The organism is Kushneria avicenniae, assembly GCF_900112585.1.
GTDB classification, from domain to species: Bacteria; Pseudomonadota; Gammaproteobacteria; order Pseudomonadales; family Halomonadaceae; genus Kushneria; species Kushneria avicenniae.
Genome location: NZ_FOLY01000001.1, coordinates 457484 through 514115, shown reverse-complemented (window position 1 = coordinate 514115; position 56632 = coordinate 457484). Strand labels below are relative to the sequence as shown.

54 protein-coding genes (2 of these 54 cut by a window edge) are annotated in these 56632 nt (G+C 60.1%); 36 read left to right on the top strand and 18 right to left on the bottom strand.

What is annotated here, in order from left to right:
- Window positions 1-259 carry the 3' portion of a hypothetical protein gene (locus BM079_RS02450; RefSeq protein WP_090130444.1) on the top strand. 164 nt of this gene lie to the left of the window's left edge, so only the last 259 of its 423 coding nucleotides appear in the window; its start codon lies beyond the left edge, outside the window; the stop codon is at window positions 257-259.
- Between the two features lie 87 nt (window positions 260-346).
- Here the strand turns inward: BM079_RS02450 and BM079_RS02445 are convergent, their stop codons facing one another.
- On the bottom strand, window positions 347-553 hold the full coding sequence (locus tag BM079_RS02445; protein ID WP_086622574.1) for a cold-shock protein: 207 nt from the start codon (window positions 551-553) through the stop codon (window positions 347-349).
- A gap of 217 nt (window positions 554-770) precedes the next feature.
- Here BM079_RS02445 and BM079_RS02440 point away from each other — a divergent pair, with 217 nt between their 5' ends.
- The 5 genes from BM079_RS02440 (at window position 771) to BM079_RS02420 (ending at window position 4190) form a co-directional block, all read left to right on the top strand.
- Complete coding sequence (locus BM079_RS02440) at window positions 771-1610, top strand: isopenicillin N synthase family dioxygenase (RefSeq protein ID WP_090130442.1); 840 nt, start codon at window positions 771-773, stop codon at window positions 1608-1610.
- Window positions 1607-2074, top strand: coding sequence for a GNAT family N-acetyltransferase (locus BM079_RS02435; protein WP_090130440.1), 468 nt, complete (start codon window positions 1607-1609; stop codon window positions 2072-2074). The genes BM079_RS02440 and BM079_RS02435 overlap by 4 nt, the downstream gene beginning before the upstream one ends.
- Before the next feature lie 147 nt (window positions 2075-2221).
- Window positions 2222-2596, top strand: coding sequence for a TM2 domain-containing protein (locus BM079_RS02430; protein WP_380059485.1), 375 nt, complete (start codon window positions 2222-2224; stop codon window positions 2594-2596).
- A gap of 21 nt (window positions 2597-2617) precedes the next feature.
- Complete coding sequence (locus tag BM079_RS02425) at window positions 2618-3559, top strand: cation diffusion facilitator family transporter (protein ID WP_090130437.1); 942 nt, start codon at window positions 2618-2620, stop codon at window positions 3557-3559.
- Window positions 3560-3620: 61 nt separating this feature from the next.
- Window positions 3621-4190 (top strand): exopolysaccharide biosynthesis protein, encoded by a 570-nt coding sequence (locus BM079_RS02420; protein ID WP_245742790.1) that lies wholly within the window; start codon window positions 3621-3623, stop codon window positions 4188-4190.
- A gap of 59 nt (window positions 4191-4249) precedes the next feature.
- On the opposite strand, the gene BM079_RS02415 is transcribed toward BM079_RS02420, so the two are convergent.
- Window positions 4250-6184, bottom strand: a complete 1935-nt coding sequence (locus BM079_RS02415) for a transglycosylase SLT domain-containing protein (protein WP_407656153.1) — start codon at window positions 6182-6184, stop codon at window positions 4250-4252.
- Between the two features lie 189 nt (window positions 6185-6373).
- Between BM079_RS02415 and BM079_RS02410 the strand changes: the two genes are divergently transcribed.
- From BM079_RS02410 to BM079_RS02400, 3 genes are all read left to right on the top strand, one after another.
- Window positions 6374-6700, top strand: coding sequence for a YkvA family protein (locus BM079_RS02410; protein ID WP_090130433.1), 327 nt, complete (start codon window positions 6374-6376; stop codon window positions 6698-6700).
- 170 nt (window positions 6701-6870) lie between these two features.
- Window positions 6871-8754, top strand: coding sequence for a molecular chaperone HtpG (gene htpG / locus BM079_RS02405; protein ID WP_090130431.1), 1884 nt, complete (start codon window positions 6871-6873; stop codon window positions 8752-8754).
- A gap of 182 nt (window positions 8755-8936) precedes the next feature.
- The gene (locus BM079_RS02400; RefSeq protein ID WP_090130429.1) at window positions 8937-9704 is read left to right on the top strand and encodes a protein bax; all 768 of its coding nucleotides are present in this window, start codon (window positions 8937-8939) and stop codon (window positions 9702-9704) included.
- 89 nt (window positions 9705-9793) lie between these two features.
- On the opposite strand, the gene BM079_RS02395 is transcribed toward BM079_RS02400, so the two are convergent.
- Complete coding sequence (locus BM079_RS02395; RefSeq protein WP_090130427.1) at window positions 9794-11221, bottom strand: sensor histidine kinase; 1428 nt, start codon at window positions 11219-11221, stop codon at window positions 9794-9796.
- Window positions 11218-11880: a response regulator transcription factor gene (locus BM079_RS02390; RefSeq protein ID WP_090130425.1), complete on the bottom strand. Its 663-nt coding sequence runs from the start codon at window positions 11878-11880 to the stop codon at window positions 11218-11220. Before BM079_RS02390 ends, BM079_RS02395 begins: the two co-directional genes overlap by 4 nt.
- A gap of 294 nt (window positions 11881-12174) precedes the next feature.
- Between BM079_RS02390 and BM079_RS02385 the strand changes: the two genes are divergently transcribed.
- Window positions 12175-13281 (top strand): NAD(P)H-dependent glycerol-3-phosphate dehydrogenase, encoded by a 1107-nt coding sequence (locus BM079_RS02385; RefSeq protein WP_090130423.1) that lies wholly within the window; start codon window positions 12175-12177, stop codon window positions 13279-13281.
- Window positions 13278-13775, top strand: a complete 498-nt coding sequence (gene sixA / locus BM079_RS02380) for a phosphohistidine phosphatase SixA (RefSeq protein WP_090130420.1) — start codon at window positions 13278-13280, stop codon at window positions 13773-13775. The genes BM079_RS02385 and sixA overlap by 4 nt, the downstream gene beginning before the upstream one ends.
- 29 nt (window positions 13776-13804) lie before the next feature.
- Here sixA and BM079_RS02375 read toward each other — a convergent pair whose 3' ends face one another.
- Window positions 13805-14755: an AEC family transporter gene (locus BM079_RS02375; protein ID WP_090130418.1), complete on the bottom strand. Its 951-nt coding sequence runs from the start codon at window positions 14753-14755 to the stop codon at window positions 13805-13807.
- 419 nt (window positions 14756-15174) lie between these two features.
- On the opposite strand from BM079_RS02375, the gene BM079_RS02370 reads away from it, so the two are divergent.
- Window positions 15175-16053, top strand: a complete 879-nt coding sequence (locus tag BM079_RS02370) for an alpha/beta hydrolase (protein WP_090130416.1) — start codon at window positions 15175-15177, stop codon at window positions 16051-16053.
- Here BM079_RS02370 and BM079_RS02365 read toward each other — a convergent pair.
- Window positions 16038-16622 (bottom strand): Smr/MutS family protein, encoded by a 585-nt coding sequence (locus BM079_RS02365; protein ID WP_090130414.1) that lies wholly within the window; start codon window positions 16620-16622, stop codon window positions 16038-16040. The two genes, BM079_RS02370 and BM079_RS02365, sit on opposite strands and share 16 nt — an antisense overlap.
- Window positions 16623-16811: 189 nt before the next feature.
- On the opposite strand from BM079_RS02365, the gene prmB reads away from it, so the two are divergent.
- The 3 genes from prmB to cysE all read left to right on the top strand — a co-directional run bounded on the left by prmB (window position 16812) and on the right by cysE (window position 20085).
- On the top strand, window positions 16812-17780 hold the full coding sequence (gene prmB, locus BM079_RS02360; protein WP_090130412.1) for a 50S ribosomal protein L3 N(5)-glutamine methyltransferase: 969 nt from the start codon (window positions 16812-16814) through the stop codon (window positions 17778-17780).
- 88 nt (window positions 17781-17868) lie between these two features.
- Window positions 17869-18981 carry a chorismate synthase gene (gene aroC / locus BM079_RS02355; protein ID WP_090130409.1) on the top strand — a complete coding sequence of 371 codons (1113 nt, stop codon included), beginning with the start codon at window positions 17869-17871 and terminating at the stop codon, window positions 18979-18981.
- 273 nt (window positions 18982-19254) lie between these two features.
- Complete coding sequence (cysE, locus tag BM079_RS02350; protein ID WP_217639628.1) at window positions 19255-20085, top strand: serine O-acetyltransferase; 831 nt, start codon at window positions 19255-19257, stop codon at window positions 20083-20085.
- A 93-nt stretch (window positions 20086-20178) separates the two neighbouring features.
- Here cysE and BM079_RS02345 read toward each other — a convergent pair whose 3' ends face one another.
- Window positions 20179-21150, bottom strand: coding sequence for a nucleoside-specific channel-forming protein Tsx (locus BM079_RS02345; RefSeq protein ID WP_245742788.1), 972 nt, complete (start codon window positions 21148-21150; stop codon window positions 20179-20181).
- A gap of 128 nt (window positions 21151-21278) precedes the next feature.
- Entirely contained in the window at window positions 21279-22166 is an 888-nt protein-coding gene (locus tag BM079_RS02340) for a LysR family transcriptional regulator (protein WP_090130406.1), read from the bottom strand.
- 165 nt (window positions 22167-22331) lie between these two features.
- Between BM079_RS02340 and leuC the strand changes: the two genes are divergently transcribed.
- The 14 genes from leuC to BM079_RS02270 all read left to right on the top strand — a co-directional run bounded on the left by leuC (window position 22332) and on the right by BM079_RS02270 (window position 37530).
- Window positions 22332-23789 (top strand): 3-isopropylmalate dehydratase large subunit, encoded by a 1458-nt coding sequence (gene leuC, locus BM079_RS02335; RefSeq protein WP_090130404.1) that lies wholly within the window; start codon window positions 22332-22334, stop codon window positions 23787-23789.
- A gap of 33 nt (window positions 23790-23822) precedes the next feature.
- Window positions 23823-24485, top strand: coding sequence for a 3-isopropylmalate dehydratase small subunit (gene leuD, locus BM079_RS02330; RefSeq protein ID WP_090130402.1), 663 nt, complete (start codon window positions 23823-23825; stop codon window positions 24483-24485).
- 111 nt (window positions 24486-24596) lie between these two features.
- Complete coding sequence (leuB, locus tag BM079_RS02325; protein WP_090130400.1) at window positions 24597-25679, top strand: 3-isopropylmalate dehydrogenase; 1083 nt, start codon at window positions 24597-24599, stop codon at window positions 25677-25679.
- A 164-nt stretch (window positions 25680-25843) separates the two neighbouring features.
- A complete protein-coding gene (locus BM079_RS02320) occupies window positions 25844-26449 on the top strand; it encodes a GNAT family N-acetyltransferase (protein ID WP_090130397.1) in 606 nt (201 codons plus the stop codon).
- Window positions 26443-27558 (top strand): aspartate-semialdehyde dehydrogenase, encoded by a 1116-nt coding sequence (gene asd / locus BM079_RS02315; protein ID WP_090130395.1) that lies wholly within the window; start codon window positions 26443-26445, stop codon window positions 27556-27558. The genes BM079_RS02320 and asd overlap by 7 nt, the downstream gene beginning before the upstream one ends.
- Window positions 27559-27631: 73 nt before the next feature.
- Complete coding sequence (locus BM079_RS02310; RefSeq protein ID WP_090130393.1) at window positions 27632-29233, top strand: type IV pilus assembly protein FimV; 1602 nt, start codon at window positions 27632-27634, stop codon at window positions 29231-29233.
- Between the two features lie 102 nt (window positions 29234-29335).
- Window positions 29336-30247, top strand: coding sequence for a tRNA pseudouridine(38-40) synthase TruA (truA, locus tag BM079_RS02305; RefSeq protein WP_090130390.1), 912 nt, complete (start codon window positions 29336-29338; stop codon window positions 30245-30247).
- An 18-nt stretch (window positions 30248-30265) separates the two neighbouring features.
- Window positions 30266-30904, top strand: a complete 639-nt coding sequence (locus BM079_RS02300; RefSeq protein WP_090130388.1) for a phosphoribosylanthranilate isomerase — start codon at window positions 30266-30268, stop codon at window positions 30902-30904.
- A gap of 150 nt (window positions 30905-31054) precedes the next feature.
- Entirely contained in the window at window positions 31055-31984 is a 930-nt protein-coding gene (accD, locus tag BM079_RS02295) for an acetyl-CoA carboxylase, carboxyltransferase subunit beta (RefSeq protein ID WP_090130386.1), read from the top strand.
- Between the two features lie 5 nt (window positions 31985-31989).
- Window positions 31990-33243, top strand: coding sequence for a bifunctional tetrahydrofolate synthase/dihydrofolate synthase (folC, locus tag BM079_RS02290; RefSeq protein ID WP_090130384.1), 1254 nt, complete (start codon window positions 31990-31992; stop codon window positions 33241-33243).
- A gap of 15 nt (window positions 33244-33258) precedes the next feature.
- On the top strand, window positions 33259-34053 hold the full coding sequence (locus BM079_RS02285; protein ID WP_090130383.1) for an SPOR domain-containing protein: 795 nt from the start codon (window positions 33259-33261) through the stop codon (window positions 34051-34053).
- Complete coding sequence (locus BM079_RS02280; RefSeq protein ID WP_090130381.1) at window positions 34050-34604, top strand: CvpA family protein; 555 nt, start codon at window positions 34050-34052, stop codon at window positions 34602-34604. Before BM079_RS02285 ends, BM079_RS02280 begins: the two co-directional genes overlap by 4 nt.
- A 59-nt stretch (window positions 34605-34663) precedes the next feature.
- Window positions 34664-36181: an amidophosphoribosyltransferase gene (gene purF, locus BM079_RS02275; RefSeq protein ID WP_090130379.1), complete on the top strand. Its 1518-nt coding sequence runs from the start codon at window positions 34664-34666 to the stop codon at window positions 36179-36181.
- A 155-nt stretch (window positions 36182-36336) separates the two neighbouring features.
- Complete coding sequence (locus BM079_RS02270) at window positions 36337-37530, top strand: O-succinylhomoserine sulfhydrylase (protein WP_090130377.1); 1194 nt, start codon at window positions 36337-36339, stop codon at window positions 37528-37530.
- Window positions 37531-37580: 50 nt separating this feature from the next.
- Here BM079_RS02270 and BM079_RS02265 read toward each other — a convergent pair whose 3' ends face one another.
- Window positions 37581-38537, bottom strand: coding sequence for a LysR family transcriptional regulator (locus BM079_RS02265; protein WP_090130375.1), 957 nt, complete (start codon window positions 38535-38537; stop codon window positions 37581-37583).
- Between the two features lie 165 nt (window positions 38538-38702).
- On the opposite strand from BM079_RS02265, the gene BM079_RS02260 reads away from it, so the two are divergent.
- The 3 genes from BM079_RS02260 (at window position 38703) to BM079_RS02250 (ending at window position 41277) form a co-directional block, all read left to right on the top strand.
- Complete coding sequence (locus tag BM079_RS02260) at window positions 38703-39161, top strand: hypothetical protein (protein ID WP_139215239.1); 459 nt, start codon at window positions 38703-38705, stop codon at window positions 39159-39161.
- 157 nt (window positions 39162-39318) lie between these two features.
- A complete protein-coding gene (locus BM079_RS02255) occupies window positions 39319-40665 on the top strand; it encodes an MATE family efflux transporter (protein ID WP_090130372.1) in 1347 nt (448 codons plus the stop codon).
- 111 nt (window positions 40666-40776) lie between these two features.
- Complete coding sequence (locus BM079_RS02250; protein WP_090130370.1) at window positions 40777-41277, top strand: EF-hand domain-containing protein; 501 nt, start codon at window positions 40777-40779, stop codon at window positions 41275-41277.
- Window positions 41278-41336: 59 nt separating this feature from the next.
- On the opposite strand, the gene BM079_RS02245 is transcribed toward BM079_RS02250, so the two are convergent.
- On the bottom strand, window positions 41337-42527 hold the full coding sequence (locus BM079_RS02245) for an amino acid aminotransferase (RefSeq protein ID WP_090130369.1): 1191 nt from the start codon (window positions 42525-42527) through the stop codon (window positions 41337-41339).
- A gap of 132 nt (window positions 42528-42659) precedes the next feature.
- Complete coding sequence (gene cfa, locus BM079_RS02240) at window positions 42660-43805, bottom strand: cyclopropane fatty acyl phospholipid synthase (RefSeq protein ID WP_090130367.1); 1146 nt, start codon at window positions 43803-43805, stop codon at window positions 42660-42662.
- A 215-nt stretch (window positions 43806-44020) separates the two neighbouring features.
- On the opposite strand from cfa, the gene BM079_RS02235 reads away from it, so the two are divergent.
- Complete coding sequence (locus tag BM079_RS02235; protein ID WP_090130365.1) at window positions 44021-44359, top strand: MTH1187 family thiamine-binding protein; 339 nt, start codon at window positions 44021-44023, stop codon at window positions 44357-44359.
- Here the strand turns inward: BM079_RS02235 and BM079_RS02230 are convergent.
- The 3 genes from BM079_RS02230 to BM079_RS02220 form a co-directional block, all read right to left on the bottom strand.
- The gene (locus BM079_RS02230) at window positions 44334-44684 is read right to left on the bottom strand and encodes a hypothetical protein (RefSeq protein ID WP_090130363.1); all 351 of its coding nucleotides are present in this window, start codon (window positions 44682-44684) and stop codon (window positions 44334-44336) included. The genes BM079_RS02235 and BM079_RS02230 overlap by 26 nt on opposite strands.
- Before the next feature lie 2 nt (window positions 44685-44686).
- Complete coding sequence (locus tag BM079_RS02225) at window positions 44687-45601, bottom strand: LysR family transcriptional regulator ArgP (protein ID WP_090130362.1); 915 nt, start codon at window positions 45599-45601, stop codon at window positions 44687-44689.
- Window positions 45602-45852: 251 nt separating this feature from the next.
- Entirely contained in the window at window positions 45853-46626 is a 774-nt protein-coding gene (locus BM079_RS02220; RefSeq protein ID WP_090130360.1) for an SIMPL domain-containing protein, read from the bottom strand.
- Window positions 46627-46898: 272 nt separating this feature from the next.
- Between BM079_RS02220 and BM079_RS02215 the strand changes: the two genes are divergently transcribed.
- A complete protein-coding gene (locus BM079_RS02215; protein ID WP_175489563.1) occupies window positions 46899-47999 on the top strand; it encodes an ABC transporter substrate-binding protein in 1101 nt (366 codons plus the stop codon).
- Between the two features lie 109 nt (window positions 48000-48108).
- Here BM079_RS02215 and cobO read toward each other — a convergent pair whose 3' ends face one another.
- Both cobO and BM079_RS02205 read right to left on the bottom strand, forming a co-directional pair.
- On the bottom strand, window positions 48109-48717 hold the full coding sequence (gene cobO / locus BM079_RS02210) for a cob(I)yrinic acid a,c-diamide adenosyltransferase (protein WP_090130803.1): 609 nt from the start codon (window positions 48715-48717) through the stop codon (window positions 48109-48111).
- 48 nt (window positions 48718-48765) lie between these two features.
- Complete coding sequence (locus BM079_RS02205) at window positions 48766-49986, bottom strand: NupC/NupG family nucleoside CNT transporter (protein ID WP_090130355.1); 1221 nt, start codon at window positions 49984-49986, stop codon at window positions 48766-48768.
- Window positions 49987-50198: 212 nt separating this feature from the next.
- Here BM079_RS02205 and BM079_RS02200 point away from each other — a divergent pair, with 212 nt between their 5' ends.
- On the top strand, window positions 50199-50414 hold the full coding sequence (locus BM079_RS02200; RefSeq protein WP_380059483.1) for a BCCT family transporter: 216 nt from the start codon (window positions 50199-50201) through the stop codon (window positions 50412-50414).
- Between the two features lie 115 nt (window positions 50415-50529).
- Here the strand turns inward: BM079_RS02200 and BM079_RS02195 are convergent, their stop codons facing one another.
- Together BM079_RS02195 and ydiJ are read right to left on the bottom strand one after the other, a co-directional pair.
- Window positions 50530-52419, bottom strand: a complete 1890-nt coding sequence (locus tag BM079_RS02195) for a cation:proton antiporter (protein ID WP_090130353.1) — start codon at window positions 52417-52419, stop codon at window positions 50530-50532.
- Window positions 52420-52527: 108 nt separating this feature from the next.
- Window positions 52528-55620, bottom strand: coding sequence for a D-2-hydroxyglutarate dehydrogenase YdiJ (gene ydiJ, locus BM079_RS02190; RefSeq protein ID WP_090130801.1), 3093 nt, complete (start codon window positions 55618-55620; stop codon window positions 52528-52530).
- A gap of 291 nt (window positions 55621-55911) precedes the next feature.
- Between ydiJ and serS the strand changes: the two genes are divergently transcribed.
- On the top strand, window positions 55912-56632 hold the 5' portion of the coding sequence (serS, locus tag BM079_RS02185) for a serine--tRNA ligase (RefSeq protein ID WP_090130351.1). It continues 560 nt past the right edge of the window; the window shows 721 of its 1281 coding nt (coding positions 1-721); its start codon is at window positions 55912-55914; the stop codon falls past the right edge of the window.

Below are 56632 nucleotides of genomic sequence, written 5' to 3'. Positions count from 1 at the left end.
TGGCGCCGCTGATCAGTCTGAAGACAGCATGAGCGATGACACCATGGGGTCCGACAGTGATGCCGGCACGACATCGCAGGAAGGGGCTGAAGAGGATGCAGGCACCATGCAGGGCATGAACGAATCGTCGGACAGCACCGAGTCCGGCAGCGAAGAAAGCATGAGCACTCGTGAAGGCGGCACGGCTCATACGGCGACCAATACCAGCTCGTCGGGTGCCATGACTCAGGCAGAAGAGTCCAGAAATCTCGATAACTGATTTACGGCCTTGTTGCCTGTTGAGTGAACATAAAAAGCCCGCGCTTTGGCGCGGGCTTTTTGCAAGGCAGACATGCTGATGCAGTGATCAGTCCACAGCCTTGATGTTGGCGGCCTGAAGGCCCTTTTTGCCCTGAGTGACTTCGAAGGAGACCTTCTGGCCATCCTGAAGTGACTTGAAGCCTTCAGCCTGAATTTCCGAGAAGTGTGCGAAGAGATCATCGCCACCGTCATCAGGAGAAATGAAGCCGTATCCCTTGGTGTCGTTGAACCATTTGACAGTACCGGTTGCCATCTTTGATGTCCTTGCTTTATTTGCAGTGATACCGAGCCGCAGCCCGTTTATGCGTTGGGCTTTCAGAGGCCTGGCGATCGGAATCCGGTCAGCCATCTTCTCTGTAAAGCTACCTCTGTGAGCATGATTCAGTCGCCTGAGAAAGGTCAAGTGCAATTTGCCAATCTCCAGGTGCGTGCCATCATGCATGAAACGATCAGCATTGGAGGCAGGGTTGATGAACGTTCAAAACGTCGATTATAAAAATCCGCAAGCGGCACAGCAGTTTACGCAATCACTGCGCGAGACCGGCTTTGGCGTGGTGCGTAACCACCCCGTGCCGCAGGCGCTCGTTGAGCGAATCTACGCTGGCTGGACGGCCTTTTTTGAAAATGAAGGCAAGCATCAGTGGCGATTCGATCCCGCGACCCACGCCGGTTTTTTTCCTGCCAGCGTTTCTGAAACGGCCAAGGGGCAGACACAGAAGGATCTTAAGGAGTACTTCCATATCTACCCGGGGACGAAGGTGCCCGAAAGCCTGCAGGCCGATATCGACGAGTACTATCGAATTGCTCAGGAAGTGGCGACCACCCTGCTGGGCTGGATCGAAGCCAATACCCCGGAGGAGGTGTCGAAACGCTTCAGCGAGTCGCTTTCCAGCATGATTCGCGACAGCCATCAGACGCTTTTGCGCGTGCTCTACTATCCGGCCCTTGAGGGTGAGGAGACTCCGGGCGCCGTGCGTGCCGGGGCGCATGAGGACATCAACCTGATTACCGTGCTGCCTGCCTCCAACGAAGCAGGACTCGAAGTCAAGGGGCGTGATGGTCAATGGTTGCCCGTGCCCTGTGACCCGGGTCAGCTGATTATCAACGTGGGCGATATGCTGCAGGAAGCCTCCAGCGGCTATTTCCCATCGACCACCCATCGGGTTGTCAATCCCGAAGGAGCCTCGCGGCAGCGCGCACGGTTGTCGCTGCCGCTGTTTCTGCATCCACGACCCGAGGTAGTGCTCTCCGAGCGTTATAGCGCCGACGGCTATCTCAAGGAAAGGCTTCGGGAGCTGGGCGTCTCATGAGCGCGGTGACATCGCAGCCGCAGTGGCCGCTGGACTGGCGGCCCGGTAATCACACCGACGATCTGCGCTTTGCCCAGCAGCTGGTCGAGGAAACCATGTCGCCCTACTGGCAAAAGCGTCGCATGGTCTTCAGTCGCCAGCTTTTCAGGGAGCAGTGGGTGCGGCTGGAGACGGCCATTATCATGCGTAACGAGCAGCGTGCCGGGCTGATTGCCTGGGATTCGGAGGGTGGTATTCACTATCTGCGCGAGCTGCACCTGGCGGCGCCATGGCGTGGACAGGGCATCGGTGCCGATGTGCTGACGAACTGGATCGCCCGGCAGGAGGCGCTCGGTGCCGAGAAGATGCGTCTCAAGGTGTTTGCCGAAAATCCGGCGCGCCGGCTCTATGAGCGTATGGGGTTTGGCGTCATGCCGAACTCGAGCGATATCTCGGGGCTTTTGAACATGGAGAGATGTACGTAATGTCGGGCAGCTGGCCGTTGCGACATTGACTGTTTCATTCTCCGCCACCATATCGGGTGCAGACTCAATCCTTTAAAAGGCAATGCCATGTCTGCACCCGACCATGCTCCTGCTCATAACGCTTCTGCCACTCAAGGTACCCATAACATGCTCATGGGCTACCTGCTGTGGCTTTTCGGTTTTACCGGCGCGCATCGCTTCTATTACGGCAAGCCCATTACGGGAACGATCTGGTTTTTTACCTTCGGTCTTTTCCTGATCGGCTGGATTATCGACCTGTTTTTAATCCCGCTCATGGATCGTCAGGCTGATCTACGCTTTCAGCGCGGCAGCAGAAACTACACGGTCAGCTGGATACTGTTGACCTTTCTCGGCGCGCTGGGTATTCACCGCATGTACATGGGCAAGTGGATCACGGGCATCATTTATCTGTTGACCGGTGGCCTGTTTCTACTGGGCGTACTCTACGATTTCTGGACCCTTAACGACCAGTTGTCGATCAAGCATCAGCGCGAGCGCTAGTCTTCGAAAAAGGACGCCACCATGGCCTCTGAATCAAAAGCCGTCATCTACGCCGCGATGGCGGGCAATCTGGCGGTTGCCATTACCAAATTCGTGGCCGCTGCCATTACGGGCAGCTCGGCCATGCTTTCCGAAGGCATCCACTCGGTAGTGGATACCGGCAACCAGATACTGCTGCTGCTGGGGATGCATCGGGCACGAAAGCCACCGGATCGTGATTTTCCGTTCGGTCATGGCAAGGAAATCTATTTCTGGAGCTTCGTGGTGGCGCTGCTGATTTTTGCGATCGGCGCCGGCGTGTCGTTTTACGAGGGGGTGATCCACATTCTCTCACCCGAACCCATGTCATCGCCTCTGATCAATTACATCGTGCTGGGACTGGCCATTCTCTTTGAGGGCGCTTCCTGGCTGTTTGCACTTCACGGCTTTCGCAAGGCCAAGGGTAAATGGGGGTATGTCGAGGCGGTACAGCGTGGCAAGGACCCCTCGCTGTTCATGGTGCTGTTCGAGGATTCGGCTGCCATGCTGGGACTTGTCGTGGCGCTGGGCGGCGTCTGGCTGAGTCAGGTGACTGGTAACCCGATCTTTGATGGCGTGGCTTCCATCATCATCGGCTTGATTCTCGCGGGTACGGCAGTATGGCTTGCCATCGAAACCAAGGGGCTTTTGATTGGTGAAAGTGCCAACCGCCGCGTGGTTGACAATATTCGTACTACCGTGGGAAATCATCCCCAGGTCGAGGCCGTTAACGAGGTATTGACCATGCATATGGGCCCGGACTTCATACTGGTTAACCTGAGCGTGCGCTTTGATCGCCAAATGCCGGCTGAAAGACTTGAAAAAGTGATCGCCGAGCTTGATCGAAGCCTCAAGCAGCAGCACCGCGAGATCAAGCGGATATTTATCGAGGCAGAGTCCAGTCTGGAGGTCGACACGAACACGTCATCTCAGGCACCAGAATAATTGACAGATCACTGACGCCGGGGACATGCCGTGATCCACCAGTCCGACACCGAGGTTTATCTTGAGCAATGGCACGACACTACGCGAGCTGTTAACAACCCTTGATGAAGGGCATGAAGGCAGCGATGTCAGTATCAATGACATTCTGACAACCTTTGAAGCGCGCGGTTTTGGCTCACTTTTGATCATCCCTTCATTACTGGCACTGGTCTGTCCCATACCGGGTATCCCGACCGCCTGCGGGCTGTTCATGGCATTGGTCGCTGTTCAGCAGGTATTCGGTCGCACTCATCCCTGGTTGCCAGAGCGACTGCGCAGGGTATCCATCGGGGCCGATCGATTTCATCGCCTGGTGGTTCGCATCGACCCCTGGGCCGGACGCCTTGAGTATCTTTTCAAGCCGCGTCTGTTGTTTATGGATACCAGCGTTGCCCGACGTGTGGTGGCAGTACTGATCACACTGTTGAGTCTGTCGATGGCACCGCTGGAACTGTTGCCATTCGCAGCGGCGCTGCCGGCTGGCATGCTGCTGCTGATCGCGCTGGGCATGATTGCGCGTGATGGTCTGATTGTCCTGACAGCTCTGGCCGTTGCTATTGCAGGCATGCTGTCCATGTGGCTTGTGCTTTAAAAAAGAAAGGGCCCTGTGTGGAGGGCCCTCGCTTGCCTGGCATATGGCGTGCAGGTTCTTCAGCGCTGAAGGGCACCGTTGTATCGAGTCGTTCGCTCATGCTCGGTCATCATGTGAACGCCCTGAGTAGAACCCTTCGCAAGCCCTTCAAGGATGGCGCGATAGGTCAGTACGGCCTGAACGTATTCGCGTGTCTCTCGAAACGGAATCTCCTCGATGAAGAGATCAAAGGGCTCGTCGCTGGCGGCCAGCCAGCGGTCCACACGGCCGGGCCCCGCATTGTAGGCTGCTGCTGCGGCAACGCGGTTGCCGCTGTAGCGTGCGGCCATGTCACGAATGTAAGCGCTGCCCAGCATGACATTGGTGTCAGGATCCTCAAGGCTTGTGACACCCTGCCAGGGCACCCCCAACTGCTGACTGACATGCTGTCCCGTACCGGGCATCAGTTGCATCAGCCCACGCGCGCCGACCGGTGACTGTGCCTGCGGATTGAAGGAGCTTTCGCGTCGCGCCAGCGCCATGAGAAGCCATGGATCGACATTGCGTTGCTGGCCCCATTTCTGGAAAAGGTCGGTATAGCCCTGCGGGAAGCGCCAGTCGAGCGCGTCCCAGCGATCACTGCGAATGGCGGCGTAAATGGCCAGGTCATACCACTGCTGGGTGAGCGCATATTGCGTCAGCGTCGGGCGCTGCGCTTTGGGCAGATGCCCCATCAGGTAATACCATTCGGCGCGGGCAAGCCCCGGCTCGTCGATGCGATACAGTGCGGCAATGCGGCGCATCGAGGGCAGGGCAGCGGCATCGTCAAGATCGTGTCTGGCGATGGTGACCGGCTCGTTTTGAAGGGCGTAGGGCTGGTGGAGGCGATCGGCAGCGGCAAACCCGAAGAAGCTGCGCTGACCGGCTGCAATCTGCCAGGCCCGGTGCGCTCCGTCTGCATCGCCCAGCTGTTCTCGGGCGCGCCCCAGCCAGTACTGCCAGTGAGCATCACGGCGATCATCCTGTGCCATGCGCTCGATCCATGCCGCGACCTCACGCCACTGACGATGCTCGAGCGCCTTGCGGGTTCTCAGCTCAAAAAGATCCTGATCACCCAGCTGCGCCGTGGCGGCGTCGGCCCACTGTGCATTGGCATCCACATCCCGCACCAGCGAGTAAAAGGCCAGATCATGCTCGATATCGTGCTGCTGTTCATCGGTCAGCGGTATCCGCGACTTGATCGCTCGCCAGGCGGACAGTGCCCGGGCAGTATCCTGTCGAATCAGGCGTACCATGGCGGTGGTATAAAGAGAGGCGATGCCCGGTGTGTCATTGCTGAGGGTGTCGGGAAGTGTCGTTACGCTGCCGGGATCACCCTGCAGGCGCTCGAAGGCGGCGCGCTGGGGCTGCCAGTTCTCGGGCAGCTCATCCGGGAGGTAGCGCAGCATGCCATCCTCTCCCGCTCGCCATGACAGCATCATGCGGGCCCAGATGTCGGCGCCGGTGATGGTGCCGTTGGCCCGCAGCTGGTCAAACAGCGGATCGCAGGCGGCGGGTTGCGAGTGGCCGACCAGCCACAGTTCACGACCGCCCAGTGCTGCGCGCTGCGGCTGGTCGGGCATGAGCGCCCTGTAGTACCAGCACTGACGCGTGGTCCCTTCCGGGACGCCATCACTGATGGCGAGAAAATCATTGAACTGCTGGCGCGGTCCCCAGGCATCCTGTGCCACGCCGCGCATCCATTTTGACAGCACCGAGTTTTGATAGCGCTCGAGATAGTCATTGACGACTGATGGCGATACACCCGGCAGACGTGACTTCAGCTCGTGATATTCAACGTAGCCTTCCAGTATGTGTCCGCGAATGGCGTCGTGATCGATCTGATCCCACTGCTGGGCACGAGCGGCCTCAAAGGCCTGGCTAAAGCGCTCGTCACCGGCCAGCGCCGGCGTGGCAAGTCCCGCGGCGAGCATCATGGCCAGCCAGCGTCTGGTTAATTTTTGCGTCAACCTCACCCGAAAACTCCTGTCAGCCACCGATATGAACATGCCCGGCACAGGCATACTGCGCGCAGGGGGCCTAGACTAATCCAGGTAGCTGGATTTAACGATCCCGTCAAAGGGATCTTCAGTTCCCGGGACGTTGACCCCGCACGATGACAACGGCCTTTTTAAAACAGCATTCTTGATCCGGAGTACCCATCCATGGCAAAAGGTCGACTCAATCCCATCGGTCTGATTCGTGGCCGTGGCCGCGTCTACTGGCGCATTTTCAAGGCGCTGCGTACCTTCTTTCCCATGCTGAACGACTGGCGCAAGGGGCGCTATCGGCCGCTGCCCAAAAAGGCAGTGGGCCTGATGGCGCTGGCCATCGTCTATATGGTCAGCCCCATCGATCTGATCCCGGATTTCATTCCCTTCTGGGGAGTTCTGGATGATCTCGTCATCGGCGGCTGGCTGCTGGCCAAGCTCGATGAAGAGCTTGATGTCTATCGCCGCTGGCGCGAGAGCGCCGACTCGCCCGCCTCATAACGGTTGACCTCTCCAGACGGCGGCCCTGCATCGATCGATGTGGGGCCGTTTCTCTTGAAAAATCGGCAACTTCCCCCATAAACGGGTAACACACCGCACGTTGCGGTTAGAGCAATCGGCCGCACGGCGTGCCTTACCCTGTTGATTATTGTCAGAAGAGAAACGTTGCCATGACGAGTGCGCAAGAGCAGACGCTCGGTTTCCAGACCGAAGTCAAACAGCTTCTTCACCTGATGATCAATTCCCTGTACTCCAACCGGGAAATCTTTCTGCGTGAGCTGATTTCCAACAGTGCCGATGCCTGTGACAAGCTGCGCTACCGGGCGCTGGAAAGCGACGCCCTCTATGAGGGAGATCCCGAGCTTCGCGTCGAAATCGAATTCGACAAGGATGCCAGAACCGTCACCGTACGTGACAACGGCATCGGCATGAATCGCGAAGACGTGATCGCCAATCTGGGCACCATTGCCAGGTCCGGCACCGCCGAGTTCCTCAAGCAGATGTCCGGTGAGCAGCAAAAGGACGCTCGCCTGATCGGCCAGTTCGGTGTGGGCTTCTACTCGGGCTTTATCGTTGCCGATGAGGTGGTGGTACGTACGCGTCTGGCCGGCACCGCGCAGGATCAGGGTGTCGAGTGGCGCTCGAAAGGTGAGGGCGAGTTCACCATCGCTGATATCGAGCGCGCCGAGCATGGCACCGAAATCGTGCTGCATCTCAAGGAGGATGCGCTTGAATTTGCCGATGAGCATCGTCTCAAGGCGCTGGTGCGCAAGTACTCCGACCACATTGAAGTGCCGGTCCGCATGCCGACCGTTCAGGAAGGCGAAGACGACACCGATGTCACCGTGACCTGGGAGACGGTCAACGAGGCTCAGGCGCTGTGGGTACGTCCGCGTACCGAGGTCAGCGATGACGAGTACAAGGCGTTCTACAAGCATGTCGCGCACGATTTCAGCGATCCGCTGACCTGGAGCCACAACAAGGTCGAAGGCAAGCTCGAGTACACCAGCCTTTTGTATGTGCCCTCGCGCGCGCCGTTTGATCTCTATCAGCGTGAAGGCGCGCGTGGCCTCAAGCTCTACGTGCAGCGTGTCTTCATCATTGATGATGCCGAGCAGTTCCTGCCGCTCTATCTGCGCTTTGTGAAGGGTGTGGTCGACTCCAACGACCTGTCGCTCAACGTCTCGCGTGAAATTCTGCAGCAGGACCCGCAGGTCGAGAAGATGAAAGGCGCGCTGACCAAGCGTGCGCTCGATATGCTGGGCAAGCTTTCAAAGGACAGCGAGACCTACCAGAACTTCTGGACCCAGTTCGGCAGCGTGCTCAAGGAGGGGCCGGCAGAAGACCACGGCAACCGTGAAAAGATCGGCGGTCTGTTGCGTTTTGCCAGCACCCATACCGACAGCGCCGTGCAGGATCAGTCGCTTGCCGACTATATCTCGCGCATGCAGGAAGGTCAGCAGACGATCTACTACATCATCGCTGACAGCTTCAATGCTGCCCGTCACAGCCCGCATCTGGAGATCTTCCGCAAGAAGGGCATCGAGGTGCTGCTGCTGTCAGATCGCATCGATGAGTGGCTGATGACGCACCTCACCGAATTTGATGGCAAATCGCTGGTCGATATCACGCGCGGTGATCTGGACCTGGGCGAGATCGACAGCGAAGAGGAAAAGCAGGCGCAGCAGGAGAGTGCGAAGGCCAAGGAAGGACTGGCCGAGCGTTTCCGTGAAGCGCTGGGCGATCAGGTACAGGAAGTGCGGGTCACGCATCGCCTGACCGAATCACCGGCCTGTGTGGTGTTGCCGGAAAACGAGATGGGCTATCAGATGCGTCGTCTGATGGAAGCCGCCGGTCAGCCGGTACCCGAGGTCAAGCCGATTCTCGAATTCAATCCGGAGCATGCGCTGGTCTCACGTCTCGAGAGCAGCGAAGGCGAGGCCTTCACGGATCTGGCACATGTGCTGTTTGATCAGGCCGTGATCGCTGAAGGTGGCCAGCTGGATGATCCGGCCGCTTACGTGCGTCGCCTGAACGCCATGCTGACCCACTAAAGCCCGCCCCGGGCGATGGCGGCACCAGGCCGTCATTGCCTGTCGTGAATGTATTTCTTCTGTCCGGCATTGTGCACGATTGAGCACAATGTCGGATGTTCGCCTCATCTCGTCGATGATGGCGACATGGCAGGCAAAACATGTTAGCCTGCCACCCTGTTTTGAAACCGAGCCCATCTCACATGACACGAACGCATCGCCCGTTAACGACGTTGACGCTCGTGCTTGCACTCTCCATTTTCAGCGTATTGACACCTTCTTACGCTGAGACCAGCAAGCCCAGTTTCCAGATGCCGGATTTGCGCGAACATGCCGCCGGCAGCGATCGCAAGATCGCCTTTTTCAACCTCATGATCCCGCTGATCGAGAAAGCCAACGACGAGATTCAAAACGATCGTGAATGGCTTTTGCACATGCGTGATCAACCCAAATGGACGACCGGTTCAAGAAAGCGTCTGGCGTCCATCTGCAATGACTACGGTCTGAGCTGCAAGAATGAGCAGAGCGTCAAGTGGTCCTCGCTGCTTTCCCGTGTCGACACCGTGCCGATTCAGCTGGTGCTGATCCAGGCCGTGGAAGAGTCCGGCTGGGGGACGTCGCGTTTTGCCCGCGAAGGCAACAATCTTTTCGGCATGCGCTGCTTCGGCAATAGCTGTGGTCTGGAGCAGATAGGTACCGGCAGCGGCTATCAGAGCTTTGACACTGTGTATGACGGGATCGAGGCCTACATGCGTAATCTCAACACTCACCGTGCCTATGAAAAGCTGCGTGATCGCCGCGCCGCGCTGCGCGACAAGGATAAAAACGTCAATGCACTGGCATTGATTCCTTCATTACAGAACTACTCGATCCGTGGTGATGCCTATCTGGCAGCGCTGCAGTCGCTTTTGAGCACCAATGCGCCATTGATTGAAGAAATGCGCGTACAGGACAGTGATGACCCGGCATGATGGCCCTTCATCACCGCTCATGAAAAAGTCGCCCGAGGGCGACTTTTTCGTTTTCTGACTGCAGGGCCGCGATGGCAGCAGTGCAGGAATTACGGCTCCTGCAGTACTGGCCAGGTCACGGTGACGATCAGGCCATGTGGCTGGCGATTATCGATGACCATTGACGCCTTCTGACGCTGGGTTAGCTGCTTGACGATCGACAGGCCCAGACCGCTGCCGGTCATGCGCTGATTGGCGCGGTGAAAACGCTCGGTAATCTTTTCAAGCGAATCGGCCGGCACGCCCGGGCCGTCATCAATGACCTGAATCATCGGCTGGTCATTGTGCTCGCCCAGATGCAGCGTCACGGTGCCGCCGTCGGGCGTATAGCGCAGGGCGTTGTCCAGCAGATTGCGCAGCAATACTCCCAGCTCGGTCGGATCGGCGCGCACTCGGAGTGAGTCCACTCCACTCATCTCCAATTGCTGATGGCGATGGCCGGCCAGAGGCCACATCTCTCCGGCAAGCTGAGAGGCGATCGGATAAAGATCGACCACGTCCGGCTGGCGCTGTGGCGTGCGCTCCACGCGGGCCAGCGTCAACAGCTGATCCACCACGCGCTGCAGACGCTCGATGCCCTGGCGTGCCTTGTCCAGCGAGCTCTGATGGTCCCGCTCGCTGGCCCGGGCATTGTCAAGATGGATTTTCAGCCCCGCCAGCGGCGTGCGCAGCTCGTGAGCGGCATCGGCCGTAAAGCGTCTTTCGCGGTCGAGCGCCATGCGCAGTCGTTCAATAAAAGCGTTGAGAGAGTCGCGAAGCCCTATCAGCTCGCGCGGGGGATTCTGTTCGATCGGCCTCAGGTCCTGATGATAGCGCCGTGATACCTCGGCCGAGAGGTTGTCAATCGGACGCAGGCCGCGACGAATGACCCACCACAAGGCAATCCCTAAAAGCGGCAATATCAACAAAAAGGGGATGCTATTACCCAAAAGGATCTTGTTGACCAGTTCTTCCTGAAAGTCATCACGCAGTCCGGTAGAGACCCAGACGCCATGCTCCTTGTCATAGATACTGAAAACACGCCACTCCTCGCCGTCATAATTGACCCAGCGATAGCCGGTTTTTTCAGGCGGTGGGAAGGGGCCGCGATCGTTCCATTCAGCGCTGAGCATGCGTGGCGTAAGGTCACTGTTCCAGAAGCCGAGTGACAAAAGCCGTTCTTCTTCGCGAAAGCGACGCGGTGCCGTCATGGATTGCGTATCCATGATGAGACTCGCGTCATCGCTGTTTTCCATGCTGTAAAAGCGTGCGGCATGATTGGGTTGCGTCAGGCGATCCGCCAGAGCCCTGTAGTCCTGCGAATCCATGTTGATATCGATCATGCCGGTCACGATACGCCCGAACTGGGAGAGCTGGGCGTCAAACATCTCCTCGAGTTCATGTTTCGTGATCAGCCATGCCGTCAGACCCGAGAGAATGGCGCCCAGCAGAACCAGTCCCATGACGGCACGTGTCAGGTAGCGGCGAATCGAGATCATTCGATCGTGTCGTCCAGACGGTAGCCGATGCCCCGCAGGGTCACGATCAGATTGCTGTCGAGTTTCTTGCGCAGATGGTGGATATGCACCTCCAGCGCGTTGGATTCGATCTCGTCACAGCAGCCGTAAAGCAGCTTCTCCAGGTGCGGGCGGGTAAAGACCTGGCCGGGGTGCTGGGCCAGTTCGTGCAGCAGGGTATATTCGCGCCGGCTGAGTTTGACCAGCCTGTCCTTCCAGCTGACTTCGTGGCGGGCGTGATCGATATGCAGCGGGCCGATTCGAATGCTCTGCTGTGGCCGTCCGCCCTGGCGGCGGCTGATGGCGCGCAGTCGGGCCTGAAGCTCGTCGACGTCAAAGGGCTTGAGCACGTAGTCGTCGGCGCCGGCGTCGAGTCCCTGGATCCGATCCTCGAGACTGTCACGAGCGGTCAGGATCAGTACCGGAATGTCATGGGCGGCGCGAATGCGACGCAGCACTTCCATACCGTCAATGCCGGGCAGGCCAAGATCAAGAATGACGGCTTCTGTCTGACCCTGCTCGACGTGCGCGAGCACGCTTTCACCTTCCGTCAGCCAGGTGACCTGATGGCCTTCGCGGCGCAGAGCGGTTTCCACGCCGTCGCCCAGCAACAGATCATCTTCGACAAACAATACCTTCATGTGATTGGGTTCCGGTTCAGAACGTTGCATGGATAGCTCGGCGCCCTCCGAATGCAGGGGTGAATATTGATTCAATGCTCTCATGTTCCTTGCCTTGTGTATTGGTGCAAGTCATTGATTCAGGCTTGAGACCCTTGAAACTGTCATTGGTGCCCTTGCTGTTGTCATCGGATATCCCTCCTGTCCGGCCTGTCTCCCTTGATTCTATCCGAGCCGGCAGCACCATGCGTTACCCGCACGGCCTGACAGGCGTTACACTAAAGCCCGACCCTCGTCGATCAACAAGGATTCTCCATGGCAGTCGAGCATCAGCCGCAGGTCAGTACAGACGATATTCGTGTGCCGCCGGTGGCCGTGCTGGGAGGTGGCAGCTTCGGTACGGCTCTGGCCAGTATCGCCTCCAGAGGCGGCGCCAGGGTTCGCCAGTGGATGCGCGATGCTGAGCTGGTGGACCATGTCAACGTCCACCATATCAATCATCGCTACCTGCCCGATTTCAACATCCATCCCGAGGTAGTGGCCTCCAACGATCTGGCCTGGGTGCTGGAAGAGGCTCGGCTGGTCCTGATTGCCATTCCCTCCGGAGGCTTTCGCCAGGTGGTGCGTCAGGCAGCGCCCCATTTTGCAGGGGAGGCCATTCTGGTCAGCACGACCAAGGGCATCGAGACCGATACCTTCCTTCTCATGAGCCAGATTCTGGAACAGGAAACCCGCAGTGCCCACATTGGCGTGCTTTCCGGGCCCAATCTGGCGGCTGAAATTGCCCAGGGCCATTTGAGCGCCAGCGTGATCGCCAGCAACGACGAGCAGACCCGGTCACGCGTGCAGGCGGCGCTGTCGTGCGATCATTTTCGTGTCTATGCCAGCAATGACCGCTATGGTGTTGAGATGGGCGGTGCGCTCAAGAACATTTATGCCATTGCGGTCGGCATGGCAGCCGCGCTGGGGATGGGCGAAAACACCCGCAGCATGCTGATTACCCGGGCGCTGGCCGAAATGAGCCGCTTTGCGGTCGCTCAGGGCGCCAGTCCCATGACCTTTCTTGGCCTGGCCGGTGTCGGCGATCTGATCGTGACCTGTTCATCGAATCTGTCGCGCAACTATCGGGTCGGTTACGCCATGGGCGAGGGGCGAACGCTTGAGGAAGCTACCGCCGCGCTGGGGCAGGTGGCCGAAGGGGTCAATACCGTCTCGCTGGTGGTCAGACGTGCCGAGCAGGACAATATTTACATGCCGCTGGCGACCGGGCTTTATCGGGTCATGTTTGAAGGGGTGGCACCGCGCGACATGGCCACGGCGCTCATGCGCAGTGAACAAAGCAGTGACGTTGAATTCACGCTGCCGCGAGAGGACACGCGGCGTGCTCAGCAGCAAACCGCAGCCAGGGATATCCCAACATGAAAATCTATATCATGCGCCATGGTGAAGCCGCTTCCGGAACGCCCGACGCACATCGGCCGCTGGACATGACCGGGCAACAGGAGGTGGCGCGCATCGCTGACTGGTTTTCCTCGGTCATGGGCGAGGCGGGGCATCGACTGAAGATCGTGGCCAGCCCCTATGATCGTGCGCAGCAGAGTGCCCGCATCGTCGGCCGCGCCCTGAACGTGGATGACATCATGACACTGCCGATCATGACGCCCGATGCGCCACCGGCCACCCTGATCGACTGGCTGACCCATAACGTCGATCCTCGTGAGGATGACGCCCCGTGGCTGTTTGTCAGTCATATGCCGCTGGTTGCGGAGCTGGTCGGTCAGCTGGTGGACGGCAGCCCCAATGCTCGCCTGCCGATGGGTACAGCAGATGTGATCGAGCTGGAAGCGCAGGTATGGGCCGCCGGCTGTGCGACGCTGATGCGCCATGTGACACCGTCCACCGCGGCGCTTATCTAGCGTTGAAGCACGCCACAATGGTGGGCATGTCAGCTCGCCAGACCGGTGATCTGCAGGATAAAGACGCCCAGTGTGATAGTGACGCTGCTGGCAAGCGTTGTGATGGCGACCGTATTGGCGGCAAGTCGTGCATTGCCGCCCATTGCACGGGCCATGACAAAGCTGGCAGCAGCGGAAGGACTGCCCAGAAACAGAAAGAGCAGGACCAGCTCGCGCCCTTCAAAGCCCACCAGCCAGGCCACCAGTACGGCCACGGCCGGCATCGAGACCATCTTGATCAGGCTGGCGCCGAGTGCCGCGCCGCTGGCCTCGCGAATGGTGGTCATTGACATGGTGCCGCCAATGCTGATCAATGCCAGCGGCAGGGCCAGATTGGCAAAATACTCACCCGAGGTGTGCAGCCAGCCCGGCAGCGCCAGCCCGCTGGCAGCAAAGGACAGTCCTGCCACTACAGAAAGAATCAGCGGGTTTTTGACAATCTTGAGCACGATGCTGCGCCAGCCGGTTCTGGCCTGAGGCTGGTACCAGGCCAGCACGATGACGGCCAGCACGTTGTAAAGAGGAATGATGGTCGCCACCTGTACGCTGCCGGTGGAGAGACCGAAATGGCCATACATGCTGGCCGCCAGCGCCAGTCCGATAATACCGCCGTTGCCACGAAAGGCCGCTTGCACATAGACGCCTCGATCCTCAAAGGCGACCCGTCTTGTTGCCCACCACCAGATCAGTAGAAAGCTCGCGACTGTCGCCAGCGCCAGATAGGCCATCAGGTCCGGTATGATCGCCTGCGACATATCCGCATCGACCAGTGACAAAAAGAGCAGGGTGGGCATGGCGCCGCGAAATACCAGTGCTGAACTGGTGTTCACAAAAGCGCTGTCGATCCATTTGAGGCGCTTGAGTGCCACCCCCAGCAGTACCATGGCAAAGACAGGAAAGGTCACGCTGAGGGTTTCGGCAAAAAGGGCAGACGGGCTCATGCAGGGATACCGTATGGCGGCGGGGGGCCATGAGATTATGGCGTCTTCACAACAACGTCCCGTGAGGGACGCTCATGAAGAAAACCGATGGACAGGGATGTCTTGAAGGAACGCTAGAGCGTGGCAAATCCGGCGATCAGACCGGCCAGCACCACGGCAAGAAAGAGACGATTGCGCAGACGGCGGGAAGCGTCGGGCATGCAGGGCTCCGGAGATGGATGAGATTCAGGCAATCCATTATACGCGCCGGGGCCCCTTCGGGCGACCCGGCGTAATCCGTGACACGCTGTCACGAGATGGCAACCCCATGGCGCCCGGATCAATGTCAGGGATCAACGGCAGGGGACATGCCGGCAGAACGTGCATCGTGTTGTCGGTCGTCGTATTGTCGCAGGTTTGAAAATGATGGAGCGAGCAGGATGAGCGCAAGACCGCGAGAGTGCCATTTGGCCGATAACCGTCTGGCCGGTCTGGTATGGGAGCGGGAAGGGCTACCGGAAAATGCACCGACCTGGGTGGCCCTGCATGGCTGGCTGGACAACGCCGCAACCTTCACCCGGCTGGCGCCACTGCTGGTGGAAAAGCTTGATATCCGAATCGTGGCGATCGACTTTGCCGGTCATGGTAAATCGCAGTGGCTGGGCCGGGGCACCGATTATGCCCTGTGGGACTATATCCACGACGTGCTGGATGCCCTCGACGATCTGGGTATCCAACGGGCCACGCTGCTGGCGCATTCGCTGGGCGCCTGTGTTTCCTGTCTGCTGGCGGCCGCACTGCCCGAGCGTATTGAAAGATTGTGGCTGATTGATGGCATCGGCGCGCTGACGACTGCGGTCGATCAATCCACGCGTCAGTTGCGCAACGGCGTGCTGGGCGTGCGCCGGCCGCTGTCGCCGCCGCCATCCTACGCCTCGTTTGAAGCCGCGCTGGAAGCGCGCGTCGTGGGCGCTGTCACGCCACTGGATCATGATACTGCCGAGCCCCTGATCGCTCGCAGTCTGATGCAGGATGACACCCGGGTGCGCTATCGCACCGATCCACGGCTGCTGCGGCCCTCGCAGGTCAAGCTGACACCCGAGCAGTCCCGCGACATGCTGCTGGCCATTCGCGCCCCGGTCGATCTGATCGAGGCGGATAACGGCATTGTCGGGGACCATCTGGATCGGGAAGGAGTGCGTCATGAGATGACCACGCTGACCACTCATCGTCTGCCCGGAGGCCACCATCTTCACCTCGAGCCTCAGAGTGTGGCCGGCGTGGCCGCCGCGATTCTCGGGGCCTACGGTGTGGCGTAATCCTCACGCGTGCGGCGCAGCAGTACATAGACGGCGCCGGTGCCGCCGTCCCGATCCTGCGCCGAGCAAAAGGCCAGCACCTCGGGAAGCTCCCGCAGCCAGGCATTGACGTGACTCTTGATGACCGGATAGCGCGCCGCACCCGACCACGCCTTGCCGTGAACGATCAGGACGCAGCGTGCCTGATTGGCTCGGGCCTCCTGCAGAAAGGCCTCGAGCTCGCCCCGGGCCTGCTCGATATCGTAGCCGTGAAGGTCCAGGCCCGCCTGCCAGGCAATCGCGCCGCGCTTGAGCTGGACAAGCGTTCGATGGGGCAGGTCGTTCAGGGCAAACATGAGCGCTTCTGACGGACGTACCGCATCGACGCGGCCGTCGGAGGTGCGCGAAGAGGGGGCCGTTATCGTATTGCCGCTGCTGGCGGCGGCCTCGCGGCGATGGCGAAGGCTTTCGCGCTGAGGTTTGCGTCCGACGTCGGCGCGGTCATGATGCACGGGACGAATGTCGCTGCCCTGCATGGCCTCGCGAAAGGCAGTTCGATCGTCATCGTCAGGGGGGCGGTTACCGGCCATGCCTTTGTCTCCACTGGGTAATGTTGTTGCCCGTCATGCTGATGGTGGCGTCGACGTCGTGAGTTCAGCCGCTGATTATAGGGAATCAGGTCCTGATGTGCAGGTTTGCACCGATGCGCGCACTCTGGATAACGGGTACACTTTTGGCCTTTCTTCATTTGATCCACTTTCGACAAGGCCGCCGCATCCATGAGCGACGTTTCTGCCCGCATGCCTGTACCCGCCGCTGCGCCCCTCTCTCTGGATGATGACACCCTGATCGATGAGCTGATCACCGTGCGTGACTATCTGCGCCTGGCGGTCAGCGTCTTCAATGCTCATGACCTGTATTACGGGCACGGTACGGATAGTGCTTGGGATGAGGCCGTGGCTCTGGTGCTGGGCGCGCTGCGCCTGCCTCATGATGTCGACCCGGCCATTATCGATGCCCGGGTGCTGCGCATCGAACGCCTGCGCATCATGACGCTTTTGCGCGCGCGCGCCACCGAGCGGCGCCCGCTGCCCTATCTGCTGGGGGAAGCCTTCTACGCCGGTTTTGCCTTCAATGTCGACGAGCGCGTGCTGATTCCACGCTCACCGATTGCCGAGCTGATCGAATCCGGTTTTGATCTGTGGTTTGACGAGCGCGACCCGGCACACATGCTGGATCTGTGTGCCGGGTCGGGCTGTATCGGTATCGCTGCCGCGATGATGATGCCGACTACCCATGTCATGCTCTCGGATCTCAGCGAAGACGCCATCGACGTGGCACGCAGCAACATTACCCGTCATGATGTGGGGGATCGCGTAAAAGCGGTGGCCGGTGATCTTTTCGCGCCGGTGGCCGGGCAGCGCTTTGACCTGATTGTCAGCAATCCGCCCTACGTGGACGCCGGCGATCTAAGCGGTATGCCTGCCGAGTTCAACCACGAGCCGACGCTGGCGCTGGGCGCCGGCCATGACGGCCTTGATCTGGTGCGGCGCATGCTGCGCGAAGCCCGCGAGTATCTCACCGACGACGGTGTGCTGATCGTGGAGGTCGGCAATTCCGAGCGTCATGTGATCGAGACCTGGCCGGAAGTGCCGTTTTTGTGGCTCGAGTTCGCCCGCGGCGGTCACGGGGTGTTTGCGCTGACCGCGGTTCAGCTGGATGAGTGGGCAACAGTGCTGTCGCGCTGAGCGACGGGGCTGGCAGGCGCTGATTTGAATTTTGATCTGTCGTACGCCCGGGGAACCGGCCGGTACGTCGCACTATCAGGAACACAACATGTCCGGTAATACCTTCGGCAAACTTTTTACGCTGACTACCTTCGGAGAGAGCCACGGCGAGGCGCTGGGCGCCATCGTGGACGGCTGCCCTCCGGGGCTGCCGCTGTGTGAAGCGGACCTGCAGGCGGATCTGGATCGTCGTCGTCCCGGCAGCTCGCGTCATACCACGCAGCGTCGCGAGGCCGATGAGGTGCGCATTCTCTCCGGGGTCTTCGAGGGGGTCACCACCGGCACGCCGATCGGGCTCATGATCGAAAACACTGATCAGCGCTCGAAGGATTATTCAAGGATCAAGGACCAGTTCCGCCCGGCGCACGCCGACTACACCTATCACCACAAGTACGGCATTCGCGACTATCGCGGCGGTGGACGTTCCAGTGCGCGTGAAACGGCCATGCGCGTGGCCGCCGGAGCGATCGCCAAAAAGTATCTGGCGGCAAGGGGCATCACCGTGCGCGGCTACATGAGCCAGCTTGGTCCCATCAGCATTGACTTCAAGAGCTGGGGCGGTGTCAATGACAATCCCTTTTTCTGCCCGGACCCGGCACGCGTACCGGAGCTTGAAGCCTTCATGGATCAGCTGCGTCGCGACCAGGACAGCGTAGGTGCCCGGGTTACCGTGGTCGCTGACGGAGTTCCGGTCGGCCTGGGCGAGCCGGTCTTTGATCGCCTTGATGCCGAACTGGCGCATGGCCTGATGAGCATCAATGCGGTCAAGGGCGTAGAGATTGGCGCGGGTTTTGACAGTATTGCCCAGCGCGGCAGCCAGCATCGTGACGAGATGACGCCGGAAGGTTTTCTCTCCAATCATGCCGGCGGCGTGCTGGGCGGTATTTCGACCGGGCAGCCGGTCGTGGCGCATCTGGCACTCAAGCCGACCTCCAGCATTACCACGCCCGGCCGTTCGATCGACGTGCATGGCGAGCCGGTCGAGGTGATCACCAAAGGGCGTCATGATCCCTGTGTCGGCATTCGGGCCACGCCAATTGCAGAGGCCATGATGGCGTTGACTCTGATGGATCACCTGCTGCGCCAGCGTGGTCAGAACGGCGAGGTCAGCGTCGACACACCGCGGCTTGAACAGTGTCAGACGCCTGACGCTCAGAGCTGACCGGCCGTCTCTTTTTTGGCTGGTTCACGTCGGCAAGCCTGCGAGCCCGCCCATGGCGGGCCTTTTGCTGTCCGGCAGACGTGATGACGTTTCGCACCCGATGAGCCTCGTGACTGATGCTCGCACTATTCAGGCCATTGTGTTGAAACGCGCGCCGGCCAAAACAGCGCAGGCACAAAAAATTACATCGGGTTACTCTATTGGCCGTGAAAAGGGCCCAGGATGGGCGATTGGACACATTCCCCTGTGGAGACGATATCCTTGAGAAGCGATATGTCACATGAACTCAGTGCGCAGGCCAGCATGTTCGATCAGCTGCATGCCGAGGCGGTTGCTGCCGCCCGGAGTGAGCCACTGCTGGCAGAAATGCTTGAACGCCATGTGGTGTCGCAATCCTGTCTCGAGGGCTGTCTGACCACTGTCATGGCCTCGACGCTGGCCGATCGAACGCTGTCGGTTGATGACCTGAAAAGCTGTTTCCAGTCGCTCTATCAGGCACATCCGTCGCTGGTCACCACGGCAGCGCGCGATATGAGCGCTGTTATCGAGCGTGATGCGGCCAGCAGTAAATATCTGCCCGTTCTGCTTTATCTCAAGGGCTTTCAGGCGCTACAGGCGCATCGTCTTGCCCATGCCCTGTGGCATGACGGGCGATTCATGCTGGCGCGGGCGATTCATCACCGCACCACGCGTCTTTTCGGTATCGATATTCATCCGGCCTGTCGAGTGGGTCATGGGGTCATGCTGGATCACGGCACGGGTATCGTGATCGGCGAGACCGCCGAGGTGGGCGATAACGTCTCGATCATGCAGGGCGTGACGCTTGGCGGAACCGGCAAGGAGAGCGGCGATCGCCATCCCAAGGTGCGCAGTGGCGTTCTGATCGGTGCCGGAGCCACCGTGCTGGGCAATATCGAGATCGGTCACGGCGCGCAGATCGGCGCCGGCAGCGTGGTGCTGGCGCGCGTGGCGGAGCATACGACCGTGGTCGGGATTCCAGCACGCCAGGCCGGTCGACCGCGCTGCCCGAGCCCGTCGGTCACCATGGAACACGGCAGCTTTCAGCATGTTGCCGATCCGCAGTGGTATCAGCAGGGCAGCTGATGTCGCGCCAGCGTCAGTCAACACGAAGGGGCCGGTCACATGACCGGCCCCTTGTTTTTCAAGCGTATCAGACCTCTGGCGTATCGGGCAGGATCAGAACTGCCAGCCCACCCCGAAGTAATAGCCCCAGCCGGTGCTGCGTACACTGAAATCGCCTTCGTCGAAGTTCAGCGTGCTGCCATCGTTCCACTGGCCGCCGTTGTGGAAATAGCGGGCCACGGCCAGAAAGCGCAGGTGCGTAAACGAATAGACAAAGGCATTGGTGGCGACCACCGATTCGTTGGTGCGCGATGGATTATCATCACCGAGATCCGAGCCAAAGTCATAGTTGGTGAAGCCGGCATAGAAGAGGCTGGCGCCGTTATCAAAGCTTGCCAGCGGATAGCTGTACTCGAGCTGCGCGCGATAGCCATCCCAGCTGTTTTCGTTATCGGCGCCGTAGTTTTCCCACTGATACTTGCCGTAGAAGTTGAAGGACACATCCAGTGGTGTGCCGGTCTCGATATCGCTGCCCAGGCCGGTATAGAGCGTGTTCTGGCGATTGTCGCTGTTGTGCCCCCAGTCATAAATCCAGTTGGCCGCCAGATACCATTCGCTGATGGGTCCCAGACTCAGATCGCGCCCGCTGAGATCATTGAGAGACAGCCTTGGTTTGATCTCGGCAAAGATCGGCGAGCCGTTATCGAAGATGCCGCTGTCGGCGGCATTACCGATGCCAAAGAATTTGGGCATGTCGATATAGCCGTAGAGATCCAGCGGTCCCTTGCGGCCGAAAAATTCGTATTCCAGATAGATGTCGTCAATCTGCTGCGGCCCGAAACGGATGTTCTTGCTGCCGATAACGGTGACGTTCTGGTTATACCAGTCAGAGAGATAGGCGCTGCGCGGTGAGTCGTCGGTGGCTTCGTAGCTGGCGGTTTCGCCCGAGGCGGCCTGTCCCTCGGCACTCTGCTGTTCGGCATGAGCCGACAGGGGCAGCAGCAGGGCAGTTGCGATCAGGGCGCAGGGCATGACGGACGCGTGCAGGTTCGTCCGCCACACGAGGGGCATGGAAGGGTTGAACATGATCATTCCTTGCAGGATGTTGTGTTGTTATTGGTCGGATTATCGTTTTGGTGAGCAGGTTTTTCTGCTGGCTGTGATGGCATCACGACGGGCGTCTCGATGCAACTTTTACGCCCTGCAAACGCGCCTCAGAGGCGTTCAGGTGTATCGCGAGAGGCTTCAAGCAGATCAATCATCGCGCGGGCGGCGTTGGAAAGCGTCCGGTTTTCATGAAAGAGATAGCCCAGCGGTCGCTCGATTGGTGGGTGATCGATCTCGAGTCGATGCACGCTGTCGTCAATCAGGGTTTCCGGCAGCACGCTCCAGCCCAGTCCGATACTGACCATCATCTTCAGAGTCTCCAGAAAGTTGGTCGACATGGCGACGCTGACGTCGAGCCCTTCGCGGGCGAAGGTATTGACCACCATGGCGCGCGTAAAAGTCTGCTCGCCGGGCAGCACGGCTTCGATCTGACTCAGCCGTGACAGGCTCAGCGTGGATTCCCGGGCGAGGGCGTGATCCGGTGAGCAGACAAAACAGAGCTTGTCGACCCAAAGCGGAGTGGCTACCAGCGGTTCTGCCGTCTGCGGGGCCAGGGTTGCCAGCGCCAGCTCCAGTGAACCGTCCGAGACGCCCTGATAGGCCTGTTCGGAATCCATGAATTGCATGTCCAGTCGTACATCGGGCCAGTGCCGGGTGTAGTGTCGCAGTACCGGCGGCAGCCGATGGAGCCCGATATGGTGGCTGGTGGCGAGACTCAACTGGCCGCGTACCGTGCCGCTCAGGTTGGTCAGCGCCCGCTGGGTGTCCTCGAAAAGCCCCAGAATCTGCCGGGCGCGGGGCAGCAGCGTTCGGCCCGCTTCGGTCAGGCCGATACGACGGCCGATGCGGTCAAAGAGTCGCGCATCAATCTGCGCCTCCAGCGTGGCGATACGCTTGCTGACCGCGGACTGGGTCAGGTGAATCTGTTCGGCGGCCAGCGAAAACGACGCGCACTCGGCGACGGCCACGAAGGCGCGCAGGCTCTCGGTTTCCATCGATTCCTCCGGGGAATGTATACCATGAATAGGATGAATTGCTTTCATGGTACATCGCGGCGTAATGTAGGTGCCATACCGGTGCTGATGAGCCTTCCCGATACAACAAGAGCTCCAGAGCACCATGGACCCTGAACGCGCGCCCCGGGCGCAAGGAGAGATGACATGGCGGCACAGACGCTTTACGACAAGCTCTGGGCATCGCATCTGGTATCCAGTCGCGATGACGGCACCTCGCTGATCTATATCGATCGCCATCTACTGCATGAGGTGACCTCGCCGCAGGCCTTTGAAGGACTGCGCCTGGCCAATCGTCGTCCCTGGCGCATTGATGCCAATATCGCCACCGCCGACCACAACGTGCCGACCTCGCTGAAGGAGCGCAGCGCCGGGATCGAGGGCATCGAGGACAACGTCTCGCGCATCCAGGTCCAGACGCTGGACGACAACACCACAAGCTTTGGCATCGAGACCTTCGGCATCAACGATGTCCGTCAGGGCATCGTGCACATCATCGGGCCGGAGCAGGGCGCGACGCTGCCTGGCATGACGGTGGTCTGTGGGGATTCCCATACCGCGACGCACGGAGCCTTCGGGGCACTGGCCCACGGTATCGGTACGTCCGAGGTCGAGCACGTGCTGGCGACCCAGTGCCTGATTCAGCGCAAGATGAAAAACATGCAGGTGCGCGTGGAAGGTCAGCTTGGCCCTCACGTCACCGCCAAGGACATCGTGCTGGCCATCATTGGCGAAATCGGCACCGCGGGCGGTACGGGCTATGCCATCGAATTCGCCGGCAGCGCGATTCGTGACCTTTCCATGGAAGGTCGCATGACGATCTGCAACATGGCGATCGAGGCGGGTGCCCGTGTCGGGCTGGTGGCGGTTGATGACACCACCATCGATTACGTCAAGGGTCGCCCCTTTGCGCCGACGCCGGAACAGTGGGACGCCGCGGTCGACAACTGGCGCTCGCTGGTGTCCGACGACGATGCGGCTTTCGACAAGGTGGTCACACTGGACGCTGCGTCCATCGAGCCGCAGGTCAGCTGGGGCACCAGTCCGGAAATGGTCGTGGGCGTTCATGACAGCGTGCCCGACCCGGCGCAGGCAGCCGATGACACGACGCGTCGCGGCATTACTCGCGCGCTCGAGTACATGGGACTGCATGCCGGCCAGAAGATTACCGACATTAAGCTGGATCGCGTCTTCATCGGGTCGTGCACCAATGCGCGCATCGAGGATCTGCGGGCGGCGGCAGCCGTGGTCAAGGGACGTCAGGTCGCCGGCACCATCAAGCAGGCGATGGTCGTACCGGGGTCCGGGCTGGTGAAGCGCCAGGCCGAGCAGGAAGGGCTGGATCAGGTGTTTCGTGAGGCCGGTTTCGAATGGCGCGAAGCAGGCTGTTCCATGTGTCTGGCGATGAACGCCGACAAGCTGGGGGCCGGTGAGCACTGTGCCTCGACTTCGAATCGCAACTTCGAAGGGCGTCAGGGCTATGGTGGGCGTACGCATCTGGTCAGCCCGGCAATGGCGGCCGCCGCTGCCGTGGCCGGCCACTTTGTCGATGTCCGCGAGTTCGTTGACACGCCCGTGCCGACCCGGCGTGCTGCCGGTCTCTAAGCGCTCGTCCATGCCATTATCAGGGAAATCACCATGAAAGCCTTTGTACGCCAAAAGGGTCTGGTCGCGCCGCTGGATCGTGCCAACGTCGATACCGACCTGATCATCCCGAAGCAGTTTCTCAAGTCGATCAAGCGCTCCGGCTTCGGCCCCAATCTGTTCGATGAGCTGCGCTATCTCGACGAGGGCTACCCGGGACAGGACTGCTCGAAGCGGCCCATCAACCCGGAGTTTGTGCTCAATCAGCCGCGCTATGAGAATGCCAGCGTGCTGCTGGCCCGCAAGAACTTCGGCTGCGGCAGTTCGCGCGAGCATGCGCCCTGGGCGCTGGAAGACTTCGGCTTTCGCGTCATCATCGCGCCAAGCTTTGCCGATATCTTTTTCAACAATGCCTTCAAGAACGGGCTGCTGCTGATCCAGCTTGATGAAGCCACGGTCGATCGCCTGTTCGACGCTGTCGAGCAGACCGCCTGGTATCGTCTGGACGTTGATCTGGTTGGTCAGACGATCACCACCCCGGACGGCGAGACCATCGACTTTGAGGTCGATCCGTTTCGCAAGTACTGCCTTGAAAACGGACTGGATGATATCGGCCTGACGCTGACCGATAACTCTGAGGCCATTCGCGAATTTGAAGCGCGACATCGCGCGACTCAGCCCTGGCTGTTTCGTGGCGAGGCAGCCAATCAGGCCTGAAGTGATGGCCTGACAGACATCGGGGGAGCGGCCAGGTGTCGACACCCCTGATTTTCTTACGTTACAAAAGCGGCATGCCCGGTCAGGGATGGCGTCAACGGAATCTGGTTCATGACAAAACGTATTCTCGCACTGCCGGGCGATGGTATCGGCCCCGAAATTACCCGGCAGGCGTGCCGCGTACTGGAGGCCTGTCGCGACGAGGGCCTTGATATCGATATCGAAGAGGCGCCGGTCGGCGGTGCCGAAATTGATCGCTCCGGCGTGCCGCTGGCACCGGAAACGCTGGAGAAGGCGAAGTCAGCCGATGCCATTCTGCTCGGTGCCGTGGGCGGTCCGAAGTGGGACACCATGCCCGATATCAGCAAGCGACCGGAGAAGGGCCTGCTGGCTCTGCGCAAGGAGCTGAACCTTTTCGGCAATCTGCGTCCGGCGCTTTTGTATCCCCAGCTGGTGGAGGCCTCAAGCCTCAAGCCGGAAGTGGTGTCAGGCCTTGATATCATGATCGTGCGCGAGCTGACCGGCGGTATCTACTTCGGCCAGCCGCGCGGACGTGAAACCCGCGAGGACGGCACGCGCTACGGCTACAACACCTACATCTATGACGAGCACGAGATTCGCCGCATCGGCCGTGTGGCGTTCGAGATGGCGCAAAAGCGGGGCAAGAAGCTCTGCAGCGTTGACAAGGCCAACGTGCTGGAAGTGACTATCCTGTGGCGCGATATCATGAACGAGCTGGCGCCGGAATATCCGGATGTCGAGCTGTCGCACATGTACGTCGACAACGCCGCCATGCAGCTGGTGCGTGCGCCGAAGCAGTTCGATGTCATCGTGACCGGCAACATGTTTGGCGACATCCTTTCTGACGCTGCCGCCATGCTGACCGGTTCGATCGGGATGCTGCCATCGGCCTCGCTCAACGAGCACGGTCAGGGCATGTTCGAGCCCTGCCATGGCAGCGCGCCGGACATTGCCGGACAGGGGTTGGCCAACCCGCTGGCCACTATCCTGTCGGTGGCCATGATGCTGCGTTACTCCCTCAACGAGGCCGATATGGCCGCGCGTATCGAGCAGGCGGTGGGCGCCGTGCTGGATCAGAACCTGCGCACGGCAGATATCGCCTATACCGGCACGCGCCAGGTCACGACCGAAGAGATGGGTGACGCGGTGCTCACCGCTTTCAACGCTGCCTGACATGCTCGATAGCGCTCAATGATGGTGGGCGCTGCGCCTGCCGACGGCAACGAGTCGGCAGGCTTGCTGCCGTTGTCCGTGTCGTGGCGACGGGCATCGAGTGGCGTCTCCGGTAATGGCCCGGGTAGACTGAATGGCATCGCCTTTTCTCGACAGGAGGGAACATGCCGCCATCGCACGGGCGCTGGCATATCCGCCGCGCCGGAGTCGGCGACGCTGAAGCGGTCACCGACATCTTCAACCGTGATGAAGTCTATCCCTGCACCATGCAACTGCCCTGGACTGGCGTCGAGCGTTGGCGCACCTTTCTGGAGCGTGGCGAAACAGGACGTCATGTCTTTTTGTGTGCCTGCGATCCGCAGCAGCCGGAAAGGGCGCTGGGGCTGATCTGGCTGCATCCTGTCAGTGATTCGCCCAGAGTGGCGCATGTGCGCACGCTGGGGCTCAGCGTCCATCCGGATATCGCCGGTCAGGGCGCGGGCAGTCAGCTCTTGAAGGCGGCCATCGAACTGGCGGATGACTGGCTCAACGTCACGCGACTGAGCCTTGGCGTGTACAGCCACAATCAAAGGGCAATCGAGCTTTACGAGCGTCATGGCTTTGTACGGGAGGGCCTCAGTCGCGGGGTCTCCTTTGGCCATGGCCGTTATCTGGACAGTCTTGAAATGGCGCGTCTGCATCCACGCCTTGCTCAGGCGCTGGCGTCGCAGGACGAGCCAGATGAAACCCGGATCAATCACTTATCACAACAGGGGAACACGCAATGTTGAGGACCGGATTTGTCGGCTGGCGCGGAATGGTGGGCTCCGTGCTGCTGCAGCGCATGCTGGAAGAGGACGGGTTCAAAAACATCGAGCCGGTCTTTTTTACGACCTCTCAGGCGGGCAGGCCCGGCCCGGATGTAGGTGTCGACGTACCGCCGCTCAAGGATGCCTTTGATATTCAGGCGCTCGCCGAGCTTGATGTGATCGTGACCTGTCAGGGCGGCGACTACACCGGCGAGGTGTATTCGAAGCTGCGCGAGTCCGGCTGGAGAGGCTACTGGATTGATGCGGCCAGCACCCTGCGCATGGCTGATGACACGGTCATCGTGCTGGACCCGGTCAATCGGCGCGTCATCGATCAGCGTCTGGAAGAAGGCTATAAAACCTTCGCCGGCGGCAACTGCACCGTCAGCCTGATGCTGATGGGGCTGGGCGGTCTATACGAGGCCGGGCTTGTTGAGTGGATGACGTCCATGAGCTATCAGGCCGCCTCCGGCGCTGGCGCGCAGAACATGCGTGAGCTGCTCAATCAGATGTCGATGGTGGGCAATGCCGCGCGCGCCGAGCTGGATGATCCGGCGTCCGCGATTCTGGATATCGATCGACGGGTCATCGAGACCATGCGCGGCAGTGACTTCCCCATCGAGCAGTTCGGGGCGCCGCTGGGTGGCAGCCTGCTGCCGTGGATCGACAAGAAGATGGACAACGGCCAGAGCAAGGAAGAGTGGAAGGGGGGTGTCGAGAGCAACAAGATTCTCGGCATGGCGCCCAACACTGTTCCAGTGGACGGTCTGTGCGTTCGTATCGGGTCGATGCGCTCTCATGCTCAGGCCTTCACGATCAAGTTGACCCGTGATGTGCCGATAGATGAGATCGAGGATCGAATTGCACGTCATAACGACTGGGTCAGCGTCGTACCCAACGACAAGGACGCCACGCTGGCACGGCTGACGCCTGCCGCCGTGACCGGCACGCTCGATGTGCCGGTGGGCCGTCTGCGCAAGATGGCCATGGGCGGTGAGTATCTCTCGGCCTTTACGGTCGGCGATCAGCTTCTCTGGGGAGCGGCCGAACCGCTGCGACGCATGCTGGCGCTGCTGGTCGAGCGCCACTGACCCCCTGTCATCGTTATGCCTGAAGGCGCCTCATCGAGGCGCCTTTTTTTATGTCATGAAACAGGAGAGGGTAATGGCCAGATGGCCCGGATACCGTAAGTGGCAACACGCGCTACTGACCGCAGTGCTGTTGTCGGTGTCTGTCACGGCACAAGCGCTGGGAGTTGGGACACCCGAGGTCATGTCAGGCTTCAGCGAGCCGTTGAAGGCGCGGGTGGCGCTTTTGAATACCGGTAATCTGCACGCCGACGACATTCGGGTCAGCCTTGCAGATAATGCACGCTGGCAGGCGATGGAAGTGGTGCGAAGCGCTGATACCGATACCCTGCGACTGGCCGTTGATGGTCGTCCCGGTCATCTCTATCTGGATGTTCGCGGCAGTCGTCCACTGGCCACGCCCTGGCTGGATGTGGTCGTGACGCTTCGCTGGCCACAGGGAGAACTGACACCACAGCTGACCCTGCTGCCCTCGGCCGCAGGCAATCAGAAGACGACGCCCGTTGCCACGTCACCCGCTCGCTCGCAGAGTGCCCCGTCACGGGAAGCTTCTGTAGCGGATGCGATGCGGGAGCGCTCCGATAGCGCGCCAGCGCGTGACGCATCAAACGCTGCAGCGGAGCGCTCGCGTATGGCAGCGCTCGAGGCAAGATTGAGTCAGCTCGAGCAGCAGCTGCAGGATGCTCAAACGGCACAGTCGGCCACGCTGTCGGAACTGGCCGCCCTCAGGGTGCAGCCCGCTGATCAAACACTGTCTGACGAGGCTGAATGGCAGGCACTGACGTCGCGCCAGCAGAAGCTTGAAAGCCGTCTCGATCAACTGGATCAGAAGGTGACGGCAGCCGATGTTGCCATGCCGGAGTCTGTGACGGCGGACAGTGCGCCAGAATCTGCTATGGCGAAAGCTGTACCGGAACCGGAAATCATGCCTCGTGAGGCCGCCGTAACTCCCGTTCCCGAGCCCGCCGTTACCGATCGCGATCACGGCTTTGTCTGGACCTGGTTGCTCGCGGCGCTGCTGATGGTGCTGGCAGGCATGTGGGCCGGTCTTCGCCGCTGGCGGCAGCAGCGTTACCGTCTGGTCAGCGTGGCAGAGCTTTCACCCTCGGGCGGCACGGGTCAGGAGCGCGCCGTGGCTGACGGCGACATGGATAATGAGCACGGCACGGCAGACAACAGCGTCACGGATGAAGTCTGGACGGCCCGTCGTGCCCAGGTCGAGGCGATCTGCAGCGAGGCCGAGGTCTTTTACCGGCATAACCGATACGATCACGCCATCACCATGCTCAAGGAAGGACTTGAGCACTATCCGAACGACATTCAGCTGATGCGTGCGCTGGCGGCCATGGAAGCCGCTCGTGATCGCGAGCAGGCGCAGGGCGAACATCATATCGCACGACAAAAGCCATCGGTTTCAGCGGCAGTGGAGGAGACGCCGGGGCTGGCGCCGGTCTGGTCGCTGACGACCCTTTCAAGCGATGACGCGCCGGTAGAATCATCGGCAGTTGATGACACCACGTATCATGCCTCCCGTGTGACCTGTGAGAGGGGAACCGATCCTGTCGTTGAGCCGAGCGTCGGATTTCCGGGGAGCTGGGCGCTGGAAGAGGTGGCATCCGGGGGCTTCGATGCGGATAATGAGTGCCCCGATGCAGATCGTTTGCTGCGCCATGTCTGACCCGTGTGGCTGGTGATCGATCCCGCCCAATTTATGCATGAGGGTGGCCCGGTCAGGGAAGCATGCTTTTCTGAACCGATCTGCTCTGTATTACCGAGTCACATGTCCCTTTTTACACGAATGGATGAAAACGAGCGCGTCAGCGGTCGTATCGCGCTGGGCCTCGAGTATCGTGGCACGGCCTATCAGGGCTGGCAGCGCCTGAGTCATGGCCCTTCCCTTCAGGCCTCACTGGAAGCAGCGCTGGCCCGCATCGCACAATCACCCGTTGAGGTCATGTGCAGCGGGCGCACCGACAGCGGTGTTCATGCCACCCGTCAGATCGTGCATTTCGATACGACCAGTGCCCGTACGCTGAAAGCCTGGGTCATGGGCACCAACGTGCATCTGCCGCGAGACATGTCCGTACGCTGGGCACGTGTCATGCCGCATGATTTCCATGCCCGCTTTTCAAGTCTTGCCCGCCGCTATCGCTACATGATCCTCAACCAGCCTGTGCCGCCGGCGCTGAATGCCGAGCACATGACCTGGCATCGCACGCCGCTGGATGAACGACGCATGCAGGAAGCGGCGCAGGTGCTGGTGGGGGAGCACGACTTTTCCGGCTATCGCGCTGCCGGCTGTCAATCCAGCACGCCCTGGCGTCATGTACACTTTGTAGAGGTGATGCGGGTAGGGCCCATTGTGGTCATCGATATTCAGGCCAATGCCTTTCTGCATCACATGGTGCGCAATGTCGCCGGGGTCCTTTTGACCATCGGCGATGGCCGGCGCGATGTCTCCCTCACTCGAGACATTCTGAACGGCCGGGATCGCACGGTTTCCGAGGCGACAGCGCCGGCCCGGGGCCTGCATTTCGTGGATGTGTACTATGATCCACGCTTTGAGCTGCCGGCGGAGCCACTGGGTCCGGCAGAACTTTATTTCAGCGGTGAATGGACCGGCGCCCGCACGCTACCTGCATCAAGTTATCAGCGCCCGGTCTACCGCGGTGAACCGGCAGGTCATCTGTAATCATCAGGATCTCTGTCAATGCGAACCCGAATCAAGATCTGTGGACTGACCCGAGAGTCGGATGTCGATGCCGCCGTCAAGGCCGGAGCCGACGCGTTGGGATTTGTCATGTGGCCCGGCAGCAAGCGGGCACTGACGGTCGAGCGCCTCGAGCAACTTGCTGCCCGGGTGCCGCCTTTCGTGACCCGGGTCGGACTTTTTGTCGATCAGGACCCCGATCTCATTACCTGCTGTGCGTCCTGGCTGGACATGCTTCAGTTTCATGGTGATGAGCCGCCCGAGGCGTGCGACATTTACGGAATGAGCTGGCTCAAGGCGCTGCGCATGCGCGATGATATCGACCTGTCCCGGGAGGCCGCGCGCTATCATCGTGCGCGTGGTCTGCTGCTGGATGCCTGGCGCCCCGGCGTACCGGGTGGCACCGGTGAAACCTTTGACTGGTCGCGGGTACCGCATGATCTGGCAGCGCCGATCATTCTTGCCGGTGGGCTGACGCCGGACAACATCGGTAGCGCCATCGACCGGATAGCCCCTTACGGGGTGGACGTCTCCGGTGGCGTGGAGGCCGAAGCCGGTCTCAAGGATCACGACCTGATCAAACGTTTCATCGATCAGGCGCGCCGCGCCGATGATCTGTCGGCAGCGCCCGAACGATAACGGCCGTCGCAGGGTAGAGTGTCGGTGAAGACATACACCGGACTGGCCCTCGCCACCGCCGATGATTGATAATGGGTGGATGCGCCATGTGTCTTTTGCGGCGCGCCCATTCAAAAGACTGACCATCAACGATATGGAAGCCCTTTTTCGATGAGCTGGCTCGACAAGATTGTTCCTTCAATGGGGCGTACTGCCCGTACCGATCGTCGCAATAACATCCCCGACGGCCTGTGGCGCAAATGTCCCAATTGTGAGGCTGTCCTTTATCGGCCCGAGCTTGAGCGGCACCACAACGTCTGCCCCAAGTGTGACCACCATCTGCGCCTGAACGCGCGTCGTCGTCTTTCCTGGTTTCTGGACAGCGACGGCCGTGAAGAGATCGCCGGTCAGCTTGAGCCGGTGGATCGACTCAAGTTCCGCGACTCCAAGAAGTACAAGGACCGTCTGGCCGGTGCACAGAAGGCCACCGAAGAGAAGGATGCTCTGGTGGTGATGAAGGGCACTCTGGACGGGCTGCCGGTCGTGGCCGTGGCGTTCGAATTCGAATTCATGGGGGGGTCCATGGGCAGCGTCGTCGGCGAGAAGTTTGTTCGCGCGGCCACCATCGCCCGTGAAGAGAAGCGTCCGCTGGTCTGCTTCGCGGCCTCCGGCGGTGCGCGCATGCAGGAAGCGCTGTTCTCGCTGATGCAGATGGCCAAGACCTCGGCGGCGCTGGAGCGTCTGCGCGAAGCCGGAACCCCCTATATTTCAGTACTCACCGATCCGGTCTTTGGCGGCGTATCAGCGTCGCTGGCCATGCTGGGCGATCTCAACGTGGCCGAGCCCAACGCTCTGATCGGCTTTGCCGGTCCACGCGTTATCGAGCAGACCGTGCGTGAAAAGCTGCCCGAAGGCTTCCAGCGCAGCGAGTTTTTGCTGGAACACGGTACAGTGGACATGATCATTCATCGTAGCGAGATGCGTACCCGTCTGGGCCGTATTCTGCGCACGCTGACCGACCGTCCCTCCGAGCCGGCCGTCACCATGCTGGAAGACGTCGAGGACAACAACGGCGCACCGTACAGCGAAGGCGCCCGCTGATCATCATGTCTCGTACATTGACACAGTGGCTGGCCCACCTGGAAAAGCTGCATCCGGTCGCCATCGATCTCGGGCTTGAGCGTATCCGCATCGTGGCCGAGCGTCTGAATCTGCTTTCGGTACCCATCGCGCAGCGGGTCGTGACCGTCGCCGGCACCAACGGCAAGGGCTCGACCGTGGCCATGGTCGATGCCGTGGCACAGGCGCACGGCCTGAGCACGGCCAGTTACAGCTCGCCGCATCTACTGCGCTACAACGAGCGGCTGCACCTTGATGGCAATGAGGTCAGTGACGAGGCGCTGATCGATGCCTTCGAGCGTATCGAGGCCGTCCGACAGGATACCGGTCTGACCTACTTCGAAATGGGGACTCTGGCGGCGCTGGTGATCATTCGTGATCGCGCTCCGGACATCGCCATTCTGGAAGTCGGGCTGGGCGGTCAGCTGGACGCGACCAACATCATCGATGCCGATGTCGGCATCGTGACCAGCGTGGCGCTCGATCATGCCGATTTTCTCGGTACCGATATTGAAAGAATTGGTGCCGAGAAGGCCGGTATTCTGCGAGCCGGTCGACCGGCGGTGCTGGGCAGTCGACAGTTGGTGGCAAGCGTCGCGGCACATGCCGAGTCGCTGCCGGTGTCTCGCTGCCTGACGCTGGGGCGTGAGTTTGACTGGCAGTGGGAGGCCAGCGGTCGCTGGCAGTGGCAGCGACCGAACGGGGAGGGCGTATCGCTGCCCGACCCCAACCTGCCGCTGGACAATGCCGCCAGCGCGCTGACAGCGCTTGATGCGATCGGTCTGTCGCTGAACGCCGAGCAGCTTGAAAAGGCCTTTTCTGGTATTCGCCTGTCCGGGCGTATGCAGCGCATCGGTCGTTACTGCCTGGACGTGGCCCATAATCCACATGCGGCCACCTACGTGGCCGCACAGCTGGCGCGCCGACCGGCCACGCGACGCGTGGCGCTGCTGGGTATGCTGGGCGACAAGGATGCTGAAGGCGTCATCGAGGCACTCTGGCCGGTCGTGGATGACTGGCTGCCGGTGACGCTATCGGGTGCGCGGGCGCGTCAGGCACAAACACTGGCGGACATCATTGGTGCCCGTGGCGGTCAGGTCATTGCCGTAGCCGATAGCCCGAACGAGGGCATCGACTGGCTTGAACAACATTCACAACATGATGACGTACTGGTCTGCGGCTCCTTTTTTACCGTGGCAGAGGCACTGGCCCGGCTCGAAAGGGGCGACGGATTCGCGTAACAAGGAGAGAGTCGCATGAAATACGGCATGCGTGAGCGCATTAGCGGTATCGTCATTATCGTGGCACTGGCCCTGATCCTGCTGCCCATCCTGTTTGGTGGCTCAAGCGATGATGACGATAATGCTGATAACTCGTCGATGGTCATCGAACAGCCCATCAACATGTCCCAGCGCGAAGTGGCCGAGCCACAGTCGCCGCTGCCTGAAGACGACAGCGCAGATTCGGGCGAACGCCCCGATCAGTCCGGTCAGTCCAATCAAGCTGGTCAGGCCAGCCAGAGCAATCAGCTGTTCCCGGATCATCAGCGTGAATCGACGCCGGCACAGACGAGTCATGGCGAGCCATCAGCCTCGGAAACCGCATCGCGCGAGACCGCCAATACCGGTTCCGGCAGCCGCTCTGGCGCTTCCAGCAGCAGTCGTCCCGCGGCTTCTAGCAGCGACAACCGGTCAGCGAGCGCTGCTCGCGAGAGCAGCCCCCGGCAGCAGGCGCCGGCGCGCAGCGACGACTCCTCGGGTGATCCGATCATGGCGGCGGCGAATCGCAACAGCACCAGCGCTGCACAGTCTTCAGGCAGCGGTGGCTGGGCGGTTCAGGCCGGCAGCTTCGGTCAGCCCGAAAATGCCGATCGTCTGATCAAACAGCTCAGGTCACAGGGCTTCTCGGCCTATCAGCAGCCGCGCGGTGAGCTCAATACGGTTTATGTCGGTCCCTTTGGCTCCACCGAGGAGAGCGAACGGGCCCGAGCCGAACTGCAGGCGAAGGCCAACATCAAGGGGCTGATCGTTCGGCGTGAAGGTGGTCAGTGAGCTGGACCTGGATTGACTGGGCCTTTGTCATCATCCTCGGGTTTTCGGTCCTGTCAGGGTTTGCGCGCGGGTTTATCCGCGAAGGGCTGGGGCTGGCGGCATGGATTGCCGCCCTGATCGCCGCACGCACCCTGGCAGCGCCGGCCGCCGGGCTTTTTGCAGACTATATCGACAGTCAACAAATTCGATTGGTGATCGGCTTTATGCTGGTGGTATTTGTCACACTGCTACTGGCCAATATCGTGATCAGACTGTTGCACGCCATGATCGAGTGGGTCGGCATGGGATTTTTCAACCGTCTTCTGGGGGCCGGATTCGGACTGCTCAGAGGTGGTCTCGTGCTCATCATGATTGTGGCGGTGCTCGGGCTGACGCCGCTGAGCCAGTCCGATGACTGGCAGCAATCCGTCTTTTTACCCTGGATCGAGCAGGGGCGTGATCTGGCCATCCGCCAGTATCAGCAGCTTGATCAGGATCAAAATCTCATGGATGAAGCATCGCAGCGCGCTCGTGAACTGCAACAGCATCTGCCCGGGCAGTTGCGGCAATGAACAAGCGACCAGTACGGCCGGCACGTTGCCGGCAATCACCGACAGCGAGGATGTAACGCATGTGCGGTATCGTGGGCCTGATGGCCAACTCGATGGTAAACCAGGCAGTCTATGATGCGTTGACGGTGCAGCAGCACCGCGGGCAGGATGCTGCCGGCATGATGACCTGGGATGACGGGCGCTTTTTGCTGCGCAAGAGCAACGGTCTGGTACGCGACGTCTTCCATACGCGCCACATGAAACGACTCAAGGGCAATATCGGCATTGGTCATGTGCGCTATCCGACCGCCGGTTCTGCCAGCGAATCGGAATCCCAGCCCTTTTATGTGAATTCGCCCTACGGGATTGCGCTGGTTCACAACGGCAACCTGACCAATTCCGAGCAGCTTGTCGCCGAGCTGTTCAACGCCGATCTGCGCCATATCAACACCAGTTCGGACTCCGAGGTGCTGCTCAATGTGTTTGCCCATGAGCTGGGCAAGCAGGGTCACCAGCTGGAGGCCGAAGACATCTTTGATGCCATTCGCCGGGTGCATCGTCGCTGCAAGGGCGGCTATGCGGCAGTATCAATCATCAACGGCAAGGGGCTGGTCGCCTTCCGCGACCCGCACGGTATTCGCCCGGTGGTTTTCGGCCGTCGCGATACGCCGGAAGGCCCCGAGTACATGATCGCTTCCGAATCGGTGGCACTGGACGTGGCGGGCTTTGAGCTGATCCGCGATCTGGCGCCGGGCGAGGCGCTTTATATCGACATGGCGCGCAACCTGCACACCCAGCAGTGCGCCGAAAATGCCCGGCTGGTGCCATGTATTTTTGAATACGTCTATCTGTCGCGGCCGGATTCGATCATCGACGGTGCCAACGTCTATGCCACGCGCATGCGCATGGGGCAAAAGATGGCCGAGAAGATCAAGCGCGACTGGCCCGATCACGATATCGATGTGGTCATCCCCATTCCGGATACCAGCCGTACGGCAGCACTGGAGCTGGCGCTGCATCTGAATGTGGCCTATCGCGAAGGTTTCATGAAAAACCGCTATATCGGGCGGACCTTTATCATGCCGGGACAGACGCAGCGCCAGAAGTCGGTGCGTCAGAAGCTCAACGCCATCGATATCGAATTTGCCGGCAAGAATGTCCTGCTGGTGGACGACTCCATTGTCCGCGGCACGACCTGTAACGAAATCATTCAGATGGCACGCGAAGCCGGTGCCAAAAACGTCTATTTCGCCTCGGCAGCACCGGCGGTGCGCTATCCCAATGTCTACGGCATCGATATGCCGGTCGCCATGGAACTGATCGCCTTTGATCGTACGACCGAAGATGTGGCCGAGCTGATCGGAGCCGACCGGCTGGTCTATCAGGATCTTGATGATCTCAAGGAGGCCGTCAGGGAGATCAATCCGGAGCTTTTCGAGTTCGACTGCTCGGTCTTTGATGGCCGCTATGTGACGGGCGACATCGATCCGGACTATCTGGCCCGGCTCGAACTCGCCCGCAGCGATGCTGCCAAGCAGCAGTCCAGCGGCGGCCATGCCCAGGTGGATCTGCACAACGATGTCGAGGAAGTTGACTGATCCTCATGCCCGCGGCAGGGTAAGGTATCGCTGAAGGGTATTCATTGAATGACCGGGCCATGCGCCCGGTCATTTTGTTCATGACGATGACGGGCAGGGCTGTCCCGGGCATTTGTCGCTGATGTCACGGTCTCCGACCATTCAAGGAAGCCACCATGTTCGAAAAAGACGCCCAGAATGATCACCTGCATCCGGATACGCTGGCCATTCGCGCTGGCCATCAGCGGACTCACGAGCAGGAGCACAGCGAGCCGATCTTTCCCACGTCGAGCTTTGTCTATGCAAGCGCCGCCGAGGCGGCTGCCAAGTTTTCCGGTGAAGAGGCGGGCAACGTCTACTCGCGCTTCACCAATCCGAGCGTGCAGACGTTTGAAGCGCGTCTGGCCGCGATGGAAGGGGCCGAAGCCTGTGTCGCCACGTCATCCGGCATGGCGGCCATCATGTCGACTGTGCTCGGATTGCTGGAGGCTGGCGACGAGATCGTGGCCTCAAGGTCATTATTCGGCTCAACGGTCAGTCTGCTGAGCAAATATTTCGGCAAGCTGGGCGTGGTGACCCATTTCGTGGAGCTCTCCGATCTGGATGCCTGGAAGGCAGCCATGACATCGCGTACGAAGCTGCTGTTTGCCGAGACGCCGTCCAACCCCCTGTCCGAGATTGCCGATATTCGCGCGCTGGCCGATATTGCGCACGATCATGGGGCCTGGCTTGCCATTGACAACTGCTTCTGCACGCCGGCGCTGCTGCGCCCGATCGAACATGGGGCGGATCTGGTCATTCATTCGGCCACCAAGTATCTGGACGGGCAGGGGCGTGCCATCGGTGGTGCTGTGGCCGGTCGTGCCGATCTGGTCAGGGAAGTGCATGGTGTGGTGCGTACCTGTGGCCCGAGCATGAGTCCCTTCAATGCCTGGATTTTCACCAAGGGGCTGGAAACTCTGGGGCTTCGGATGCGGGCGCACTGCGATAACACGCTGGCGCTGGCGCAGTGGCTCGAAGCGCATCCCGGCGTTGAGCGCGTGTATTACAGCGGGTTGAGCTCTCATCCACAGCATGCGCTGGCCGCACGTCAGCAGAGTGGCTTTGGTGCGGTGCTGGGTGTCGAGGTGAAGGGCGGTCGCGAAGGGGCCTGGTCGGTGGTCGATGCCACGCAGCTGCTTTCGATTACCGGCAATCTGGGAGATCTCAAGACCACCATTACTCACCCGGCCACCACCACCCACGGTCGTTTAAGCGATGAGCAGCGCGCCAGCGCCGGCATCACCGAGGGGCTGATCCGCATTGCGGTGGGACTGGAGCACCTTGAAGACATCAAAAAGGATCTGGCACGCGGTCTGGACGCGCTGTAGGACGTCATCGGCGCCTCGATCCGGTTCGAGGCGCCGCCAGGCCCGTCGATTCAGGCCATCGGATTATAGCCCTGTAACATGCCAATGCGTGGCATGTTGCGCTCCCATATTGGCGGCTCTCCTACGATCTCCTGCAGGCATTCGATAAAGCGCCGGGTCTTGAGTGACAGAAACTCGCGATGGGGATAGACCATATAGATATCGGGGCTGGGGGCCAGCCTCAGCTCAGGCAATAGTGGAAAAAGTTTGCCGTCCCGAAAGCCTTCTTCAAGCATGAATGCCGACATCACGCCATAGCAAAGACCTACCAGCATGGCTCTGACCATGACCTCGGGGTCGTTGGTTCGAAGGTGCGAGTTGAAAGCCCCGCGTACGATCGTGTTGTGTTCGTTGTAATAATGAAGATAGTCCAGAGTCAGGTCATCGCGTGAGTAGGTCACGGCCGGTAACTGCAGCAGTTCTTCGACGCTTTCGGGCAGACCGTGTTTTTGAATGAACTCGGGGCTGGCGCAGATGACTCGATGGTTGCTCGCCAGCGGGCGAGCAATGAGCGATGAGTCCTGCGGATCATTGATGCGAATGACCAGGTCGTAGCCGCCTGCGATGACATCGACATACGCATTATCGAGCTGTAGCTCGACCTGCATGTCCTTGAAGCGTCTCATGAAAAGGCCAACGGCCGGGGCCACGTAGCGTCGACCAAAATCCGTTGGTGCGTTGATGCGCAGTACGCCGCGAGGCTCGCTATGATGGGCTTCTGCCACATGACGGGCATCCTCCAGAGCAGTACGTAGACGCAGAGCGCGATGGTAGAGCTCCTGGCCTACGTCCGTGAGATGCACTACACGGGTCGAGCGGTTGAAAAGGCGAACCTCAAGCTCTTTCTCCAGCTGTCGGATCTGGCGTGAAATAACGGAGCGATCCACATGACGAAGATCGGCAGCACGGGTAAAGCTGCCCGCTTCAACCACCTCGGCAAACAGCAGAAGCCGACCGGCCATATCCATATTGTATTCCCCGAGTTGTTCTCTTCATTGTTGCGCTAATGACAACACAAAGTTGTTATAGTGTGCATCGATCAGTTTTCTGTCATCACTGATAATAAGGCTATCGACAAAGGGCGCTGGCCGATACGCCGTTCGGGCCCGATAACCTGATTCAGGAGATGACCCATGAAACGCACAATGATAATCGCCGCTGTCACTCTGACCACGCTGATGGCCCAGCAGGGAATGGCTTCGACCACTGAAGGTCAGTTCATGAAAGCCAACAACGATGCGACACTCAATACCCGCAGTGATCTGATTGCTCAGCAGACCCACTCGATCAGCGGTACTCACTATGTGGCTCAGGGCGCACCGCACCACTTCAACTTCAAGGTTGAAAACGACGGCCAGGTTCACCTTTTCAGCCATCAGCCAGCCGGAGCACACAATGCAGCCTATCGCCTCAATGCGATGGTGCTCGACCAGCAGGGTAACGTCGTGGCCAGCAGCGCCAGCGACGCTCAGGGCAATTTCAACATCGACAGCCCCATGACGGCCGGGCAGTACACGCTGGTGGTGGATGGCAACACTACCCAGAGCCGCTCCAGTTCCGACAGCAGCTACGAGATTCTGACCTCGCTGTAAACCGGACGCTTTCAACCGCCGGGAGACGCTGCAACAAGATGCGCTAAAAAAGCAGGCACTGCCTGCTTTTTTTGATGCATGACGTTAGACTGCGCGCCGCATCAACGCTCTGATCATCAACTCTGGAGGTGCTGTGGCATCGCCTCAAACCCGGGAAATGGGTAAAACCCTGTGGCGCCAGACATTGCCGATGGCCATGGGCGTCATGGCGCTTCTGGGCTTCAATCTGATTGATAGTATCTTCATTGCCAGGCTGGGCACGCAGCCGCTGGCAGCGCAGTCGTTCACCTTTCCGGTAGCGACGGTCATTATCGGCGTCCAGGTCGGTTTCGGGATTGCCATTGCGGCCCTGATATCCCGCGCCCTCGGTGCCGATGAACAGGCGCGCGCCCGGCGACTGGGGACGCTTGTACTGGTGGGCGGCAGTGCTGCGATGCTGGTGCTTTTGCTGGTGCTCTGGCTGATGGAGTCGATCATCTTCCGACTGCTGGGGGCCAGCGAGGATACGCTGGCGCTGATTCATCAGTACTGGGGTCCATGGCTGCTGGCCAGCTGGGTCGGTGCGCTGCTCTATCTGGGCTATAGTCTTTTTCGCGCTCACGGCGAGACCCGCCTGCCCGGTCGCATGATGGTGTTGACCAGTCTTCTCAACCTTGTGCTGGACCCTGTGCTGATTTTTGGGGTGGGTCCCTTTGATGGCTGGGGTCTGGCAGGTGCCGCCTGGGCCACGCTCATCTCCTTTGCCATCGGTCTGTTGATTCTGGCGCGCAGCCTTTCAAAGCGCGACTGGCTTTCAGGCACGGGACTTCGGCAGGAGGCCGTCAGCTCGCTGGGGCGCTTTCTGGGGATTGCCCTGCCGGCCATGGCTTCTCAGCTGCTGCCGGCAGTGTCAGCACTGGCGGCCACCGGCATTGTGGCACGGCTTGGTGAGACGGCTGTGGCGGCCTGGGGACTGGCCGCGCGGCTGGAAACCTTCGTTATTCTGGTGGTGCTGGGGTTGACCATGTCGCTGCCTCCCTGGCTGGGGCGCAGCTTCGGAGCCGGGCGCTGGCAGGAAATCCGGGCGCTGATGAATCTGGCCGCTCGGGTGGTGCTGATCTGGCAACTGGTGATCGGACTTTTATTAAGCGCTCTGGCAGGGCCGCTGGCCGGGCTGCTGGCCGGCAATGAAGAAGTGCGCGACATGCTGGCAACGCTTTTGCACGTCATGCTGCCAAGCTATGCCTTTCTGGGCATCTGCATGCTGGTGGTATCGGCATGCAACGCGCTGGGCTGGCCGCGCCGGGCCGTTACGGTCTCCTTCATGCGCCTTTTTGTCTGTTATCTCCCCTGTTTGAGTCTCGGTGCCTGGCTGGGGGGGCTTGTGGGGCTTGGCATTGGTGCAGCCGTTGGCAACGTGCTGGCCGGTGCGCTGGCCTGGTGGAGCTACCGCCGAATACTGGGTGACAAGGGACGTGATTCGGGCAGCATGGCGTTTGATCCGGTGCGTGAACATCTTTCGTGAACACTTGTACCGCCTCGTTTATAGTATTAGCACTCGTTTATGGTGAATGATGCGGAGATGGTTATGCGAAGGGTGCCAGCGGGATATCTGGGAGGAGTATCAAGTCTTGTCATGTTGATCATGCTGGCAGGCTGTGCCCGGCATTCAACCCAGGAGCCTGACCCCGCACAGGCGGACGCCACATTGGGCAGCCGTCTGGATGCCGATCAGGTCTTTGATCAGGCCAAAACCGCGTCGGATGGTCACCTGGGCGCTCTGGACATCGAGCGCCTCGGGCTTGGTAATCACTGGAACATGCTGGATCAAAACGGTGATGGTCGGGTATCACGTCAGGAGTTTCATCGGCGGTTTGATGATCCTGCCATTCAGCGTCAGCTGCAGGCGCATGTTTCGAGCGCGGCCACATCAGAGCAGGCCGTGTCTGATGCCTGGCGTCTGCCGCCCAAGCCGCCTTCACAGAGATGGCAGCGCGCCGGAACGCTTGCCGCACCGGCCACATCAAGCGCGCCTTCGGCGGCGGCCTGGGGAAGAGCGACACCACCTTCAGAGGGGCAAGCGCCAGCTGAATCGGACGCTTCTGCAGATAATGAAGCGGACTCGATATCTCCTTGACGCATTGGGGCATAAAAAAGCGAGCCGAAAGGCTCGCTTTTTTGAAAAACGCAAAAGCGTTATTTGACAACCGTGGCGATGGCCTTTGCCACATACTCCAGTGACGCTTCGGAGAGTCCGGCAATATTGGCGCGCCCGGAGCCGACCATGTAAATGCTGAACTCGTCTCGCAGTCGCTTGACCTGTTCCTGCGTCAGACCGGTGTAGGAGAACATACCACGCTGCTCGGCGATAAAGGCAAAGCGCTCTTCAAGGCCGTGCGGGCGGAAGGCCGCCACGAAATCGCTGCGCAGGCCGTTGATGCGTCCGCGCATATCGGCCAGTTCCTGCTTCCACTCTTCGGTCAGCGCCTGTGAGCCCAGAATCTCGGCAACAACCGCCGCGCCGTGAGAGGGCGGGGTGGAGTAGTTCTCGCGAGCGGCAATGGCGACCTGGGTACGCACGTTGTGCATCTGCTCGTGATCGGTGGCCAGCACCATCAGTGCGCCGGTACGCTCACGATAGAGCCCGAAGTTTTTCGAGCACGAGGTCGTGATCAGCAGTTCATCAAGCGATTCCAGGAAAAGGCGTACGCCGAAGGCGTCCTGATCCAGGCCGTCGCCGAAGCCCTGGTAGGCAAAGTCGATCAGCGGCAGCAGTCCGCGTGACCTGACCACTTCGAGTACTCGATGCCACTGATCTTCCGAAAGATCAAAGCCGGTCGGGTTATGGCAGCAGGCATGCAGCAGAACGATATCGCCTTCCGGTACTTCGCCAAGTGCGGCCAGCATGGCCTCGAAATCCAGACGGTTGTCGGCGTTGACGTAAGGGTAGCGTTTGACCTCGATACCGGCGGCGTCAAAGATGGCCGGATGGTTGGGCCAGGTCGGATCGCTCAGCCAGATGGCGCGACCTGACAAATGAGACTTCAGAAAGTCGGCCGCCAGTCGCAGGGCGCCGGTGCCACCCGGGGTCTGGGTGGTACTGATCCGCTGTGCCTTCAGGGCCGCGGAGTCTTCACCCGCCACCATCCTTGTGACTGCTTCGGTATAGCGCGTATCGCCGTGGGAGCCGATGTAGCTCTTGGTGGCTTCCTGCTGGTAAAGCTGCTCTTCCGCTTTTTTGACCGTCGCCAGCACCGGTGTGCGGCCCTGATCGTCACGGTAAACCCCTACCCCGAGATCGACCTTATTGGGGTTGGTGTCCTGCTGATAGGCTTCGATCAGGCCGAGGATGGCGTCCCCGGGAACTCGCTCGATACGCTCGAACATCTTGAATGACTACCTCGTCGGGTTGGCGGCCATGAATGAATGGGCCTTGGGATGGCACATGGAAATAATGCCACCGCAGGGCCGTCGCTGCCACCGCAGATCACGTGCCCGGGTTGGCGCCGGACATGACCGCTAGCGGGGAGCGTCGTATCGACCGCTTCGACGTCTGGAAAAGACGACTTGCCAGAGCTGTAGATCGCGCGCACGAAAGGCACCGGCGCAGCTGGCCAGATAGTAGCGAAACATGCGCTGGGTACGTTCGTCGTAGGGCAGCGAGGGCCAGGCCGATTCGATATTCTTGAGCCATGCCATCAGGGTGCGATCATAATCCGCGCCAAAATTCTGCCAGTCTTCCATGACCATGGCGTTCTCGGTGGGCATCGCGATCTGTGCGACCGAGGGCAGAACGCCGTTGGGGAAAATATACCTGTTGATGAAGGGGTCGGCGCCAATCTCCGAGTTGTTGGAGCCGATGGTGTGAAGCACAAACAGCCCGTCCGGGGCCAGCAGTCGTTCCACGGTATCGAAATAGGTCTGATAGTTCTTCTGCCCGACGTGCTCGAACATGCCGATCGAGACGATACGGTCAAAGCTGCCCTCCAGATCACGGTAGTCCTCAAGCAGAATGTCGACGTCCAGCCCTTCACAGCGCGTACGGGCAAGCTCTGCCTGCTCTCTGGAGATAGTGATGCCCGTGACGTGAACGCCGTAATGGCGGGCGGCATGCTCGGCAAAGCTGCCCCAGCCGCAGCCGATATCAAGCACCCGCATGCCAGGACGCAGCTGCAGCTTGCGCGCGGCCAGATCCAGTTTGGCAACCTGAGCCTCATGCAGTGTGTCGGCGCCTTTCCAGTAGCCGCATGAGTAGCACATGGTCTCATCCAGCATGGCCTCGAAAAGATCATTGCCGAAATCGTAGTGCTGCTCGCCCACGATAAAGGCGCGCGTTCGGCTCTGAAGATTGGTCAGGCTGGTCTGAAGATGGTAGAGCAGCTTTTCGCGGCGGGTATGGGCGCGCTCGCCCAGATTGGCAAGCAACACGCGTTCGATGAACTGATCGATGCGCGCACACGACCACCAGCCGTCCATGTAGGATTCACCCAGCCCCAGCGACCCCTGACGCACCACTCGGCTATAGAATCCGCTGTGATGAATCTGTAAATCCCATGGTTGGGTGCCGTTGAGTGCGACGCCTGTCGGGGCAAGCCACTTCTCGATAAGTCGCCGTGCGCGTGAATGGGTCTGTGGGGTCGATTTGTCAGCGGTGTTGCTGGTCATGCCACCCTCCCTTGGGTAATGGTGCCTTTCACCCGGGATGTCTCTTCTATCATGAAGAGATGATCGCACTGCCATGATCAGAAGAGGCGCCGAATGTTCCTTTCTTGTGTCATTCTTAAAATTTAATCGACAATTGCCTGTTTTGCATCCTCGTTTTCATACGAATGTTTACATCCAGGTCATGTCGTCAACGTGAAAACAGGGAGCGATATCGTATGAAAGTCATGATCGATCTATGTGTGGTGCCGCTGGGCGTCGGGGTGTCGGTCGGCGCGTATGTATCGGCCTGTCAGGAGGTCATCGAGCAGGCGGGGCTTGAGCATCAGATGCACGCCTATGGCACCAATATTGAAGGCGAGTGGGAGGAGGTGTTTGAGGTGGTCAGGCGCTGCCATGAAGTGGTTCACGACATGGGGGCACCCCGTATCACGACCTCCATGCGTATCGGCACACGCACGGACCGCGAGCAGAGCATGGCGGACAAGATCGAGAGCGTACAAAAGCACAGCTCTGGTGGGGCAGTAAGGCTCAGCGACAGCGAAGGGTCAGCGTAGCGCGCCAGGCATCGCCCTCGGAAGTGGCTGCCTCCAGGGCATCCGTACTTGAGCGGGCATCGGGATCATCATCCACAGCGGCCATGGTGGGCGGTGTCACCTGGGCATTTATCAGGCTGACCTCCCGGCCGCCCCGGGCCAGACACTGTGCCTGACCCTTCTCAAGGGCATCGGCCCGGGCAGTAGCGCCGTCAATGGCGACAGCGCTGACTGTCAGGGTATCTTCTGCCCTGGTATCTCCCTTTTCAGGTGAGGTGCCGCAGGCCGACAGACAGGTGACAACGACACAGACAAGCGCTGGTTTCAGGACAGAAGAGGGGGACATGATCAGGGCACTCCCACAGGATTTTCGAAACCGTCAAGATCGGTCAGCCAGCGTCGGGCGTGCTGGGTCAGATGCTGCGTCAGGGCTTCCAGTATATTCCCACCCTGACGCCAGTAGTGCCAGTAAAGCGGCACGATGACGTCAGAGCTGCTCTCGAGGTCGATCAGATCTCCCCGTTCGATGGCAGCCTGCGCCTGAATTTCGGGCACCAGACCATAGCCGATACCGGATCGAATCATCTGGTAAAAGCCTTCGGAAGACGGACAGAGGTGGTGAGGAAAGGGAGCGGTCACCCCATGATTGGCCACGTAGCGCTGCTGGAGTCGGTCATCGGGGCCAAACACTACGGCCGGGGCTTCGGCAAGGGAAATGCGATCCATACCGTTGGGGAAATAGCGCTGCATGAAACCGGGCGTGGCCAGCGGACGATAACGCATACCACCAAGCGGGCGGGCACGGGCACCCTGGATTGAACGTGGCGTCATGCACAGACAGGCCGCCACCTCACCATCACGCATGCGCTTGAGCGCAGCTTCCTGATCCTCGACCACCAGATCAAACAGTACGGCGTGCTCACGAAAGAAATCCTCGACCGCCTCTGCCCACCAGGTGGCCAGACTGTCAGCATTGAGCGCGATGCGAAGGCGCTGCTCGCGATCGCCGAGCGAAGGGACGTAGTCAAGCAGATCATGCTCGAGCAGACGAACCTGCTGAATATGATTGAGAAGCTTTTTCCCCAGTTCCGTTGGGGCAATGCGCGGGGCGCGGATCAGCACCGGCTGACCCAGGCGCGCCTCCAGAAGCTTGATTCTCTGGGATACCGCGGACTGCGTCAGTCCCAGTACCTGAGCGCCGCGCTCAAAACCTGCCTGGTCCACGACGGCGCCAAGCGCCTCAAGAAGTTTATAGTCGAGCATAACGCCTGCTAAGCCGTTTTATATGATGAGTCCATTCAACAGCTCTAGAGAATAGAGCATGCAACAGGCAGGTGCTCGGGAGTCTCCCCGGCCGGTATCAGCGCTGGCGCCATCAAAAATGGCGTCGGATACCACGGAGCATGCTCAAAAGCACATGGCTATTTCCGTGAGCCTGTCGATGGTTCGAAACAGACCCGTGAACCGGTCAGGTCAGGCCGGTAGTGATAGGGAGATGTCAGGTCTCCGCGGGATCAATTATCGCTGGTCGATGATGTCTCAAGTGACCAGTTGACCAGTACGCCTGCTTCTACGCTGATGGTGCCCGGCGTATAGGTGGCGCTATCGGCCTGCTCGGTGCGGGCCGTTGCCATCATCATCGGGCGAAATACCGGTGATCGGGTTTCCTGAATGCGCTCAACGCGGCCCAGAGAGACAGACAGGGCATTGCTCATCAGCTCTGCCTTTTGATGAGCCCGCGCCAGTGCCTTTTGAAGCGCCTTGTTTTCGACGCTTTCTCGGTCGCTGACGTCATAGCGGATGCCTTCCAGTCGATCGATGCCGTTGGCAAACAGGGCATCAATGATACCTGGTAACGATGTCAGGTCGTTAATATCGATATCAAGGTGACGCTCAATGACCACGCGCTCGAGCAGGGGCGCGCTCTGGTCCTGTTGCTGCAGCTGCTGTTCGTTGCGCACGCTCAGATTGCCGGCATGAAGCTGGTCATCACTGATGCCCAGCTTTCGCAGCGCCTTGATCAGCGCAGTACTGCGCGTTTCAAGCTGCTTGCGTGCCTTGGTCGTGGCGTCGTCATCGCGTTCGGCGCCCATTTCAACCAGCGGGGTGGCTTCAACCAGCACCGCATTGAGTGTGGCGCGATCAGGTTGCACATCGACGCTGGACTCGGCCTGTACCTCGATCTGGCGAGAGGCCGATGTGTCTTGTGCCAGTGCAGGCAGCGTCGGCAGGCTCAGAGCCATCAGGGCCAGCAGTGCGGGAATGCGCGGTGAAACGGGCATCGGCATGAAGCTCCATACAGGGCGCCGTCGGCGCGAAACGAAAGCAGCAATGATATCAGGCCGAACACCGAATGGCCGAAATGCTGCCAGGATAGTAAATAGGCGGTGTCATGAAGTACACCGCTCCCTGTGTGATCCGCTTTCAGGTCCGCCGGAAAAGAGAGGCGCACGATGTATCAGGGTGTTTGCCTCGGCGATGCTGCACGCTCATGATAGGCGCAGCAGGCGCTATCCGACCTTTCGTTTTTGATCAGTCAGGACTCTACATCAGGATGCATGTGAATACACAATGGTTTGCCGGCCTGGCGATGGGGCTTTTTTCACTGTCGGCACAGGCAGATATTACCGTGCATGACATTGAAGGCCGCGATGTGACGCTCGACAAACCGGCAGAACACATCGTACTGGCCGAAGGACGTCAGTTGATTGCCCTGTCGCTTCTGGATAAAAATCCGGCGCACTGGTTGCTGGGCTGGGGCAGTGACATGAAACGCTCTCCCGAGCTTTATGACATTTATCACAAGCGTGCTCCGGAACTCGAGAAGCTTCCGATCGTGGGAGATGGCCCCGGCCCGGGCAGCATCTCGGTAGAAAAAATCATTGCGATGAATCCTGATGCTGTCGTGCTGAGCCGCTCACAGGTGCCGATTTCCCAGGGGCAGGAGCTCATGCACCAGCTGGATGCCGCCGGTATCCCGGTCGTGTATATCGATTTTGCCACCGACCCACTGGATGACACCGTGCCCAGCCTGCGGGCACTGGGTACGCTACTGGGAAGAGAGGATCAGGCCGAACGCTATATCCGCTTTTACGAGCAAAAGCGCCAGGCGGTGCTGGGGCGGATCGATCAGGACTCGAGTACCGAGAGACCCACGGTCATGATTGAAGCTCACGCCGGCATGAACGAGTGCTGCAACTCCCCCGGTCAGGGCAGCTTTGACCATTTTGCCCAGCGCCTGAACGTGGATAACATCGGTGCCGAGGTGCTCAAGGGCAAGAGTGGGCGCATTGATCCTGAATATGTACTGACCCGGGACCCGGATGTTTATATCGCCACCGGCGGCGGATATCTCCGACGTGTCAACGGTCTGGTGCTGGGGCCGGATGTCAGCGAAAGCGATGCCAGGCAATCCTTGAAGCATATTCTCGAGCGCCCGCTTATCGGTCATTTAAGCGCGGTGGAAAACGGCCGGGTACACGGTCTCTACCATCATCTCATCAACACGCCGCTCAATATTCTGGTGCTCGAGGAGATGGCGAAATGGAGCTATCCTGATCGGTTTCAGGATATTGACGCTCATCAAACGCTTGAAGAGATCAACGAGCACTATATCAGCGACCCGTTCACGGGCTCGCTGTGGGTGGATCTGAAAACATAGCGCTGCCCGGCCCCGGGCGGCGCATGATGTTTCAGAGTCAGTGATCGTTGGTAGTCGATGGTTGGTAATTTATGACTATTAGTAGTTGATGGCTAATAGTGGTTAATGGCTAATAGTCGATACCGCGTCGTGCCTTCAGACCGTTATTGAAGGCGTGGCGGGTTTCCTGCATCTCGGTAATGGTATCTGCCATGGCCATCAGCTCGCGGTGAGCATTGCGCCCGGTGACGATGACCGTCTGCTCGACGGGGCGGTGACTGATGGCCTGTTTGACCGTTTCGATATCGAGATAGCCGAATTTCAGCATGTAGGTGATCTCGTCGAGTACCACCAGATAGCGGGATGGGTCACTCAGCATTCTGGCAGCGTCCTGCCATACTGCTTCACAGGCCTTGCGGTCGGTCTCTCGATTCTGGGTTTCCCACGTAAATCCGGTGCCCATGGTGGCGATCTGCAGGTTGGGATCCTCCTGCAGTCGCGCTCGCTCGCCACATTCCCACTCGCCCTTGATGAATTGAATGACGCCAACGCCGTAGCCGTAGCCCAGCGCGCGTGTCACCGTACCCCAGGCCGATGTGGTCTTGCCCTTGCCGTTGCCGGTCAGGATCAGCAGCTGCCCACGCTCCTCGCTGGCGCTGGCCACCCGCTCATCGACGTGACTTTTCAGTTTTTCCATGGCGCGCTGATGGCGCGCCTGTCGCTGTTCGTCGTTGCTCATGTCATGACGTCCCATAACCTTGAAACATGTCGCTTTAATATCGCCGTCCTACAGCGACAGAAACAGACCGGCAAGCGAGGCGCTCATCAGATTGGAGAGCGTACCGGCCAGAATTGCCTTCGGTCCCAGTCGGGCCACATCACCACGACGTGAAGGGGCCATGACGGCCAGTCCACCCATCAAAATGGCAATCGAGGAAATATTGGCAAAGCCGCACAGGGCAAAGGTAATAATGGCCTTCGTGTGCTCGCTGAGGCTGCCTTCAAAGCCGGTGAACGAAGCAAAGGCGACAAACTCGTTGAGAATCGTTTTCTGGCCGATGAAATTGCCCGCCGCCACGGCTTCTGACCACGGCACGCCGATCAGCCAGGCCACCGGTGAGAAGATATAGCCCAGAATCAGCTGCAGGGTCAGATCTTCAAAGCCGAACAGGCCGCCGATACCGGTCAGTATGGCATTGGCCAGTGCAATCAGGCTGACAAACGCCAGCAGCATGCCGCCGACATTGAGCGCCAGCTGTACGCCGGTGCTGGCGCCGGTCGCCGCGGCATCGATGACGTTGGCCAGCTGTTCGTCGTTTTCAGCGGTCGATACGTTGGTGTCGTGCTGCGGTGTTTCGGTTTCCGGCAGCATCATCTTGGCCATCAAAAGCCCACCGGGGGCAGACATGAAGGAGGCTGCAATCAGGTATTGAAGATTGACGCCCATGGCAGCGTAACCGGCCAGCACCCCTCCGGCCACGCTTGCCAGCCCGCCGACCATGACGGCGAAAAGCTCCGAACGCGTCATATCGGCAATGAAAGGGCGAATCACCAGCGGCGCTTCTGTCTGGCCGACAAAGATATTGGCTGCTGCGGACAGGGATTCCGGTCGGCTGGTGCCCATCAGCTTCTGGATACCGCCGCCCAGGATATTGATGACCCAGCGCATGATGCCCAGGTAATACAGCACGGAGACCAGCGAGGAGAAAAAGACGATGACCGAGAGCACCTGAATGGCAAAGATAAAGCCATTACTACCGCCTGCCAGCGAACCGAAGAGGAACTCGATGCCGTCACCAGCGCTGTCGATGACGGTCTGAACGCCGCCTGACATGCCCATCAGGATGTGTTGACCCACCGGCACGTAAAGCACGAACAGCGCAAATCCGGCCTGCAGGACAAAGGCCCAGAAAACGGTGCGTAGACGAATGGCGCGGCGATTTTCGGAAAAGATAAAGGCAACGGCCAGCACAAACACGATGCCGACCAGTCCCATCAGAATTTGCATGATCAACAACTCCCGGTCTGTATTATTGATTGTTCCAGGGAACAACATTCTCTCGTATCGCCCGGGCGATATGGCGCCTACCTTACCAGATTGAATTCTGAGCGCACGGGCCAGCCGCCGGGGCAATGGCTCTCACCATCAAGGCGCGCAATTATGGCCGGATCTGGAGTCTGAATATACCCGGCAGAAATGGATTGATGGGGTAGGCACCTTTGCTCCCCCTCCGGGCCATCTCCTTCGGGGTCGTTGCGGCGCTGCTTCTGATGATGGAAGAAGGCGGCATCAGTGCCCTTCAGTCGGTCATTGTCATCGCCGCCGTACCGGTCTCGCTGTTGCTGTTGCCGCTTTTGTGGACCGGGCCGAGAGCGGCCTGTGCCATGGCGCGTGAGCAGGGGATCGCTACCGAAAAGCGCCCCGATGACAAATGATGCCAGCCCGAGCGTTCGAAAGGGCATGAATAAAAAAAGCCTCGCAGATGCGAGGCTTTTTTCATGGCAGCGGGAAGCGGTGATTACCGGTTCAAGGTCCGGTTCAGAGTCCGGTTTAGGACGGCAGGCGACCCGGGTTGCTGCTGTCACTGCGTGTGGGCGCCACACGCTGTTCTTCACGGGCCCGCTCTTCACGTTCGTCCGGCTGCATTTCAGGCGAGTCCGGATAGATCAGGCTGATCACGCGCTCGCCCGGTTTGGGTGCCAGGGGCACATCAGTGTGTACCACGCGCAACCGACCGTTGGCGGCCACACAAAACAGCGGCATCAGGCGACCATCGTGAATGCGACGATACTCTTCAAGACCGAAGTTCTCGGACATTTTCGTTACCCGGATCTCGGCACCGCTGGCCACCAGACTTGCCAGCTTGGCGAAGGTGGCCTCGTCATCGAACAGGCGCGGCAGATGGCCCAGTGCCCGGTCCTGCTGACGCTTGGCGTGCTTGCCTGACTCTTCGGCCAGCCGGAAGACGTTGCCGTGGCCCAGCATGTGTTCAAAATGCAGCGCTGCCAGATTGTTGAGCTCGCGATAAGGCGACAGCGGCAGCAGGCGTCCAATGCCGGTCAGCTCCAGATGCTGGGTGGCGTGTTCCGACAGCGGATTGCCGTAATAGACCGGTAGCCCGGCCATGCGTGCTTCCTGCACGGCGTCCCAGCTGGTGTCGGTCAGTCGAACGGTCCAGCCCATCGTCATCAGCTCGCTGGCGATGGCGCGAGCCACCGGGTTGGCGCCAATGATGAGAAAACCGGTCGGTTCCGGTTCGCTGACCTTGAGCGCCCTGACGATGGGCCGAGAGAACAGACTCTGGATGACCACCGTGCCGATGATGACGAGAAACGTCACCGGCACCAGCATTTCGGCGCCCTCGACACCGGCCTTTTCCAGCTTGATCGCAAAGAGCGACGCCACGGCTGCAGCCACGATTCCGCGCGGTGACAGCCACGCCAGCAGGGCCTTCTCGCGCCAGTGAAGCTCCGTACCGATGGTGCAGACCCAGACGGTAATGGGGCGAGCCACGAACATCAGTACCGCCAGGAACACCCAGGCCGGCCAGTTCAGCGTCATCAGCTGTTCGGTTGAAATGCGCGCGGCCAGCAGGATGAAAAGCCCCGAGACCAGCAAAACGGTCAGGGTTTCCTTGAACTCGATGATCGGACGCACCGGAATGCCGCGCATATTGGCCATCCAGATGCCCATGACGGTCACGGTCAGAAGCCCGGACTCCTCGAACAGCGCGTTGGAGCCGGCAAAGAGCGTCAGCATGATCATCAGAGTGCCGAAATTGTGAAGCCGCTGCGGCAGCCAGTGATGGCGCAGGATCAGCCCCCAGAGCCAGCCGCCCAGCGCGCCAAGGCCGAACCCGAGCCCCACGGTCTGTCCAAACAGCAGCAAGGTGTGTGAGGCCGCACCGTTTTCCTGTCCCAGCGCCACGAATTCGTAGATCAAAACGGCCAGCAGGGCGCCGACCGGGTCCACCAGAATGCCTTCCCAGCGCAGAATCTGGGACAGATTGGCTTTGGCCCGCAGGGTCTGCAGAAGAGGGATCACTACGGTCGGTCCGGTGACGACCAGCAGCCCACCCAGTACGGCGGCGATCTCGAGCGGCATGTTCAAAAGCCACCAGGCGGCCAGTGTGCCGATCACCCCGGTGATAATCACCCCCCAGGTAATCAGACGGATGACGGTGCGACCGTGCCCTCGAAGATCCTCGTAGTTGAGCGTCAGACTGCCTTCAAACAGGATGACTGCCACGGACAGCGAGACCAGCGGAAACAGCAGCTCCCCCAGGATGGCATCCGGGTCCAGCCAGCCGGTGACCGGTCCGGCAATCAGGCCGACAATCAACAGCGGCAGGATGGCAGGTAGATGAACCCGCCACGCTGCCCATTGACACATCAGGGACAGCAGGCCGATCAGGGCCAGATAAAGCGCAGCGTGTTCCATGCAGGAAGCTTCCGATAGGGGCTGATAATGAGGGCGCAGCCTAGCCGCAGGCGATGATCGTTGCAACGGGGACAAAAACGGCCGCCTTAAGATGGCGGCCGTTGATCTTCAGGATAGCGCTTTCCGGCGTCGAAGATGTGACAGCAGGGCCTGTAGCGGATGTTTTAGCGTGACGTTCGAGAAGCGTTTGACCTGGCTACGACAGGAGTAGCCGGTGGCCAGCAGTCGTATATTGTCATCGGCGTTTTCCACGAGCGGCTGCCACGACTGGCTGTAGATGACACGTGAGGTCTCGAGATTGCGCGCCTCGTGACCATAGGTGCCGGACATGCCGCAGCAGCCGGTAGGCACCAGCTCGAGCTCAAGGCCGAAAGCGTTGAACACCTGTTGCCATGCTTTCGCACTGCCGGGCGCGTTGGTTTTCTCGGTGCAGTGGCTCAAAAGCCGGTAGTGGATGTTCGTCCCGGTCGATGAATGCTGCGATGCCGGTGCCAGGGCGCCAGCCATGGACAGCAGCCACTCCTGAGGCAGCATCACCTCGGGCACCGCGTCACTGCCGAGCGCATCAACGTATTCCTGGCGGTAGGTCAGGGTCATGGCCGGATCGAGGCCGATCATCGGCACCTCGAGGCGGGCCAGGGCCTGAAGAACCACGGCCTGAGTGCGGGCGGTTTTATGAAAGTTTCCCATAAAGCCCTGTACATGCATGGGCTTGCCATTGGGCCGGTAGGGCGCCACGAACACGCAAATACCCAGCAGACTCAGGCACTCGACAAGCTCGCGAGCCACGCGGGCATCGAACCAGGAAGTGAAGGCGTCCTGAACCAGCACGACACTACGCGCCTTTTGCTGCTCGCTTAAAAGTCCGAGCGAGACGGGCGTGGCCTCGGCAATGCCCCAGGCGTTGAGCTGCTTGTGAAAATCGCTGGGTGAAAAGGCGGGCGCATCCACCATGCCGACCCAGCGGGCCATGACGTACTGGATCGGCTTCTGGCGCAGCAGCGTATTGTAGAGCGGTGCTACCGGCTTGAGCCGCGGCATCAGGGTTTCCATGCGAGCAATCAGATGATCGCGTAGTGGTCGCAGGCGCCGGCCATGGTAAAGCTCCAGAAAACGGCTGCGAAAATCCGGTACGTTGACCCGAACCGGACACTGCCCGGCGCAGGACTTGCAGGCCAGACAGCCGGCCATGGCCTCGTGAACCTCGTCGGAAAAGGCATCTTCCCGGCTCAATGTACGGCGCAGCCGCGCCGGCAGCGTTTTAAGCCGCTGTAGTGTGCCGGCCCGGCGCAGCTCGCGTGCCTCGGCCAGTACATCATTGCCGGCGGCCTGCTCTCTTCTCAGCCACTCGCGCATCAGGCTGGCGCGTCCCTTGGGCGAGTGGATGCGCTCGCGAGTGGCCTTCCAGGAGGGGCACATGGCATCGTTGGGGTCGTAGTTGTAGCAGGCGCCGTTGCCGTTGCAGTAGACCGCACTCTGATAGCTCTGCCAGACCCGCTCATCAATGGTGCGGTCCAGCTCGCCTCTGGTGGTCACGCCGTCCACCTTCAGCAGCGCGGCATCGCTTTCCAAAGGCGTGGCGATCTTGCCGGGATTGAGCTGGTTATGCGGGTCGAAGGCCCCCTTGAGCTGCTGCAGGGCTGGATAGAGGTCACCAAAAAAGGCCGGGGTATACTCTGAGCGAACCCCCTTGCCGTGCTCGCCCCACAAAAGCCCGCCGTAACGCTGAGTCAGGGTAACGACTTCATCGGAGAGTGGTCGAATCAGGGCCGCCTGCTGCGGGTCCTTCATGTCGATGGCCGGGCGAACGTGCAGGACGCCGGCGTCAACATGACCGAACATGCCGTATTCGAGACCGTGACGATCGAGGAGATCGCGAAACTCGCCGATGTAGTCGGCCAGCTGCTCGGGCGGAACGGCCGTGTCCTCGATGAAGGGGATCGGACGTTTCTCGCCCTGAACGTTCCCCAATAGCCCGACGGCGCGCTTGCGCATACCGTAGACCGTGGTGATGCGCTTACGCCCCCAGGCGATGGTATGGCCCAGACGGTCGACATCCCGATTGTTCTCGAGCGCCTGCGTAAACGCCTCGACGCGACGCTTGAGAGACGCCTCGTCGTTGTCGTTGAACTCCACCAGGTTGATACCGCGCACCGGTGGGGCATCTTCCTCGCCGGCCGGAAAATATTCCGCCACGCCGTCCCAGATGATGTCTTCCATGGCCAGCATCAGCACGCGGTCATCGATGGTCTCGATCGAGGTGGGCGCCTTCTCGCTGTTATCGCTGCCCATCAGGGCGCGGGCATCGCGCAGAGCGTCCATGAATCCCGGGTAGCGAACGTTGATCAGGGCTGAATACTTCGGCAGTGGCAGCACATTGAGCGTGGCTTCGATCAGAAACCCCAGGGAGCCCTCGCTGCCGCACAGCACGCTGTTGAGGTCGAAAAGGCCGTCTTCGGTACGTAGATGCGCCAGATCATAGCCGGTCAGGCTGCGATTGAGCGGTGGGAAGACGCGCTCGATCTGCTCGCTGCGGGTGTCGATGATCTCGCGAGCGCAGCGATGCACCTCGCCAATACGGTCCGTGCGGGCACACTGCGCTTCAAGGTCGGTGTCGTTGAGTGGCCGGCTGATAAAGCGATCGCCGCCCAGAAGCGCCACATCAAGCTCAAGGACGTGATGGCGCGTCTTGCCATAGGCCCGCGAGCCCTGGCCACAGGCATCGGTGCTGATCATGCCGCCGATCGTGGCGCGGTTGGAGGTTGAAAGCTCAGGAGCAAAGAAAAGGCCATGGGGCTTCAGGGCGGCATTGAGCTGGTCCTTGACCACGCCGGCCTGAACGCGGACGCGGCGATTATCTACATCGATATCGATGATGTGGTGCATGTGGCGGGTGACATCCACCACCAGCCCGTCGGTCAGGGACTGCCCGTTGGTACCGGTGCCGCCACCCCGCGGCGCCAGCACGATCTCATGAAAGGCCGATTCTCCGGCAAGACCGGCCAGCAGGGTAATGTCTTCGGCGTCACGCGGATAAATCACGGCTCGGGGCAGTCGCTGATAAAGCGAATTGTCGGTCGCCAGCACGACACGGTTGGCCTCGTCAGCAGCGATGTCTCCCTTGAAGCCACGGGCGTTGAGGGCGTCAAGGAACTGCTGATAGCGCTGCTCGAGCGCCGGGGTCTTAAGCTGTTCGGTCATGGTCAAGTCTTGCGGCCAGGGGCTGTCAAAGTGTGCCATTGTCCCGCGTCATCGTTTCCGTCGACAGGGAAACGGGCGGGGAGGTATCACGGCAGGGGGTGGTCGCCATTGTCGATCGGTATGCGCATAATGCACTGGCGGTCATGCCGCTGCGACAGATAAAGTGTCGCGGTCGGCTGTCGGCCAATAGTGTCGGGCAGCGTAATTTTTTACAATGTGTTCCTTCATGTTGATTCCGCATCGTGTCTTCACGATTGGCGGACATTATTGTCACGAACCGACAGGATAGTCATGCTCGATCCCAAACTGCTGCGCAGCGACCCTGACAGCGTTGCCGCCAGACTTGCCCGCCGCGGCTATGCCCTTGATGTTGATCGGGTCCGGGCGCTGGAGTCACGTCGCCGTGAACTTCAGACCCGCACTGAAGAGCTCCAGAGCGAGCGTAACACTCGCTCGAAAGAGATCGGACAGGCCAAGTCCCGCGGCGAGGACATCGAGCCTTTGCTGGCAAGCGTGGGCAATCTGGGAGAGGCGCTCGACAGCGCCAGCCGCGAGCTGACTCAGGTGCAGGCAGAGTTCGAGGAGATTGTCACCGCCATCCCCAACCTGCCTCACGATAGTGTGCCCGACGGTCAGGATGAAGACGACAACGTCGAACTGCATCGCTGGGGAACGCCTCGCGAGTTTGACTTTACCGTGCGGGATCATACCGACCTGGGTGGCATGCACGGTTATCTCGATTTCGAACTGGCCACAAAGATTACCGGGTCTCGTTTTGCGGTCATGCGTGGCCCGATCGCGCGGCTGCATCGAGCACTGGCACAGTTCATGCTCGACAAGCAGACGCTCGAGCACGGTTACGAAGAGGTGGCTGTCCCCTACATCGTCAATCGCGATTCACTTTTTGGCACCGGCCAGCTGCCCAAGTTCGGCGATGATCTCTTCAGGCTTGAAGGTGATCAGGAGTATTACCTGATCCCGACGGCCGAGGTGCCGCTGACCAACATCGTGC

Coding starts and splice junctions, on each gene's coding strand:
- BM079_RS02445 (WP_086622574.1), bottom strand. CDS start 553: ATGGCAACCGGTACTGTCAAATGGTTCAACGACACCAAGGGATACGGC.
- BM079_RS02440 (WP_090130442.1), top strand. CDS start 771: ATGAACGTTCAAAACGTCGATTATAAAAATCCGCAAGCGGCACAGCAG.
- BM079_RS02435 (WP_090130440.1), top strand. CDS start 1,607: ATGAGCGCGGTGACATCGCAGCCGCAGTGGCCGCTGGACTGGCGGCCC.
- BM079_RS02430 (WP_380059485.1), top strand. CDS start 2,222: ATGCTCATGGGCTACCTGCTGTGGCTTTTCGGTTTTACCGGCGCGCAT.
- BM079_RS02425 (WP_090130437.1), top strand. CDS start 2,618: ATGGCCTCTGAATCAAAAGCCGTCATCTACGCCGCGATGGCGGGCAAT.
- BM079_RS02410 (WP_090130433.1), top strand. CDS start 6,374: ATGGCAAAAGGTCGACTCAATCCCATCGGTCTGATTCGTGGCCGTGGC.
- htpG (WP_090130431.1), top strand. CDS start 6,871: ATGACGAGTGCGCAAGAGCAGACGCTCGGTTTCCAGACCGAAGTCAAA.
- BM079_RS02400 (WP_090130429.1), top strand. CDS start 8,937: ATGACACGAACGCATCGCCCGTTAACGACGTTGACGCTCGTGCTTGCA.
- BM079_RS02395 (WP_090130427.1), bottom strand. CDS start 11,221: ATGATCTCGATTCGCCGCTACCTGACACGTGCCGTCATGGGACTGGTT.
- BM079_RS02390 (WP_090130425.1), bottom strand. CDS start 11,880: ATGAAGGTATTGTTTGTCGAAGATGATCTGTTGCTGGGCGACGGCGTG.
- BM079_RS02385 (WP_090130423.1), top strand. CDS start 12,175: ATGGCAGTCGAGCATCAGCCGCAGGTCAGTACAGACGATATTCGTGTG.
- sixA (WP_090130420.1), top strand. CDS start 13,278: ATGAAAATCTATATCATGCGCCATGGTGAAGCCGCTTCCGGAACGCCC.
- BM079_RS02375 (WP_090130418.1), bottom strand. CDS start 14,755: ATGAGCCCGTCTGCCCTTTTTGCCGAAACCCTCAGCGTGACCTTTCCT.
- BM079_RS02370 (WP_090130416.1), top strand. CDS start 15,175: ATGAGCGCAAGACCGCGAGAGTGCCATTTGGCCGATAACCGTCTGGCC.
- BM079_RS02365 (WP_090130414.1), bottom strand. CDS start 16,622: ATGGCCGGTAACCGCCCCCCTGACGATGACGATCGAACTGCCTTTCGC.
- prmB (WP_090130412.1), top strand. CDS start 16,812: ATGAGCGACGTTTCTGCCCGCATGCCTGTACCCGCCGCTGCGCCCCTC.
- aroC (WP_090130409.1), top strand. CDS start 17,869: ATGTCCGGTAATACCTTCGGCAAACTTTTTACGCTGACTACCTTCGGA.
- cysE (WP_217639628.1), top strand. CDS start 19,255: ATGTCACATGAACTCAGTGCGCAGGCCAGCATGTTCGATCAGCTGCAT.
- BM079_RS02345 (WP_245742788.1), bottom strand. CDS start 21,150: ATGTTCAACCCTTCCATGCCCCTCGTGTGGCGGACGAACCTGCACGCG.
- BM079_RS02340 (WP_090130406.1), bottom strand. CDS start 22,166: ATGGAAACCGAGAGCCTGCGCGCCTTCGTGGCCGTCGCCGAGTGCGCG.
- leuC (WP_090130404.1), top strand. CDS start 22,332: ATGGCGGCACAGACGCTTTACGACAAGCTCTGGGCATCGCATCTGGTA.
- leuD (WP_090130402.1), top strand. CDS start 23,823: ATGAAAGCCTTTGTACGCCAAAAGGGTCTGGTCGCGCCGCTGGATCGT.
- leuB (WP_090130400.1), top strand. CDS start 24,597: ATGACAAAACGTATTCTCGCACTGCCGGGCGATGGTATCGGCCCCGAA.
- BM079_RS02320 (WP_090130397.1), top strand. CDS start 25,844: ATGCCGCCATCGCACGGGCGCTGGCATATCCGCCGCGCCGGAGTCGGC.
- asd (WP_090130395.1), top strand. CDS start 26,443: ATGTTGAGGACCGGATTTGTCGGCTGGCGCGGAATGGTGGGCTCCGTG.
- BM079_RS02310 (WP_090130393.1), top strand. CDS start 27,632: ATGGCCAGATGGCCCGGATACCGTAAGTGGCAACACGCGCTACTGACC.
- truA (WP_090130390.1), top strand. CDS start 29,336: ATGTCCCTTTTTACACGAATGGATGAAAACGAGCGCGTCAGCGGTCGT.
- BM079_RS02300 (WP_090130388.1), top strand. CDS start 30,266: ATGCGAACCCGAATCAAGATCTGTGGACTGACCCGAGAGTCGGATGTC.
- accD (WP_090130386.1), top strand. CDS start 31,055: ATGAGCTGGCTCGACAAGATTGTTCCTTCAATGGGGCGTACTGCCCGT.
- folC (WP_090130384.1), top strand. CDS start 31,990: ATGTCTCGTACATTGACACAGTGGCTGGCCCACCTGGAAAAGCTGCAT.
- BM079_RS02285 (WP_090130383.1), top strand. CDS start 33,259: ATGAAATACGGCATGCGTGAGCGCATTAGCGGTATCGTCATTATCGTG.
- purF (WP_090130379.1), top strand. CDS start 34,664: ATGTGCGGTATCGTGGGCCTGATGGCCAACTCGATGGTAAACCAGGCA.
- BM079_RS02270 (WP_090130377.1), top strand. CDS start 36,337: ATGTTCGAAAAAGACGCCCAGAATGATCACCTGCATCCGGATACGCTG.
- BM079_RS02265 (WP_090130375.1), bottom strand. CDS start 38,537: ATGGATATGGCCGGTCGGCTTCTGCTGTTTGCCGAGGTGGTTGAAGCG.
- BM079_RS02260 (WP_139215239.1), top strand. CDS start 38,703: ATGAAACGCACAATGATAATCGCCGCTGTCACTCTGACCACGCTGATG.
- BM079_RS02255 (WP_090130372.1), top strand. CDS start 39,319: ATGGGTAAAACCCTGTGGCGCCAGACATTGCCGATGGCCATGGGCGTC.
- BM079_RS02250 (WP_090130370.1), top strand. CDS start 40,777: ATGTTGATCATGCTGGCAGGCTGTGCCCGGCATTCAACCCAGGAGCCT.
- BM079_RS02245 (WP_090130369.1), bottom strand. CDS start 42,527: ATGTTCGAGCGTATCGAGCGAGTTCCCGGGGACGCCATCCTCGGCCTG.
- cfa (WP_090130367.1), bottom strand. CDS start 43,805: ATGACCAGCAACACCGCTGACAAATCGACCCCACAGACCCATTCACGC.
- BM079_RS02235 (WP_090130365.1), top strand. CDS start 44,021: ATGAAAGTCATGATCGATCTATGTGTGGTGCCGCTGGGCGTCGGGGTG.
- BM079_RS02230 (WP_090130363.1), bottom strand. CDS start 44,684: ATGTCCCCCTCTTCTGTCCTGAAACCAGCGCTTGTCTGTGTCGTTGTC.
- BM079_RS02225 (WP_090130362.1), bottom strand. CDS start 45,601: ATGCTCGACTATAAACTTCTTGAGGCGCTTGGCGCCGTCGTGGACCAG.
- BM079_RS02220 (WP_090130360.1), bottom strand. CDS start 46,626: ATGCCGATGCCCGTTTCACCGCGCATTCCCGCACTGCTGGCCCTGATG.
- cobO (WP_090130803.1), bottom strand. CDS start 48,717: ATGAGCAACGACGAACAGCGACAGGCGCGCCATCAGCGCGCCATGGAA.
- BM079_RS02205 (WP_090130355.1), bottom strand. CDS start 49,986: ATGCAAATTCTGATGGGACTGGTCGGCATCGTGTTTGTGCTGGCCGTT.
- BM079_RS02195 (WP_090130353.1), bottom strand. CDS start 52,419: ATGGAACACGCTGCGCTTTATCTGGCCCTGATCGGCCTGCTGTCCCTG.
- ydiJ (WP_090130801.1), bottom strand. CDS start 55,620: ATGACCGAACAGCTTAAGACCCCGGCGCTCGAGCAGCGCTATCAGCAG.